General features: G+C 74.5%; 31 protein-coding genes and 1 pseudogene. 18 read left to right on the forward strand and 14 right to left on the reverse strand.

Features of this window, described 5'->3' with window-relative positions; translation table 11 throughout:
- Positions 1 to 134: 134 nt before the first annotated feature.
- Positions 135 to 1,469 (reverse strand): annotated as a pseudogene (locus ACZ7G1_RS01235) (MFS transporter); the annotation flags it as partial.
- A gap of 271 nt (positions 1,470 to 1,740) precedes the next feature.
- Between ACZ7G1_RS01235 and ACZ7G1_RS01240 the strand changes: the two are divergent.
- Genes ACZ7G1_RS01240 through ACZ7G1_RS01250 form a run of 3 tightly spaced genes read left to right on the forward strand, consistent with a single transcriptional unit; the run spans position 1,741 to position 5,549 of the window.
- Entirely contained in the window at positions 1,741 to 3,051 is a 1,311-nt protein-coding gene (locus ACZ7G1_RS01240; protein WP_470882489.1) for an esterase/lipase family protein, read from the forward strand.
- 24 nt (positions 3,052 to 3,075) lie between these two features.
- A complete protein-coding gene (locus ACZ7G1_RS01245; RefSeq protein WP_470882491.1) occupies positions 3,076 to 4,101 on the forward strand; it encodes an alpha/beta fold hydrolase in 1,026 nt (341 codons plus the stop codon).
- Positions 4,098 to 5,549: a carboxylesterase/lipase family protein gene (locus ACZ7G1_RS01250; protein ID WP_470882493.1), complete on the forward strand. Its 1,452-nt coding sequence runs from the start codon at positions 4,098 to 4,100 to the stop codon at positions 5,547 to 5,549. The genes ACZ7G1_RS01245 and ACZ7G1_RS01250 overlap by 4 nt, the downstream gene beginning before the upstream one ends.
- Positions 5,550 to 5,573: 24 nt before the next feature.
- Here ACZ7G1_RS01250 and ACZ7G1_RS01255 read toward each other — a convergent pair whose 3' ends face one another.
- Genes ACZ7G1_RS01255 through ACZ7G1_RS01270 form a run of 4 tightly spaced genes read right to left on the reverse strand, consistent with a single transcriptional unit; the run spans position 5,574 to position 12,506 of the window.
- A complete protein-coding gene (locus ACZ7G1_RS01255) occupies positions 5,574 to 6,182 on the reverse strand; it encodes a hypothetical protein (RefSeq protein ID WP_470882494.1) in 609 nt (202 codons plus the stop codon).
- Complete coding sequence (locus ACZ7G1_RS01260; RefSeq protein WP_470882496.1) at positions 6,179 to 6,541, reverse strand: hypothetical protein; 363 nt, start codon at positions 6,539 to 6,541, stop codon at positions 6,179 to 6,181. Before ACZ7G1_RS01260 ends, ACZ7G1_RS01255 begins: the two co-directional genes overlap by 4 nt.
- A complete protein-coding gene (locus tag ACZ7G1_RS01265; RefSeq protein WP_470882498.1) occupies positions 6,538 to 11,640 on the reverse strand; it encodes an HD domain-containing protein in 5,103 nt (1,700 codons plus the stop codon). The genes ACZ7G1_RS01260 and ACZ7G1_RS01265 overlap by 4 nt, the downstream gene beginning before the upstream one ends.
- Positions 11,641 to 11,696: 56 nt before the next feature.
- On the reverse strand, positions 11,697 to 12,506 hold the full coding sequence (locus tag ACZ7G1_RS01270) for an SGNH/GDSL hydrolase family protein (RefSeq protein ID WP_470882499.1): 810 nt from the start codon (positions 12,504 to 12,506) through the stop codon (positions 11,697 to 11,699).
- A 99-nt stretch (positions 12,507 to 12,605) separates the two neighbouring features.
- Here ACZ7G1_RS01270 and ACZ7G1_RS01275 point away from each other — a divergent pair, with 99 nt between their 5' ends.
- Positions 12,606 to 13,007, forward strand: a complete 402-nt coding sequence (locus ACZ7G1_RS01275; protein WP_470882500.1) for a nuclear transport factor 2 family protein — start codon at positions 12,606 to 12,608, stop codon at positions 13,005 to 13,007.
- Between the two features lie 46 nt (positions 13,008 to 13,053).
- On the opposite strand, the gene ACZ7G1_RS01280 is transcribed toward ACZ7G1_RS01275, so the two are convergent.
- On the reverse strand, positions 13,054 to 14,460 hold the full coding sequence (locus ACZ7G1_RS01280; protein ID WP_471203918.1) for an MFS transporter: 1,407 nt from the start codon (positions 14,458 to 14,460) through the stop codon (positions 13,054 to 13,056).
- A gap of 281 nt (positions 14,461 to 14,741) precedes the next feature.
- Between ACZ7G1_RS01280 and ACZ7G1_RS01285 the strand changes: the two genes are divergently transcribed.
- Positions 14,742 to 15,734 (forward strand): hypothetical protein, encoded by a 993-nt coding sequence (locus tag ACZ7G1_RS01285; RefSeq protein ID WP_470882504.1) that lies wholly within the window; start codon positions 14,742 to 14,744, stop codon positions 15,732 to 15,734.
- Between the two features lie 16 nt (positions 15,735 to 15,750).
- On the opposite strand, the gene ACZ7G1_RS01290 is transcribed toward ACZ7G1_RS01285, so the two are convergent.
- The gene (locus ACZ7G1_RS01290) at positions 15,751 to 16,104 is read right to left on the reverse strand and encodes a PRC-barrel domain-containing protein (RefSeq protein ID WP_470882506.1); all 354 of its coding nucleotides are present in this window, start codon (positions 16,102 to 16,104) and stop codon (positions 15,751 to 15,753) included.
- A gap of 144 nt (positions 16,105 to 16,248) precedes the next feature.
- Between ACZ7G1_RS01290 and ACZ7G1_RS01295 the strand changes: the two genes are divergently transcribed.
- From ACZ7G1_RS01295 to ACZ7G1_RS01330, 8 genes are all read left to right on the forward strand, one after another.
- A complete protein-coding gene (locus tag ACZ7G1_RS01295; RefSeq protein ID WP_470882508.1) occupies positions 16,249 to 16,653 on the forward strand; it encodes a hypothetical protein in 405 nt (134 codons plus the stop codon).
- An 81-nt stretch (positions 16,654 to 16,734) separates the two neighbouring features.
- Entirely contained in the window at positions 16,735 to 17,430 is a 696-nt protein-coding gene (locus ACZ7G1_RS01300) for a DUF6766 family protein (RefSeq protein WP_470882510.1), read from the forward strand.
- Positions 17,431 to 17,546: 116 nt separating this feature from the next.
- Positions 17,547 to 18,833, forward strand: a complete 1,287-nt coding sequence (locus ACZ7G1_RS01305; RefSeq protein ID WP_470882512.1) for a geranylgeranyl reductase family protein — start codon at positions 17,547 to 17,549, stop codon at positions 18,831 to 18,833.
- Between the two features lie 239 nt (positions 18,834 to 19,072).
- Positions 19,073 to 19,930, forward strand: a complete 858-nt coding sequence (locus ACZ7G1_RS01310; protein WP_470882514.1) for a DUF4132 domain-containing protein — start codon at positions 19,073 to 19,075, stop codon at positions 19,928 to 19,930.
- Entirely contained in the window at positions 19,927 to 24,840 is a 4,914-nt protein-coding gene (locus ACZ7G1_RS01315; RefSeq protein ID WP_470882515.1) for a DNA-binding protein, read from the forward strand. Before ACZ7G1_RS01310 ends, ACZ7G1_RS01315 begins: the two co-directional genes overlap by 4 nt.
- A gap of 100 nt (positions 24,841 to 24,940) precedes the next feature.
- The gene (locus ACZ7G1_RS01320; RefSeq protein WP_470877533.1) at positions 24,941 to 26,095 is read left to right on the forward strand and encodes an ATP-binding protein; all 1,155 of its coding nucleotides are present in this window, start codon (positions 24,941 to 24,943) and stop codon (positions 26,093 to 26,095) included.
- 59 nt (positions 26,096 to 26,154) lie between these two features.
- The gene (locus ACZ7G1_RS01325) at positions 26,155 to 29,793 is read left to right on the forward strand and encodes a DUF5682 family protein (protein WP_470877708.1); all 3,639 of its coding nucleotides are present in this window, start codon (positions 26,155 to 26,157) and stop codon (positions 29,791 to 29,793) included.
- Positions 29,790 to 31,706: a hypothetical protein gene (locus tag ACZ7G1_RS01330; RefSeq protein ID WP_470877534.1), complete on the forward strand. Its 1,917-nt coding sequence runs from the start codon at positions 29,790 to 29,792 to the stop codon at positions 31,704 to 31,706. The genes ACZ7G1_RS01325 and ACZ7G1_RS01330 overlap by 4 nt, the downstream gene beginning before the upstream one ends.
- Before the next feature lie 58 nt (positions 31,707 to 31,764).
- Here ACZ7G1_RS01330 and ACZ7G1_RS01335 read toward each other — a convergent pair whose 3' ends face one another.
- Positions 31,765 to 32,358, reverse strand: coding sequence for a CGNR zinc finger domain-containing protein (locus ACZ7G1_RS01335; protein WP_470877535.1), 594 nt, complete (start codon positions 32,356 to 32,358; stop codon positions 31,765 to 31,767).
- A gap of 85 nt (positions 32,359 to 32,443) precedes the next feature.
- On the opposite strand from ACZ7G1_RS01335, the gene ACZ7G1_RS01340 reads away from it, so the two are divergent.
- The gene (locus ACZ7G1_RS01340; RefSeq protein ID WP_470877536.1) at positions 32,444 to 33,733 is read left to right on the forward strand and encodes an MFS transporter; all 1,290 of its coding nucleotides are present in this window, start codon (positions 32,444 to 32,446) and stop codon (positions 33,731 to 33,733) included.
- On the opposite strand, the gene ACZ7G1_RS01345 is transcribed toward ACZ7G1_RS01340, so the two are convergent.
- Together ACZ7G1_RS01345 and ACZ7G1_RS01350 are read right to left on the reverse strand one after the other, a co-directional pair.
- Positions 33,694 to 34,887, reverse strand: a complete 1,194-nt coding sequence (locus ACZ7G1_RS01345) for an MFS transporter (protein WP_470877537.1) — start codon at positions 34,885 to 34,887, stop codon at positions 33,694 to 33,696. The genes ACZ7G1_RS01340 and ACZ7G1_RS01345 overlap by 40 nt on opposite strands.
- Positions 34,888 to 34,987: 100 nt before the next feature.
- Complete coding sequence (locus ACZ7G1_RS01350; RefSeq protein ID WP_470877538.1) at positions 34,988 to 35,311, reverse strand: plasmid stabilization protein; 324 nt, start codon at positions 35,309 to 35,311, stop codon at positions 34,988 to 34,990.
- Between the two features lie 162 nt (positions 35,312 to 35,473).
- On the opposite strand from ACZ7G1_RS01350, the gene ACZ7G1_RS01355 reads away from it, so the two are divergent.
- Complete coding sequence (locus ACZ7G1_RS01355; RefSeq protein ID WP_471203921.1) at positions 35,474 to 37,858, forward strand: SpoIIE family protein phosphatase; 2,385 nt, start codon at positions 35,474 to 35,476, stop codon at positions 37,856 to 37,858.
- 30 nt (positions 37,859 to 37,888) lie between these two features.
- Here ACZ7G1_RS01355 and ACZ7G1_RS01360 read toward each other — a convergent pair whose 3' ends face one another.
- The 3 genes from ACZ7G1_RS01360 to ACZ7G1_RS01370 form a co-directional block, all read right to left on the reverse strand.
- The gene (locus tag ACZ7G1_RS01360; RefSeq protein ID WP_470877540.1) at positions 37,889 to 40,843 is read right to left on the reverse strand and encodes a hybrid sensor histidine kinase/response regulator; all 2,955 of its coding nucleotides are present in this window, start codon (positions 40,841 to 40,843) and stop codon (positions 37,889 to 37,891) included.
- A gap of 235 nt (positions 40,844 to 41,078) precedes the next feature.
- Positions 41,079 to 41,534 carry an ATP-binding protein gene (locus tag ACZ7G1_RS01365; RefSeq protein WP_470877541.1) on the reverse strand — a complete coding sequence of 152 codons (456 nt, stop codon included), beginning with the start codon at positions 41,532 to 41,534 and terminating at the stop codon, positions 41,079 to 41,081.
- A 28-nt stretch (positions 41,535 to 41,562) separates the two neighbouring features.
- Positions 41,563 to 41,901: an STAS domain-containing protein gene (locus ACZ7G1_RS01370; RefSeq protein WP_470877542.1), complete on the reverse strand. Its 339-nt coding sequence runs from the start codon at positions 41,899 to 41,901 to the stop codon at positions 41,563 to 41,565.
- A 248-nt stretch (positions 41,902 to 42,149) separates the two neighbouring features.
- Here ACZ7G1_RS01370 and ACZ7G1_RS01375 point away from each other — a divergent pair, with 248 nt between their 5' ends.
- Positions 42,150 to 42,629: an STAS domain-containing protein gene (locus ACZ7G1_RS01375; RefSeq protein ID WP_470877543.1), complete on the forward strand. Its 480-nt coding sequence runs from the start codon at positions 42,150 to 42,152 to the stop codon at positions 42,627 to 42,629.
- Positions 42,613 to 43,092, forward strand: a complete 480-nt coding sequence (locus tag ACZ7G1_RS01380) for an ATP-binding protein (RefSeq protein WP_470877544.1) — start codon at positions 42,613 to 42,615, stop codon at positions 43,090 to 43,092. Before ACZ7G1_RS01375 ends, ACZ7G1_RS01380 begins: the two co-directional genes overlap by 17 nt.
- Here the strand turns inward: ACZ7G1_RS01380 and ACZ7G1_RS01385 are convergent.
- Positions 43,040 to 43,960: a SigB/SigF/SigG family RNA polymerase sigma factor gene (locus tag ACZ7G1_RS01385; protein ID WP_470877545.1), complete on the reverse strand. Its 921-nt coding sequence runs from the start codon at positions 43,958 to 43,960 to the stop codon at positions 43,040 to 43,042. The genes ACZ7G1_RS01380 and ACZ7G1_RS01385 overlap by 53 nt on opposite strands.
- 211 nt (positions 43,961 to 44,171) lie before the next feature.
- On the opposite strand from ACZ7G1_RS01385, the gene ACZ7G1_RS01390 reads away from it, so the two are divergent.
- Positions 44,172 to 44,507, forward strand: a complete 336-nt coding sequence (locus tag ACZ7G1_RS01390; RefSeq protein WP_470877546.1) for a DUF3040 domain-containing protein — start codon at positions 44,172 to 44,174, stop codon at positions 44,505 to 44,507.
- The last annotated feature ends 140 nt before the right edge of the window (positions 44,508 to 44,647 follow it).

The following is a 44,647-nucleotide window of genomic DNA, read 5'->3' on the forward strand; positions in this document are numbered from 1 at the left end:
CACGTAACCCCGGATCGCCCCCCCCCACCCAAAAACACCACGGCCCACCCCCCCTCCCCCTCGTCCGGGCTACCCCCCTCGGTGGCCCCCCCGCCCCCCCCCCACCCCCCCCCCCCCCCCCGGGAGCCGGTGACGGCGTCCTCGGCGATGGCGCCGAGGTCACGGTCCCGGGTCTCGCGAGCGCAGGCGATGGCCACGACCGTGAGCAGCGCCGCGGCGATCACGTACAGGGCGATCGGGGTCGAGCTGTCGTAGTCGGCGAGCAGCGCGGTCGCGATGAGCGGGGCGGGCGCGCCGGCGGCCACCGAGGAGAACTGGGCGCCGATGGAGGCACCGGAGTAGCGCATCCGGGTCGCGAACATCTCCGAGAAGAAGGCGGCCTGCGGCGCGTACATCGCCCCGTGCAGGACCAGGCCGACCGTGACGGCGAGCAGCAGCGAGCCGAAGCTGCCCCGGTCGATGAGGAGGAAGAACGGGAACATCCAGGCGCCGACGCCGACCGCGCCGATCAGATAGACCGGCCGGCGGCCGATCCGGTCCGAGAGCGCGCCCCACGCGGGGATCACGGCGAAGTGGACGGCGGAGGCGATGAGGACGGCGTTGAGCGCGGTCTGCTTGGTCAGACCGACCTGGGTGGTCGCGTACACCAGGATGAACGCGGTGATCACGTAGTACGAGATGTTCTCCGCCATCCGCGCGCCCATCGCGATGAGGACGTCACGCCAGTGGTGCCTGAGCACCGCGACCAGCGGCATCTTCTCGGCCTGCGCGGCCGACGACTTGCGCTCCTCGGCGGCGGCAAGCGCCGCCTTGAACACGGGGGACTCGTCGACCGAGAGCCGGATCCACAGACCGACGATCACCAGGACGCCGGAGAGCAGGAAGGGCACGCGCCAGCCCCAGGAGGCGAAGGCGGCGTCCGAGAGCAGCGCGGTCAGTGCGGAGAGCACACCGGTCGCGAGCAACTGCCCGGCCGGCGCGCCGGTCTGCGGCCAGGAGGCCCAGAAGCCGCGCCGCTTGGCGTCCCCGTGCTCGGACACGAGGAGGACGGCACCGCCCCACTCGCCGCCGAGCGCGAAGCCCTGCACCAGCCGCAGCACGGTGAGCAGCACCGGGGCGGCGGAGCCGACGGTCGCGTGGGTCGGCAGGAGTCCGATGGCGAAGGTCGCCCCGCCCATCAGGAGCAGGCTGAGCACCAGGAGCTTCTTGCGCCCGAGGCGGTCGCCGTAGTGGCCGAAGACGAGGGCGCCGAGCGGGCGGGCGGCGAAGCCGACGGCGTAGGTCAGGAAGGAGAGGAGGGTTCCGACCAGCGGATCGGACTCGGGGAAGAACAGCTTGTTGAACACCAGCGCGGCGGCCGACCCGTACAGGAAGAAGTCGTACCACTCGATGGTCGTGCCGATGAGGCTCGCGGCGACGATGCGCTTGAGGGAACCGGGCGGTGTGGGAGCGGTTGTTGCGGCGGCCATGAGCACCACTTCCGAGCGGGTCGCGGGGACGTTTGTGTGTCGCCACACCGTAGGAACGCGCAGGTCACCGGCGTATGTGGTGGGACACCATAGTTCGGGGCCTCGGGGTGCGTGGAGGCGCTATGGCGGGCTGCGACCACTCGCAGGGCTCGGTTTGTGTGGCTCACCCATATGCCGCGTGTGGGCGGGTCCGCCTACCGTGTGCGGACCCGGTGCCGGGACGGCCATCGGGCGGACGCGCCGAGAGCGCATGAGAGGGAGAGGCCGGAACATGGCCGACAGAACGAGTCCTGGACGCCGGTGGCGGCTGCGGGCGGCCCGGGTGATGGCCGTGGTGGGGGTCGTCGCGGCCGCCGTGGTGGCGCCACCAGCCGCGGCGAGCGGGGCGACGGCCGCCACCACACCCTCGTACCTCACCCTTGAGGCGACCTACGGGGCCGGGACCGTCACCAACGGCTGGGAGCGTGTCGAGCGCTACCTCGACACGACCACAGGCTTCCGTACGGAGGGCTTCCCGCCGGACGGACGCGGGGACCAGGACGGCAAGCGGGTCACGTACTTCGGCGGGGTCTCGCGGCCCTCATCGGGCCGGTTCCTGCTCTACTCGGCGCCCGGCTGGAACACCGGCACCGCCACCACCCCCGTCCTCCTCGTCCACGGCGCCAACGACACCGCGGACCGAGCCTGGGCCAACCCCGGCGAATCCGGCGGCTATGGCTGCGGCGCCGCCACCTGCCCGTCCACCGGCCTCATGCAGTACCTCTCCCAGCGAGGCCACCGCGTCTTCGCCGTCGGCTTCGCCCACAAGCAGGGCGACAACCTGATGCAGGCCCAGATCGTCGGCGACGCGATCGCCGCCATCAAGGCCAAGCTGGGCGTCACCAAGGTCGACCTGGTCGGCTGGAGCAAGGGCGAGATGTCGACCCGCGCGTACGTGTCGTCCGTCAAGCCCGGCTGGGGCCGCGCCTACGCCGGTGACGTCCGCCGGCTGATCACCATCGGCGGCCCGAACGGCGGCTACGACTACCCCTACGCCCACGGCTGGGCCCACGACTTCTCCATCTGGCCCGCCTGCGGCGGCCAGGTCAACGCGCCCTCCCCGCACTCCCACATGACCTGCTACGGCACCTACACCGCACGCCCCGAGTTCTCCATGACCCCGTCCGGCGGCTACGACAACTACCCCGGGCAGCGCCAGATGCTGGCCCGCTGGGACGGCGTGTACGGAGTCGACGGCGCCGCCCAGGACTGGTACACGACCTACTACGGCGGCCAGGGCTTCTACACCGCGGGCAGCGGCATCCAGGCCGCCATCGACGCCGGATCGCTGATCGCCCCGCTGCACAGCGCCGGCGTACCCGCCTCCGTCACCACCTACCTGCTCGCCGGCGGATCCGCCGACATCGTCGGCATCTTCAACGAGAACCGCGGCCCCAGCGACGGCGTCGTCTTCACCTCGAGCGCCCTCGACACCACCGGCATCCCCACCGTCGGCGGCAAGGCCACTGTCGCCTCCGCCAACCACCTCGAACTGGGCTGGCACAGCACCGCGGCCGCCCAGGTCGCCACCTGGCTCTCCTGACGACACCGCGACAAGGACCCGCACATGACCACGTTCTCCACCCGCCGCGTCGCCACCGGACGACTGACCCAGCAGATCACCGAGACCCGCCCCGAGGGCGAACCGGTCGTCTTCGTCCACGGAAACGTCTCCTCCTCCCCGTTCTGGCACACCACCATGGACGCGCTGCCGGAGGCGTACCGAGGCATCGCCGTCGACCTCCGCGGCTTCGGCGGCACCGACCCGCTGCCCGTCGACGCCACCCGCGGCCTGCGGGACTACGCCGACGACCTCGCCGAGCTGCTCACGGCCCTCGGCATCGACCGGGCCCACCTGGTCGGCTGGTCGATGGGCGGCGGCGTGGTCATGCAGTTCCTGCGGGACAACCCGGCGGCGGTACGCTCCCTCACCCTGGTCAACCCGGTCTCCCCGTACGGCTTCGGCGGCACCCACGGCGTCGAGGGCACCCTCAACTCCGAGGACGGCGCCGGATCGGGCGGCGGCACCGCCAACCCGGACTTCGTCCGGCTGCTCGGCGAGGGCGACCGGGGCGAGGACTCCCCGCTCTCGCCGCGCGCCGTCCTCGCGGCCTGCTACGTCAAGCCGCCGGTGCGCTTCGAGCAGGAGGACGCGTACGTCGAGTCCATGCTCACCACCCGCCTCGGCGACGACCACTACCCGGGCGACAGCACCACGTCCACCGCCTGGCCCGGCATCGCGCCCGGCACCCGGGGCGTGCTCAACTGCCTCGCACCGATCCACTTCCGCGCCGACGACCTCGACCTCGTCGAACCGAAGCCGCCGGTCCTGTGGATCCGCGGCGAGGACGACGTCATCGTCTCCGACACCTCGATGTTCGACCTCGCCCACCTCGGCGCGATCGGTGCCGTCCCGGGCTGGGACGGCACCCCCGCCCAGCCGATGGTCGCGCAGACCCGGCACGTCCTCGACCGGTACGCGGCGGCCGGCGGAGCCGTGAGGGAGGTGGCCGTGCCCGACGCCGGGCACTCCGTCCACCTCGAACGGCCCGAGGAGTTCGGCAAGGCGCTGATCGAGGTCCTGTCCGCATGACCGTGTGCCGTACCCGGCAGGGGGAGGTCCGCGGCCGGACCTCCCCCGACGGGGTCACCTCGTTCCTCGGCATCCCGTACGCCGCCCCGCCCTTCGGCGCCCTGCGGTTCCGCGAACCCGCCCCGCCCCAGCAGTGGACGGGCGTCCGCGACGCCACGGCCCACGGGCCGACCGCCCCGCACGCCCCCTACGCCCCGCCCTTCGACACCCTCATCCCGGAGAACGACATCCCGGGCGAGGACTGCCTCAACCTCGACATCCGCACCCCCGCGCCGGACCCGGGCGCCCGCCTGCCCGTGATGGTCTGGCTGCACGGCGGGGCGTTCACCAACGGCTCGGGATCGGCGTCCGGCTACGACGGAAGCGCCTTCGCCCGCGACGGCGTCGTCTGCGTCACGCTCAACTACCGCCTGGGCTCCGACGGTTTCCTCCGGCTGCCCGACCGCCCCGACAACCGGGGCCTCCTCGACCAGATCGCCGCACTCCGCTGGGTACGGGACAACATCGCCTTCTTCGGCGGCGACCCCGACCGCGTCACGGTCTTCGGCGAGTCGGCCGGCGCGATGAGCATCGGCGCACTCCTCACCACCGAAGCGGCCCGCGGCCTCTTCCGGCGGGCCATCCTGCAGAGCGGGGCCTGCCACCACTTCCTGCGCCCGTCGTCGGCCCGGCTCATCACGGCCCACCTGGCGGAGAAACTCGGCATCGAAGCCACCCCCAAGGCCTTCGACGAGGTCCCGCTCCCCGAACTCCTCGCCGCGCAGGCGGAGCTGCGTACCGAGATCACCACCGACCCGGACCCGGCGCGATGGGGCGAGGCCGTCCTCAACATCATGCCCTTCGAACCCGTGCTAGCGGAGCTCGCCCTTCCCGGCCCCGACCTCGGCGTCGACCTCCTCATCGGCAGCAACCGCGAGGAGTACCGCCTCTTCCTCGTCCCGACGCGGCGCCTCCACGTCTTCCCGGAGTCCTCGCTCCACGCCATGACCGCGGCCTACGGCCTCGACCCCGCCGAAGCCCTCCCCGTCTACCGCGACGCCCGCCCCGGCGCCACACCGGGCGAACTCCTCGACGCGGTCGCCACCGACTGGTTCTACCGCATCCCCGCCATCCGCCTCGCCGAGGCCGTACCCGGCTCCCACCTCTACGAATTCGCCTGGCGCTCACCCCGGTTCGACGGCGACCTCGGCGCCTGCCACGCCCTCGAACTGCCCTTCGTCTTCGACCGCCTCCACGACCCCTCGTACGCGCCCCTCCTCGGCGAGCACCCGCCCCAGGCCCTCGCGGACGCCATGCACGGCGCCTGGACCGCCTTCGCCACGACGGGCGACCCCGGCTGGCCCGCCTACGACACGACCACCCGAACGACCATGACCTTCACCACCGACCCCACCGCCGTCCCCGACCCGCGCCCCGGGGAACGGCTCCTCTGGGAGGGCGTCCGCTGACGGACCCCCTTCCTCCGTGCGCGGTCACGGGGCCGTGCCGCAGGCCCGGGTCGGACGCAGGCTCACGACCTCGGCCTGCGGCACGGACACCACACCGCCGTCGGCCGTGCGGACGGACACCCGCCGGCCGTCGGCGTCGACCAGCTCTCCACAGGCACCGCCGCCACTCCCGGTCCGCAACTGGACCAGGGTCGCCGGGGCACCGCCCGTCGTGAACCAGGCGAGGAGCACCGCCCCGACCACCAGGACCACGCCCAGGACGCAGCACACGGCGGCGCGGGCCAGCGCCCGGGTCACCCGCGCCACCTCGTCCTCGGTCCAGCGGCGCAGCGCCTGGCCGCCGAGCAGAATCCTGTGCCCCGGCACCCCGTGCGCGGCCCGCACCGCGAGCAGCGAACCCACCACCAGCAGCACGAACGCGGACACCAGAAGTCCGGTCGCGGTGGTACGCGCCCACACCGGAAGGTCCGCCAGGTTGTCCCGGCCCTTCAGCAGCACGAGCACGGCCAGGAGCGTCGTCAGCCCCGTCAGTCCGGTGCGCCAGCCCTCGGCCTGCCGGCGCAGCTCCGGCAGCCGGGTGAACTCCAGCTCACGGGCCCGCTCGGCCCAGCGCCGGTCCGCGTGCGCGCTCACCGGACGCGCCAGCTCGCCCCGCACCCGCGGAACGAGGTGTCCGGCGGGCACTGCGGATGCGCGTGCCCGCACTCGCAGAAGTGCGTCTCGTCGGTCAGCGGATCGGGCTCGACCGCCGTGTCCCGCGCCGCCGCCCGGTCGCCGAGCAGCCTCCCCAGGACCCCCTTGGTCCCGGTCCCCGGCAGTGCCCACGGGAACAGCGTCTCCGTCCGGCCGTGACAGCGGGGGCACGGCCCGGCGACGACGATCCCCTCACCGGGCACGGTCCGCCGCGTGAACAGCGCGGAGTCGACCTCCCCGAGATCCTCCTCCGCGTACACCGTGCCGTGGTCGTGCGAACGGGCGGGGGTGCTCGTCATACGTCGTCCTCGTCCTCGTCCTCGTGCGGTTCCGCGGGCTCCACTTCGAGCCCGAACATCGTCGCGTACACCCGCAGCCGCTCCCGCACCCAGGCCCGCGTCTCCCCGACCGCCCGGGCGGCCGCGGCGACCCGTTCCCGGGTGACGGGCCCGCTGAGCGCGGGCAGCATCCCGTCGAGGCGCTCGGAGAGGATCGCCAGATCCTGCCAGCGGGGGACGACGGAGGGCACACCGGTGATCGGTGGCACTCCTCCTTCGAGGACGAGGCACGGCCTGACGCGCTCCCACGTCTCGCTGACCGGCTCCCCGAGCCGGCCGGCGACGCTCACGAGGTCGAGCGGCACCAGCGGGGCGCCGGCGGGGGAGACGCGGTGGTCCGGGTCGACGGTCGCGATGAGGCGCGGGTCGGGCACGCCGGAGGGCAGGGCGGCCAGCGTCTCGTCGTCCAGGGCGGGGACGAGGGCGCCGATCGCTCGCAGGGGTGCGAGGGTCTCGTAGGCCTCCCGTACGGCGACCTCGCGCTGACGGGCGTAGGCGAGCAGGTTCCTGGGGGTGAGCGGGGTCCAGGTGGGGGTCTCGCACCACTCGCGGTCCTCGTCGAAGCCGTACGTGACGAGCGCGCTGGTCTCCTTCCACGACGGACGGAACTTCCTGAGCTCCTTGGGGAGTTCCGCCGCCGTCAGTTCCGGTCCGAGCTCCAGGCGCTCCGCCTCGCGGTTCGCCGTCTTCCACAGATAGGAGAGCTTCTCGCGCAGCTGCTCGCTCGCGGTGAACAGGACGGCCGGGGTGGCGGCGGCCGGGTAGTCGGCCGCGTCCCAAGAGGGATCGGCGCCGGAGAAGGCGTACTTGCTGGGCGTCGGGAGCTCGCTCCAAGCCCGCATCAGGGGCCCGGCGTCGGGCACGGACACGCCGGCGGCACGCAGCTCGTCGACGGTCCAGGAGTAGTCCCCCCAGGTGCTCGTGTGCGGCCGGACGAAGGCGAGGTCCGGGAGGGACACGCCACCCTCGAGGGGGATGCCCTCGTCGTGCAGCCAGCGCACGAGCTGCCCGGTGTCGGGCGACGCCGTGACCGACCGCCCCGCCGATCCCTTCGTGTAGCGCCGCCGGTGGGCGAGGCCGAGTGCCTGTGCCTGGGCGGCGAGGATGCGCTCCGCCTTGTGCAGGGGGATGTCCCACTCCGCGGACAGATCGAGGGTGGCGGCCCACGGGAGCGCCGCGCGACCGTCGCCGGCGTCGAGGACGTAGTGCCGCAGGAGGTGGAAGAGTTCGTACGGCACCGACGCCCAGCTGGCCACGGCCTCCGGATCGGGGACGGGCCGCAGCCAGTCGAAGGCCGTGACCGTGCGCAGTGCCTCCTCCGAGGAACGTCCGGTGTCGAGCACCGCCGCCCGGAGGTCCCACGGGGTGAGGGTCGGCCGCCAGTTGTGCTTGGCCACCCGGACGTAGAGCAGGGACAGCTCGTCCTGGGTGACCACGTGGTCGCGATGGTGCTCGGGCACGGTGGGGACCGGCGTGGCGAGGAACGGCGCGTACTTGGCGCACGCCTCCGCCAGTTCCCCGAGCTCCGAGTGGTGCTTGGCGGAGGCGCGGACGATGCCCGAGAGGTCCCCCACCGGGTGCCGGTAGTAGATCGTGGCGTCGTCGGCGGACCCGCGAGCCGTGCGCGTTGCGCTCCCGACGGTGACGGTGATGTTGCCGTAGGGATCCCGCTCCGGACCCTGAAGCCCGTTGATGACGCGCAGGTCGGTGTAGGACGGCGTCCAGTCCAGGTCACCGGTGCCGAAGACCGGCGGGGCGGCGAGCGACGGATGTGTGACCCGCAGGGCTCGGGCCGCGCGGAGCACCTCCGCGACCTCGGCCTGCTGGCTGTGGGCGACCTTGACGGCGTTGCGCCAGTCGCCCTGGACGTGGTCGGCGATGTCCGACCAGCCGGGCCGCGGCACCGGATGGCCTTCGAGGGAGGCGGGCGCCGGTTCGAGCTGTGCCCGGAGAGGGCGACCGAGGGCGGCGCTCCGCCAGGGCAGGACGGCGCGGTGGAGGTCGCTCACCTCACCCACGGCGTTGGCCCGTCCGCCCACGGCCGTGTCCAGCCTGAACCAGCCGACCTCGTCGAGGTCGACCGTCCGGCCGTGCCCGGCGTCGATCCGGACACCCCGGCCGCGCCACTCCTCCCACAGGGTCCGGGCGATGCTGGGGGCGCGCAGCTCCATGGTCCACAGCCATTCGAGGGTCAGTCCGGGCCACTCGGCCAGGGCCGGGGCGCCCCGGCGGATCTGCTCGAACGCCCACCGGGCGTCGTACTCCTCCAGCTTGTTGCGGTTGACGCTGAGCTTGCCCCGGTACTCGCCCGACAGGTTGAGGACGTAGCCGACCGTGCCCTCGTCGGTCACGATGCCGTCGCAGACGATCGCCCCCTTGCCCTGCACCCACCACAGGGTGCCGGGCACCGCCTCGACGGCCGATTCCGCCGCCACCGCGAACGAGCCCTCGCCCGGCTGCAGGACACCGGCGGGCCAGGCCGCGCCCCGGCCCTCCTCGTCCCGTACCTCCAGGTCGAACTCGCTGACCAGGACGTGGGAACGGAGGGCGGAGAGACAGGAGGCGTGGGTCATGTGGCGGTCGTGGCGGAGGTAGAGACGCACGCGCGTACCGCCGTCCGGGAGGTCCGTGGCGCCGCGCTCGTCGACCTCCCGGACCCGGAACAGGCTGCCGCTGACGGGGATCTCCACGCGCAGGGCCTTGTCGGCGGCCTTGCCGTCGGGGCCGACCGGGCGGGTGACGATGACCATCTCGTCGGCCAGCATGAAGTAGCTGAACACGCCGATGCCGAAACGGCTGTTGGGGTAGAGGCGCAGGGACCGGTCCTGGCGCAGCCAGGCGGCCTGCTCGCGGCGGAAGGCCTGGGACTGGTCGAACCGGCGGCCCGCCTGGGTGAAGGTGGACCTGAGCTGGCCTTCGGTCATGCCGACGCCGTTGTCCAGGCACTCCACGTAGCGGCCGCGTTCGTCACGGCCCGTTCTGATGCTGATGCCGCCCGCCCAGGGTCGGGGCGCTTTGCCGCAGCTCTGCAGGTAGCGGACGCGCATCTCGCGGTAGCGGCAGGCGTCCAGGGCGTTCTGGTACAGCTCGCGCAGGGCGAGTGCCGGCTTGCCGTCGTACAGCTCCTCGCCCATGAGCAGGCGCCGGATCTCCGTCTGCGCGAGGGAGAAGCGCGTCAGGGGTACGTCGTAGGCGTCGAGGCCGTGCTGTTCGGCGGGCCGGAGCCGGTGGACGGTGAGGCGGGTCGGCAGGCCGCTGAGCAGGGCGCCCTCGTCAGGGGGGAGCCGTTTGACCGACTCGGCGAGCACGTGGACGAGTTCGTCGGCGTCCTCGACGGTCGAGGTGAGCGCGGCGTGGATCGCCGGATGCGGACACACGGCGTCCAGGTGGAGGTACCCGGGCGCCTCCCCGGTCCGGTCCAGATCCCACACGGCGTCCCGCAGCACCGTGATGACCTCGTCCGGCACCACCGGGTCGGAGACCCTGAGGTGCTCGGCGATCACCTCGGGCATCCGGCGGGCGTCGAAGGACAGCAGTCCCGCCAGTCGGAGCAGCGCGGCCAGCGGGCGCGTGCGCAGGCGCTGCGGCGTCTTGCGTACGACGTGACGGTCGGGCAGCGTGTGCCGTCGGCCCTCCGGCGGCTCCCCGAGCGCGAGGCCCGCGGCCACCGTCCGCAAGGCGCCCGAGAGTTGAGCGGCCCGGCTGGTCGCGGCCGTGCCCTCGCCGACCGTGCTCCCCTCAAGGAGGCGGGTCACGAACGCGGCGCACCACACCTCGGGCACGGCCTCCTCGTCCGTGGCGAACCGTTCGGCGATCCACCGGTGGGTCAGCCAGAGCGCCACGGCGTTCCGGTCGTCCGAGGGGTCGGAGTCCCACCAGTACCAGCCCGTGAGCTTGTCGGTGATCTGCGGATGCTGCTCGGTGATCTGCTCGAAGTGCCGCCGCTGGTCGTCGGCGTCGGTCCTGCGGCGCACCGACCGCGGCCGGACCTCGTGGGCCTGGCTCAGCCGGTCCGCCCACGCCGCCTCGTGCAGCAGCACCCCGGCGATCAGCGCCGTCACCTCAAGCGCCGACAACTCGGCGTCCTTGGGAAGCAGCGTCGGCAGCACATCGCGCAACAGCCGTACGGGGAACTCGTCGTCCGCCCACGGATCGCGCAGCCGCCGCTGGGCGTGGTGCACCTGCCGGGCCACGTCGGCGGCCAGGCGGGCCAGCGCGTCCTGGAAGCCCCCACGGGCCTCGTCGTCGGCGGCCGGCACGTGGTCCCAGAGCGCCTGTATTCGCACGGCCTCCTGCCACGCCTCAAGCAGGCGCCTGCCCTCGGCGACCTCCCGCGCCTTGGTTTCGTCCTCGCGGTCGGACCCGTAGTGGATCCGCACCTGCTGAGACCCGGCCCGCGCCCGTCGTGCCAGGTCCCGGGTCTCACGCCGGGCCACCTCGTAGACCTGGCTGACCGTCGTGGCCTCGGTCAGCGGGTCGAAGGCCCGCGCGAGGGCGAGCGAGAAGAAACTCCCCGCTTCCGTGCAGCCTCCGCGCTCGCCGGGCCCGCACCCGGTCATGACGGCGTAGCCGGAGCGGGGAGGCCCCGCGAGGATGCGGCTGCCGAACGCCGTGTCCCCGCCGTCCTCGGGCGATCGGCAGGCGTCGACGAGCCACAGGACGGTGTCGGCCGCGCAGTCGTTGAGATAGCGGCTGATGTCGGCGTCGAGGAGGGACTCGCGGACGTGGGGCTGGTCCCAGCTGCCGCGGGTGGGGCTTTGGCCGTCCGGGTTGGGGGTGGCGCGGGCGTCGGCCGGCACCAGGTAGTCGGTGTCCCCGACGCGTACGCCGTGCCCGGTGAAGTGGAGCAGCAGGGTGCTGCCGGGAGCGGCGCCCGCCGCGAGGGCGGTGATCCGCTCGGTGATCTCGTTGCGGGTCGGGTCGCGCAGGGTCTCGACGACGTAGCCGCTGCCGCGCAGCGCCGTGTCCAGCGCGGCCAGGTCGGCGTCGACCGTGGCGCCGAGCGGGGGGAGGTGGTGGGCGACGCCGGGGTTGTCCCGTACGCCGATCAAGAGCGCCACACGACTCACGCCTGCCACACCCGGCCCCCTCGGTATCCCCGCATCCCCTCCGAAGATCACATGATGACATCCGGGCGGGGGCTCGGCTGACGCTCCATCGGAGTGAGCTCGGGGCGCTTGGCGGTCCGGTCGTCTCCGGAGGAGCGACCGCGCAGCCGGCGCCCCAGCCACGGGCCCAGGAACTCGGAGGCCCAGCGCAGTTCGCCCGCGAGGCCGCCGGAGGCGCGGTCCGGGGGAGTGGGCAGCGGACGTGTCCACGAGTCGTCGCTGCCGGGGAGCCCGAGGGCGTGGGCGACGGCGGCGGCGATGCGTTCGTGGCCGAGCGGGGCGGAGTGCAGACGGTCCCGGCTCCACAGCCGCAGGTCGCTGACGACCTCGTGGTGCGCGGTCTCCGCGACCACCACGCCGTGCCGGCCGGCGGCGGCGCGGATGCGCTCGTTGAGGGCGGTGACGCGGTGGCGTACGGGCCTGGCCGCCGGGATGACGCGGGTGACGTCCGGGAAGGTGAGCGTGGCGACGCGCGCCCCTCCGGCGGTCAGCGCGGCGAACATCGCCTCCAGGTGGCCCGCGACCTCGTCCGCGTCGAACCGGGGCCGCAGCAGGTCGTTGACCCCCGCCACCACGGTCGCCAGATCGGGCCGCAGCGCGAGCGCGGGCGCGAGCTGTCCGGCGCGGACCTCGCCCGCGACGCGCCCCCGGACGGCGAGGTTGGCATAGCGCAGGTCCGGGTTCTCCCGGGCCAGCTGCTCGGCGAGCCGGTCGGCCCAGCCGCGCAGCCCCGTGGCGTCGTCGCCGTCGCCGAGCCCTTCGGTCTGGCTGTCGCCGAGGGCCACGTACCGTGCGAAGCGAACCGGTGTGGCGGTCATGGGCAGCGCCTCTCTCCTGGAGCCGTGGACACCCGTCGGTCCGCACCGTAACCTCCGATGCACCTATTCAAAAAATTGACTAGATGAACAGGTGGTCCCGTGCACCCCTTCCGTGAAGCCGTGGAGAACCGCGACCCGGCCGCGATCGAGGCGCTCCTCGCCGACGACGTCGTCTTCACCAGCCCCGTCGCCTTCAAGCCCTACTCCGGCAGGCCCGTCACCGCCGCCATCCTGCGCGCCGTGATGCGCGTCCTCGAGGACTTCACCTACGAACGCGAGTTCGCCGACCCCGACGGCCCCGGCCACGCCCTCGTCTTCTCGGCCACCGTCGGCGGCAAGCGCATCCAGGGCTGCGACTTCCTCCACTTCGACCAGGACGGAAAGATCGACGACCTCACCGTCATGGTCCGCCCCCTCTCCGCGGCCCACGCCCTCGCCGAGGCCATGGGCGCCCAGTTCGACCGGATCGGCAGGGAAGCGGGGGAGGCCGCGGGGGCGTGACCCCGGCGTCGCGGGCGTCCCGCCGGCCCCGGCGTGAGGACCGCCGTCACCCGCCCTTCCTCGCCGCGGACTTGGATCCCGCCGCGCGCGCCGGGACCAGGAGGAAGAGGCCGCAGGCCGTCACGAGGAACCAGCCCGGACGGGTCGCGGCCGCCAGATCGGCGGGGGCGGTGCCGGCGAGGAGGCCGCCGGCGACGGCGATGCCGACGGCGGCGCCGACCTGGCGGGAGGTCGAGGTGATCGCGCCCGCCACGCCGGCCTGGGACGACGGCAGGCCGCTGACCGCCGTGTTCGTCAAGGGGGCGTTGGCGAAGCCGAAACCGATGCCGATGGCCAGGAGCGCCACCAGGATCAGCGGCATGCCGGTGTCCTCGTCGAGGCCCACCAGACACAGACCGCCCAGGGCGGTGAACCCGCCCGCGAGGAGCAGCGGGGGGGGGGGGCCCAGGCGCCCCACCAGACTCCCGGACCAGGGCGCGCACAGCGTGGCGCCCAGCGCCATGGGCAGGGTCGCCGCGCCGGCCGCGAGCGGTGACAGACCGCGCGTGTGCTGGAGATAGAGCGTGTTGAGCAGCAGCGTGGTGTTCAGCGCGACGAACACCGCCGTAGCCCCGACCACCGCCGAGGCGAACGACGGCCGCCGGAACAGGCCCAGGTCCATCAGCGGCTCCTCCCGCCGCAGTTCCACCCGTACGAAGCCGGCCATGGCCGCCGCCGTCACCACGTAACCGCCGAGAGCCACCGGCGACGTCCAGCCGAGCCGGGGCCCCTCGATCAGCAGCGCGACCGACAGGCCGAGGACCACGGTCAGCAGCACCTGGCCGGGAAGGTCGAGCCGCCGGGCGCGCTCACCCCGCGACTCCGGCACGAACACCACGATCAGCGCGAGGGCCAGCACCACCACCGGCACGTTGAACCAGAACACCGAACGCCACCCGAACGCCGCGATCAGCGCCCCGCCCGTGACCGGCCCCGCCGCCATGCTCAGCCCGAACACCGACGCCCACACCCCGATGGCCCGCGCCCGCTCCCGCGCGTCCGGCATCGCGTTCACCACGATCGCCAACGCGACCGGACTCAGCATCGACGCCCCGACCCCCTGTACGGCCCTGGCGGCGACCAGCACCCCGAGCGACGGCGCGAGCGCGCACGCCAGCGACGCCAGGCCGAAGACCACCAGCCCGCACTGGAAGACCCGCCGCCGCCCGAACCGGTCCGCCAGCGCCCCCGAGACGATGAGCAGCGAGGCCATCACCACGGTGTAAGAGTCGACGACCCATTCGAGGCCCCGCGTCCCCACGCCGAGCCCCCGCCCGATCTCGGGCAGCCCCACATTGACGATCGTCGTGTCCACCCCCACCAGGAACATGCTCAGCGCGCAGACCGCAAGCACGGTCCAGCGTCCGCGCGCGGTCAGCGGGCCCGGTGGAGTGGCTGTGGACGTCGTGAGCACGGGAGTTCCCCCTTCGACAGGACCGGACGCCGATGCCGGCGCCGACACCGCCCAGGCTCGGCCCAGGGTGATCCACGGAGCCAGGAACTTTGCGAAGACGGCAAAAAAGTTCGCCGGTCGGGGCCGTCGGACGCGACGCGCCGGTCGGGTCCGTCCCCACGCCGGAGCGGCACCCCCTGTTCCGGAACAGCGCCCCGCGCGGGTGATCGCGGCGCGTCATCCGGCGCACGCCGGGCCGCCCGGGCCGTGTCCCCCGCCCCGGTACGACCACAGTGGGCGGCGTGGATGTCGACCAGGTCACCGACGAGCTGTACGCCCTCAAGCCCGCCGACTTCGTACCGGCCCGCGACCGGTACGTCGCCCAGGCCCGCCAGGCGAAGGACACCGCCGCCGCGAAGGCCGTCGCGGCCCTCCGCCGCCCCACCCTCGCGGCCTGGGCGGCGAACCTGCTGGCCCGGCAACGGCCGGAGGAAGCCCGGGAGTTCCTCACCCTGGGGGCGACCCTCAGGGAGGCCCACCGCACCCTCGACGCCGACCGGCTGCGCGCGGCGACCCGCCGGCAGCACCAGCTCGTCGCCGCCCTCGCCCGGCTGGCCACCGACCTGGCCCGAGACGCCGGCCAGCCGGTCGGCCCCACCGCGGCCCACGAGATCGATCAGACCCTCCACGCGGTGCTCGCCGACCCCGACGTCGCCGAACAGTGGTCCAGCGGCCGCCTCGTGAAAGCGCCCGCCGCAGCCGTCGGCTTCCCGGCCGTCGCGCCGGAGGCGGTGGCGGCCGGCACCCGGAGGACGGCTGCTGGGCCCGAGAAGGCCGGTGCGTCCGGGAAGGCCCGCGCGTCCGGGAAAGCCGGCGCGCCCGGGAGGTCCGGCGCGCCCGGGAGGTCCGGTGCGTCCGGGAAGGCCCGCGCGTCAAGGAAGGCCGGTGCCTCGGAGGAGCCCGACCGTGCGGCCTCGGAGCGCGCGCGGGAGCTCGTACAGGCCCGGAAGGCGGCACAGGAGGCGGCCGAGGAGGCGACTGCCGGGGTCGGGCTGCGGGAGCGGGAGCTTCAGGAGGCGCGGGACGCGCGGCGGGAGGCGGCCGGGCGGGCCGGGGAGGCCACGGAGCGGGTGCGGCGACTGGAGCAGGAGCTGCGGGAGGCCAGGCGTGTCGTCCGTGACGCGGCGGCGGACGAGGCGGGGGCCGCCGCGGAGGTCACGGCGGCCGAGCGGGCGCTGCGGGAGGCCCGGGGGGTCGCGGCGCGGGCCGCCCGCGAGGTGGAGCGGCTGGGGTAGACGACCGGGCGGTGCGTCACATGTGGGGCTGGCCGTAGTAGCGGGCGAACTGTTCGAGGTAGCTGGGTTCGCCGGCGTACTTGGCCTCGTCGAACTCGGGGGCGTCCTTGATGTGGTCCTTGGTGCGGCCGACGTAGACCTTGTGCTCGGCGGTGTCGACGCGGGTGATCGTGCCGGCGGGCAGGAGCACGCGACGGCCGAAGATCCAGGGGCCGGTGTCGACGACGAGATAGGAGGAGCCGACGTCGGCGGAGTGCTTGTCGATCTTTCCGATGGAGCCGTCCGTGGCTTCGACGTCGTAGCCGATGAGGTCGAGTCCCTGCTCGTATCCGCTGCTCGGGTGGTGGGTCCAGATCTCGCGGTCACTCATGGCGACACCTCTTCTCTGCCCCATGGTCTCGTGGCCCGGCGGCCCACGCACGTCGTCACGCGCGGTGACCCGAACGGGTGGACGGCGCGGCAGGGCGGCCTCGCGGGCCGTGGTGCGGCGGGACCGGGAAGGCAGGGTGGAGGCGTGAGAGTTCCGCTGCTCCTCGGAGCGATGACGGCCGTGCTGGTCCTGTCGGGGTGCGGCGCGCCGCGGGCGCGCGAGGACGGCGCGACCACGGCGGGCCGGGCCTTCGAGGAGGCCCTCTCCGCCGGCGAGTTCCGGGCGGCGTGCGCGCTCCTCGCTCCCGGAAGCCGCGAGCAGCTCGTGGAGGACGAGGGGAAGCCCTGCGAGGAGGCGCTGCCGTCGCAGGGCCTGCCACGGGGCGGCGGTGTGCGGAGCGTGGACGTGTACGGCCGGCAGGCCTTGCTCCGGCTGCGGGGCGAGATCCTCTTCCTGTCGCAGTTCGACGAGGGCTGGCGGATCACCGCCGCCGGCTGTGTGCCCGAACCGGGCGACGAGCCGTACCGCTGCGCCCTGAAGGGGGCATGAGGTGAGGTCCTTGTTCGTGGCGTGCGTGCTGACCGTCGTGGGCGGTCTCGCCTACTTCACCGTGATCGGAATGATGCACCGGTGACGGCCGACCGGACGGGGAAGCCGGGTTTCTGGCGGTCGAACAGCCTGACCCTCGGTTTCGGAGCGGCGTTCCTGGTCGTCCTCGCCGCCCAGGCCGTCGCGGGGCGCGCGGAGTTCAACGAACAGCTCGCCGTCGAAGGACTCCAGCAGATCGGGCTCGGGGATTACCTGACGTCCTCGGACTTCGCCGTCGACGTCACCGAGAACTGGCAGTCCGAGTTCCTGCAGTTCTTCCTGTACGTCTTCGGCACGGTCTATCTGCTCCAGCGCGGCTCCCCGGAGTCCAAGGAGCTGCACAAGGCGGGTACGGAGAGCGAGCGCGAGCAGCGCGTCGGCGACCACGCGCGCGTGGACTCGCCCCGGTGGGCCGGCACGAAGGACTGGCGGCAGGCCGTCTACTCCCGCTCGCTCGGCCTCGTCATGGCCGTCTTCTTCCTGATGTCCTGGCTGGCCCAGTCGATCTCCGGCGTCGCCGCCTACAACGACCTGCGCCTTCGCCAGCTCCAGGCACCCGTCGGCTGGCTCTCGTACGTCGGTTCCGCGGACTTCTGGAACCGGTCGCTGCAGAACTGGCAGTCCGAGCTGCTGGCCGTGGCGGCGATGGCGATCCTCTCCGTCTACCTGCGGCAGCGCGGCTCACCGGAGTCCAAGCCCGTCGGCGCGCCGCACCATGCCACCGGCGTGGAGGGGTGACGGGTCGGTCCACCGTTCGGATGTCTCGTGTGACGCGTGATCAAAGCGGGTGCCGGTGGGTACGGATGGGGAGCCCCATCCCCTTGTTCACGCCGGTCGCAGCAGAGGAAGAACTCATGGATCTGTCTCCCCACCACGACTCGGCGGACGTCATCGTCGTCGGAGCGGGACCCGCCGGGTGCGCGACCGCGTACCACTTGGCGCTGGCGGGGCACGATGTCCTGCTGATCGAGAAGGCGACGTTCCCGCGCGACAAGATCTGCGGGGACGGCCTCACCCCGCGCGCGGTGAAGGAACTCGTCGGCATGGGCGTGGACATCGACGGCGACGGCTGGGTCAGGACGCGCGGCCTGCGCGCCCACGGCTCGGGGCGCACGGTGGAGATGCCGTGGCCGGACGTGGCCTCCTTCCCCGACTTCGGGCTCGTCCGCAGCCGGATGGACCTCGACGAGCTGCTCGCCCGCACGGCGGTGACGGCCGGCGCGCGACTCCTGGAGGGCACCAAGGTCACCGGTCCGGTCATCGACCCGAGGACCGGGCACGTCAGCGGTGTGACGGCCGAGGCCGAGGGCGGCACCCGCACCTACCGGGCGCCCCTGGTCGTCGCGGCCGACGGCGCGTCGAGCCGGCTGGCCGTCGCCCTGGGACTGCACCAGCGCGCGGACCGGCCGATGGGCGTGGCGGTCCGCCGCTACTACACCGTGCCGGAGCACGACCAGGACAAGGACCGGCGTCACCTGGAGGCCTGGCTCGACCTGGAGACGCGGGACGTGCGCGGCCGGACCTACATGCCCTTCGGGTACGGCTGGGTCTTCCCCGTGGGCGGCGGGACGTTCAACGTCGGGCTCGGCACCTTCCACGTCGGACGCAAGCCCGAGGTCGACCACCGGCGGATGTTCAGGGAGTGGACCGCGCGCATCGCCCCGGAGCGCGGCTTCGACGACGACCACGCCACCGGCCCGCTCCGCGGCGCACCCCTGCCCGCCGGCCTCAACCGGCGCCCCCAGTACACCCGAGGGCTCCTCCTCACCGGGGACGCCGGCGGCATGATCAACCCGCTGAGCGGCGAAGGCATCGACTACGCGATGGAATCGGGCCGCCTCGCCGCCGACACCGTCACGCGCGCGTACCGGCGGACCGGCGCCCACGCGCGCGAAGAGGCCCTCCACGGCTACCCCGACGCCGTACGCGCCACCTACGGCCGCTACTTCACCATCGGACGTCTCGTCGTCCAGGCCCTGAACCAGCCGCGCGTCATGAAGCTCGTCGCCACGCGGAGCCTCAGCCGCCCCCTCACCCAGCGCTTCATGTTCAAGCTCTGGGCCAACCTCACCGACCCGCACAGCAAGGACGCCCTCGACCGCGTCCTCACCGCCATCCAGCGGGCGGTCCCGGCGGCCTGACGCCCCGTCCGCCCGTTCGGTCCGCCTGCTCGATCCGCCCTCTCGATCCGACCCCCGGCCAGCGCCTCGCGCGCCGCCCGGGGGTTCGTCCGTCCTCCTCACGGGGCGCCGGTGGCACCCCGTGCGGCGTTGTCAGTGGCCCTGGATAGTCTCCACCGCATACCGCAGCTCCGGGGGTCGTGACCCCGTGGTTCCAGCTGCGCGGAAACCGTGACGGGACAGACGGAGGGGCGTGGCTGATGGCGTGGCTGACAGCGGGTGAGGGGTACGAGGTCACCCTGGACGACGGGCGAGTGGTGGCGCGGCGCGCCGGGGGACGGCAGCTGAAGACGCTGCCGAAGGCGCTGCGCGACGAGCCCGAGGTCGACCGGCTGCGCCGGCTCGCCGAGTGGCTGGACCGGCACGAGGCCGCCTGCGTGGCCCAGGTCGACACGTGGATGGTGTCCTCGCTGCCGGTGCCGACCGAGCTGATCGCCCGGGTGTGGCCCGACGAGGCCTGGCAGTCCGCGCTGCGGGACATGGCCGTGGTCGGCGACGACCCGGACGAGGTCGGCTTCCTGCGGGACGTCACCGCCGACGGCGAGCTGAAGCTCGTCGACCTCGACGGCGAGACCGTACGGCTCTCCCCGCGCACCGTCACCCTCCCGCACCCGGTCCTGCTGCCCGACCTGGACGACGTACGGGACTTCGCGGCCGAACTCGGCATCACCCAGCGGGTGGAGCAGATCCACCGTTCCACCTGGACCGGTCCGGGCACCGGACACGCGGAGACGGCCACCGAGGTACGGGAGTACGCGGGCGGCAAGTTCGCCTCCCGTTTCGGCCTCGCGGCCCGGGCCACCGGGCTCGGCTACCGGGTGTCCGGGGGCTACGCCACGTGCAAGGTCCGCGACGGCGGCCGCGTCATGGAGGCGTCGGTGTGGATCGGCGAACCGTACTGGGACGGCGAGTCGGAGACCGGCGCGCTGACCTGGCACGACGAGAACGGCCGCGCGGTGCGGCTGGGCGAGGTCGGGCCGGTGGCCTGGTCCGAGGGAATGCGCATGGCCGCCGCGCTCTACGCCGGCCGCACGATCGAAGAGGGTGGGGACAAGTGACCAGCAAGACCGTTTCCGTCAACGCGGAGCTCCTCAAGGCCGGTGCGGTGCTGCCGCCCGGCGCCGAAGGCGCGGGACCCTCGGCCGTCGACATGACCGCGCGGACCTACCGCCACCCGGTGCTCGGCGACGACCGGGTCGTCATCCGGCTGACCGCCGCCGAACTCGGCCCCGCCGAGGACCTCGCCGCCGGCTTCCTCGGACTCGAACCCCAGGGCGAGCCCGCCGTGGTGGGCCTCGGCCGGCGCAAGGAACTCGGCTTCCCGGAATGGGTCCTCGTGCACCACCCGGGGGACGGTCACCACGCGCTCGCGGTCGTGCCCGAGCTGGACCGGCTCGCCCGACAGGCCAAGACCAAGCCCAAGGCCGCCCTTGACGCCTGCCACGAACTGGCCGGGCGGCTCGCCTCCGCCGTCCCGCACTTCCTGCCCGTCTTCTACGAGCAGTCGGCGCGGATCTTCCTCGGCGTCGAGAACCCGACGTACGCGGGCCAGCTCTTCGGCCGCGCCCGCACCAGCGAGGCCCAGCACGGCCTCACCGTCGACGAGGACCGGCTCGACGCGGTCTTCCTCGAATTCGCCCTGGCCGGAGCCCTGCCCGTGAAGGTGCTCGCCGGCTACGGCAAGGAGCTCGCGGCCCGGCTCGCCCCCGACGAGGCCTACGAGCGGTTCAGGCGGCTGTGCGTCCGCCGGACCGCCGGCGGACTCGCCCCCTCCGCCCAGGCCGCCGTCGAGCTGCGGCGCCTGGCCCGCGCCGCCGGACTCTCCGGCGACGAGGCCGAGCAGCAGTACCTCGCCGAACTCCTGCCGCTCCCCGCCACCCTGCGCGCGGCGACCGGCTGGTGGAAGGCCCACCGCACCGCGCTGATCGCCCTGGCCCGCCGTGCCCCCGACGTCCGCGGCACGCTGCTGTCGATCATGCCGTCCGGCGACGACGCCGGACTGAGCGACCTGTGGCTGGACATCCTCGCGAAGTCCGGCGCGGACGCGGGACTCACCGGAGCCGACGTGCCGCCGGAGGAGCGGAGCCCCGACGGCACCGCCGGCTGGCTCGAACGCTTCCACGCGGCCCGCCACCGCGGCTGGGGCCCCCGCCCGACACCGCCCGCCCTCCTCGACCTGGTGCACCGCGCCGCGGACCGGCTGCGCACCGACCTCGCCGACCGCGCCGACGGCGAAGGCCCCCTGCGGATCGGCGTCGAGGACGCCGACCTCCTCGACCTGCTGCTCTCCCTCGAACTCCCCGTCGCCGACCCGCACGAGGACACCCGCAACGGGCGCGGCCCCCACCTCAACCTCTCCGACTGGGCACGCGGGGAACAGCCCCGCGACCTCGCCGCACTCGCCGCCGACCCGCGTTTCCGCCCCGCCTTCCGGCGCGCCGCGAACAGCTACAACAGCGCGTCCTCCGGCGAGGACGTCATGATCCGGCTGGCCGGAGCGGCCGGTGGCCGCCCGATGCTCACCGAGTGGATGCGCGAGGTCGCCCGCGACTCGGTGGCCGCCGGACTGCCCGGACTGCCGCAGGCCATCGCCCGCCTGTCCTGGCTGCCCGCCGAGGCGCTCGCGCTCGCACCCGACGAGGTCGCCGCCGCCGCGGGCGCCGACCTCGGCGCGACCCTGGCGCGCACCCTGCGCGGCGGCCTCTGGGAGGAACTCCGCTGGCCGGCCTGGGAAGAGGCGCTCGCCGAGCTGTCCCCGCACCGCGACCGGCACGACGACCTCACCGTTGTCGAGGCCTGGCCCCACCTGATCGTCGCGAGCACGACACGGGTGAAGGTCATCGACGCCGACGGCACCGTCCTCACCCACGACCTGCGCGTCCCCACCGGCCACTCCTACCGGCACGGCTTCCACTACGTCGACGGCGCCCTCCTCGTCTTCTGGAGCGACTACCGCGACAGCGCCGGGCTCCAGGGCTACTGGCACACCGCCCCCGACACCGTCTTCACCCTGGAGGGCGACGCCAACCATTGGTCCCTCCGCTCACAGACCCCCACCCTCCCGCTGCCCGGCGGCGGCCGCGCCACCGGCGGCGGAGTCCTGCACCGCGGCGACACGAAGCTGCCGCGCGAGCGCCCGCTGCTCTCCGACGGGACCTCCTACTGGGTGTGGGAGGCCGGAGAGCGCCACGAGGACGGCGGCTGGGCCGAGTACGACCCGGCCGAAGGCACCCACGGCCGCCGCTCCCAGCCCGGCTTCCTCGCCGACGCCCTCCGCCCGCACGCCACCGGCGCCCGACTGAACGCCCGTTCGTCCTGGCTCAGGCCCGCACCCGCCGTCCACGGCTCGGCCCTCGGCACCCCCGCCGGCGGACTGCTCGGCTGGCGCGTCGTACGCCTCCCCGGCCACGGCTGGCACGCCGAGGACACCACCGGGCGCACCGTCACGCTCCCCGAGGGCTCCGACCTGCCGCTCGCCGCCGTGACGTTCCCCGGCGACGACCGGCCCAGGGCCGTCACCCACCAGTGGCGCAAGCTCTCCCTCACCGACCCCGACGGCGTCGTCACGACGACCGCCGAAGGCGACCGACACGACCTCTACGGCACCCCCAGCGTCACCCTGCCGCCGCTCTCGCACCTGTACGCGCTCCGCGCCCGGGACGCGGAAGGCTCGGCGGCGCTCCGCGCGGCCGACGCCGAGACGGCCGGCACCCTCATGAAGGCCGCCGCCCGCGCGGAGAGCGTCAAGGACCTTCCCGCACTCGTCGGCTCCGCCCTGCCCGCCGTCACCTCGCCCGAACTCATCGCAGGCGTCGTACGCGTCCTGCGCTTCGCACTCCGGCAGCAGGAGGCCCTCGACTCCGTCGCCGCCCGGCTCGACCCCGCCGCCGCGCCCGCCGGGACCCGCGCCGAAGGACCCAGCGACCGGCTCCTGAGCGAAGCCCTCAACGGCATCGCCGGCACCGGCTACTACCGGTCCGGCGCCGACGAGGACGTGGCCCACCACTTCCTCGGCGACCTGGCCGCCGCACGTGCCGACACCGCCGCCGAGCCCAGGCCCGGCCGCACCCACTTCGACCTGCCCCCACTGCCGTACTCCACCCTGCCGTTCACCACCCTCCTCGACGAACCCGCCGCGCTCGCCTACCGGGCCGTCGCGCCCGGCAGCGGCGACCGGCACCGCGCCGCGCTGCTCGGCCTGCTCACCCAGGTCGACGCCCTCGGCCTCGCCTCGGCGGCCGGCTCCGCCGCCCACTGGCGCCGCGTCCTCGTCCACCTCGGCACCCCGCACCTCCACACCCCCGACGGCCTGCCGCACAGCACCTGGCACCGCTGCGTCCTGCCGCTCGGCGGCGGCGCCGCCCTCGCCTTCACCGAACACCACACGGACGTCGCCGACGGACGCGAGTTCGGCGCGCTCCTCCACGACCCGACCGGCCGCTTCGACATCCCCGGCCCCTACACCCCGCGCGGCGACGCGCCCGTCGGCGACCGCACCCGCCCCACGGACTGGCTCACCGCCTTCCTCCGCGAGGCGACCACCCGCGCCGAAGCCCCCTTCCACCCCGAAGCGGCCGACGAGTTCAGCCGCCTCACCGGCGCCTCCGGCGCCCTCGCCCGGCTCGTCCTCGTCGGCATGCCCGGCATCGACAGCTGGGAGAACAACTTCCTCCCCGCGGACCTGCGCAAGACCCTCGGCCTCAAGGTCGCGGAAGCCGCCCAGGCCCGCGACGAACTCCGCGCCCTCCCCATCGAGGCCCGCAGGGCCGTCGTCGCCGCCCTCGTGCCCGCCGACCCGGCCCGCCTCTGGACCGAAGGCCCCGACGTGCCGGCCGCTGCCGCCGAATGGAACACGCGCGTGGGACGCCGTACCCAAGTGCCCGACTGGCTCACCGCCGAGGCCGCCCGAGCCGCCCGCAGCGGCTGGCCCGTCCACCGGGCCCTCCCGGCACTCCTCGACCCGCCGTCCTCACCCGAACTCGGCACCGACGTCGCCTGGCACATCGAGCGCGACCGCCCCGTGCCCGTCACCCCCACTGACGACCCCTTCACCAGCTCCGTCCTCACCGGCTCCCTGAGCCTCACGGCCTGGCTCGCCCACCGCCTGCCCGCCGGCGACCCGCTGCGCGCCAAGCTCCCCGCGGCCCTCGACGCCGTGCGCCGACGCCTCGCCGCACCCGAACTCCTCGTCGCCGTCGGCCGCTACACCTCCCTCGCCGAGTTCCGCAAGATCGCGGGCACCCCCACCGAAACCACCCCCGACCACGAGCGGTACGGCGCCGTCCTCATGGCCACCCACGACGAACAGCCCCAGCCCGCGCTGCGCCCCGCCCTCCTCGACTCCACCGGCTCCGACCCCTACCTCGCCGCCCTCCGCGGCCCCGACCACCACCCCACCGCCGTCGAAGCCGCCCTCCACCGCGCCCACGACCCCGCCTTCGCCCGCCTCCTCACCGACCCCGGAGCGCCCGCCGCCGGCACCACCGACCCCGACGGCACCTGGTGGCCCCAGGACCCCTCCCGCTCCGTCCCCGCCCTCGTCGAGGAAGTCGCCGCCACCCACGGCCTCACCCCCGACGCCGCCACCCTCTACCTCATGCTGCTCGCCCTCCCCGACCCCACCGACCGCAACACCGCCCGCTGGACCGGCTGGAAGCCCGCCCGCCTCAAGGCCGCCCGCACCGAACTCTCCGCCACCCCCCTCGTCCTCCCCGCCACCCGCTCCCGCGCCGGCCGCTCCCTCTTCCTCCCCGGCGCCTGGTCCGACCAGCCCGCCCCCGGCCTGCCCGTCGAGCAGTGGAAACTCGCCCTGTACGGCCCCGTCGCGGGCGGGCGGCCCCTCCTGGGAGCCCTCGTGCCGCTCGAACCGGTCGCCGAGCTCTTCGCCCGCGCCTGGCGACGAACCCTCGACGGTGACGTACCGCGCTTCGAGGAGCTGAAGGTGAAGCGCACGAGGCGCCGTCGCTGACCGGCGGCCCGAACCGCCCCCGGCTCCCCCCCCCACCGGGACCCGGCACTCGCCGGGTCCCGCGACCCCGAACTCGCACACCCCCCGGAGGAATCCCCGCATGACCGTCACCGAACAGCACGCCCCGGCCCGGCAGGTCCAGCCGGCCGAGGAGCGGTACGCCGCGGAGCTCGCCTTTCTCGCCGCGCAGGACACCGGGCCGCGCCCGCCGGGCTGGGCGCTCACGCCACGGGCGGTCGTGACGTTCGTCTGTGGCAGCGACGGCGTCGAACTGGCACTCCCGGCGCGCAAGGCGGGCCTGCCGTCGAAGCTGGAGATCGCGCCCAAGTTCGTCGGCGAGCGCGCGCTGGTCGAGCGCTGCGTGGTCACGCTCGCCGGCGAGCGCGGACTGCTGCTCACGGGCGAGCCCGGCACCGCCAAGTCGATGCTGTCGGAGCTGCTCGCCGCCGCCGTCAGCGGCACCAGCGCCCTCACCGTCCAAGGCACGGCCGGCACCACCGAGGACGCCTTCCGCTACGGCTGGAACTACGCCCTGCTGCTCGCCCAGGGCCCCACCCCGCAGGCGCTCGTGGACTCGCCCGTACTGGCCGCCATGCGCACCGGGCGCGTGGTCCGCGTGGAGGAGATCACCCGCTGCCTGCCGGAGGTGCAGGACGCCCTGGTCTCCATCCTGTCCGACCGCCGGATCACCGTCCCGGAACTGACCGCCACCGAGGACGCGGTCGTCGGCGCGGTACCGGGCTTCACCGTCATCGCCACCGCCAACCTGCGGGACCGGGGCGTCTCCGAGATGTCCGCCGCCCTGAAGCGCCGCTTCAACTTCGAGACCGTCGACCCCATCGCGGACGCCGACGCCGAAGCCGTCCTGATCCGCCGCCAGGCCGTCGCAGCGGTCCAGCGCGCGGGCGCCGCCTTCAGCGTCGACGACGCCGTACTCGACGCCCTCGTCACCGTCTTCCGCGACCTTCGCTCCGGCCGCTCCACCGAGGGCTGGGACGTCGAACGCCCCGGCACGGTCATGTCGACCGCCGAAGCGGTCCAGGTGGCCGCCTCCCTCGGCGTCGCCGCCGCTTACCTCCCCGGCGGCGACGTGCTCGACCTCCTCCCCGGCCACCTCCTCGGCGTCGTCCGCAAGGACGACCCCGCCGACCACTCCCGTCTCCTCGGCTACTGGGACGGCCCCGTCCGCCGCCGCGCCGAAACCGGATCCGCCATGTGGCGCCGCCTCTGGGACCTCCGTGGGAGCCTGCGTTGACGGCCTCCGCGACCGGCGAGACGACCGGGGAGACGATCGGGGAGGCGACCGGGCCCCGGGTGCCGGGTGAGCCGCCGACGGATGCCGACGCGCGGGCGGGCGCCGACCCCCGGGCCGTCGTCGACGAACTGGCCGCGTCGCGTGCGCCGTACCTCGTGGGAGTGCGCCACCACAGCCCCGCGCTCGCGGCGGTGGTGCCCGCACTGCTCGACGCGGCGCGGGCCGAGGTGGTCTGCGTGGAGCTGCCCGCCGACTTCCAGCCGTGGCTCGAGCACCTGGCCGACCCCGAGACCACCGCGCCCGTCGCCCTGGCCGGGGCCGGCGAAGGCGGCCGCCTCTCCTTCTACCCCTTCGCCGACTTCTCCCCGGAGCTCGCCGCCGTGCGATGGGCCCGGGCCCACGGAGCGGAGGTCGTGTGCTGCGACCTTCCCCTGTCCGACCCCGGCTGGTCCCTGCCGGACGCCGGCCGGGGCGACGAGGCGGAGGACCGCGCCGAAGGGCCGGCGCCCCGCTCGTTCGCCGACGGGCTCGCCGCTTCCGGTACCGGCCGCGCCGGTGACGACATGTGGGACCGCGCCGTCGAGGTGCTCGCCCCCGGCTGCACCCCCGAAGCGGTGCGCCGCGCGGCCCTCGGCGTCGGCTGGGCGCTGCGCGCCGACGCCGTCGTCCCCGCCACCGACCTCGCGCGCGAGGCCCACATGCGACAGGTCCTGACCGGCGCCGCGGCCGGCGGCAGGCGGGTCGCCGCCGTGATCGGCGCCTTCCACGCGCCCGCTCTGCTCGCGCAGGACGGCCAGGACCGCACCGAGTCCGCGGGCGCCGGTGCGCCGGGCGCGGCCGTGACGTCGCTCGTGCCGTACTCCTTCGACCTGCTCGATGCGAGGTCCGGGTATCCCGCCGGGATCCGGGACCCGCGGTGGCAGCAGGCCGTGTTCACGGCGGCCGGCGATCCGGAGCGGATCAGGGAGGCGGCGGCCACCTCGGTCACCGCCCTGTGCAGGGAACTCCGGCGTGCGGGTCACACGGCCGGTACCGGCGAGGCGGCCGAGACGCTCCGGTCGGCGTGTGACCTGGCCGCGCTGCGGGGGCTGCCCGCGCCGGGCCGGGGGGAGCTGCTGGAAGCGGTCACCACCGTCATGGGGCAGGGCGAACCCCTGGGCCGGGGGCGGGCGTTGGCGCGGGCACTGGAGGCGGTGTTCGTCGGGACCGTACGGGGGCGGATCAGCCCGCACGCGCCCCGGTCGGGCCTCGGCCCGTCCGTCGAGGAGGAACTCGCGGCGGTGCGGCTGCCGCGGCCCGAGGAGCCCGACGCGCGCGAGGTGCGCCTCGACCCGCTGCGTTCCGCGCTGGACGGCCGTCGGGAAGTGCTGCTGCAGCGGCTGCTGGTCATCGGGGCCTCCTACGGCGAGCCGGTCGCGGTGGCGGCCACCGGCGACGGCACCGCGCTCGGCACCAAGTGGCGGCTCGCGTGGACGCCGTCCGTACCCGCGCGGCTCGACCTCGCGGGGGTGCGCGGGGTCACCGCCGCCCAGGCCGCCGCCGGAACCCTCGCCGAGACGGCGCGCCGGGAGGCCGCCGAGGGAGGCCCCACGCCGGCCCAGATCCTGGCAGGACTGACCGCAGCCGCCCGCTGCGACCTGCCCGACCTGGTCGACGCGCGGCTGCGCGAGGCCGCCGAGGTCCTCCCCGAGACGGCGGACCTGCCCGAACTCCTCGCGGCCCTCGACCTGTTGGAAGGCATCCGGCGCGGCCACCACCCCGGCACCCGGGAGGACGCCCGCGCCTTCGCCGGCGTCCTCGCCGGTGAGCTGCTCGAAGCCGCCGTACGGTCCCTCCCCGGCCTCGCCGGGAGCGACACCCCCACGGACGCCGGCGCGCTCGTCGCCCTCGCGGACCGGACGGCCGCCCGGCACCTCGGCCTCCGCCTCGACCGGGCACTCGCCGAACTCGCCGCCGACGCCTCGCCGCTGATGCAGGGAGCCGCCCTGGCCGTGCGGGTCATGCTCGACCTCGACCCGGCCGCCGGGCTCGGGGAGCGTACGGCCGGATGGATCGACGGCGCGACGACGGCCGACACCCGCCGGGCCCTCACGCGACGGCTCGCGGGGCTCCTCACCGCCGCCGGGCCCCTCCTCCAGGCGTCCCCGGACGCGCTCACGCCCCTCCTCGACCGGGTGGACGACCTCGCCGACCAGGAGTTCCTCGACCGCCTCCCCGCCCTGCGCGGAGGCTTCGACGCACTCTCCCCGGCCGCCCGCGACCGTCTCCTCACCACCGTCACCGACCGCCTCGGCGACCGGCTCGACCTCTCCCTCGACGCCCCGCCCGCGCTCCTCGCCCTCTGGGCCGCGGCCGACGCCGCAGGCCTGGCCGCCCTCAAGACCCTCGGCCTGCCCGGCTTCGACGCGGCCCCGGCCCCGGCCCTGTCCGGCCCGGACCCCGCCGACGCGACGGACCGCGCGCCCCACACCCCCGTACCCGCCGTAGCCCCGGCCGGACCGCCCACGGCCGTACCGACGGAGACGGGACCCGCCACCGACCCGGCGGCTCCGACCACCGCCGGCACGCCCGGCCGTCGCCTCGGTCCCGCCGACCGGTGGCGGCTGCTGCTCGGCCGGCACAAGGACCGGTTGAGCGCCGACGCGCGCAGGTACGCCCGGGCGCTCGACGAGTTGTACGGAAGGGGACGCGGCGAAGGAGCCCATGACGCGGACGACGGCGGTGCCGGGCCGACGGGAGGCCAGGAAGCGTCGTTCCCCACGGCGCGGGAGTGGTCGCGGGAGCTGGAGGCGCTGTTCGGGGCGGAGGTCCGCGAGGAGGTGCTCGCGGAGGCCGCCGACGCGGGACGGGCCGATGTGCTCACGCAGTTGGACCCGGCGGCGGTACGGCCCTCGGTGGAACTGCTGCGATCGGTGCTCTCGCTGGCCGGAGGCATGCCCGAGGCGCAACTCGCCCGGCTGCGGCCGCTGGTGAAGCGGCTCGTCGACGAGCTGGCCAGGGAGCTGGCCACCCGGCTGCGCCCGGCGCTCTCCGGGCTGGCCACACCGCGGCCCACCCGGCGGCCCGGCGGCCGGCTCGACCTCGCCCGTACCCTGCGCGCCAACCTCGTCCACAGCCGGCGGACCGAGGACGGGCGGGTCGTGGTCGTCCCCGAGCGCCCGGTGTTCAGCACGCGGGCGAGCAAGGAGGCGGACTGGCGGCTGATCCTGGTGGTCGACGTCTCCGGCTCCATGGAGGCCTCGGTGATCTGGTCGGCGCTGACCGCCGCGGTCCTGGGCGGGGTACCGACCCTGTCCACGCACTTCCTGGCGTTCTCCACGCAGGTGGTGGACCTCACCGACCGGGTCGAGGACCCTCTCTCCCTGCTCCTTGAGGTCAGGGTCGGCGGCGGTACGCACATCGCGGCGGGCCTCGCCCACGCCCGCTCCCTCATCACCGTCCCGAGCCGCACCCTCGTCGTCGTGGTCAGCGACTTCGAGGAGGGCGGCCCCCTCGCCGGGCTCCTCGGCGAGGTACGGGCACTGGCCTCCTCAGGCGCCCACCTCCTGGGCTGCGCGGCCCTCGACGACTCCGGTGCGCCCCGCTACTCGGTCCCCGTGGCACGCCGCCTCGTCGCCGCCGGCATGCCGGTCGCCGCCCTCAGCCCACTCGCCCTCGCCCGCTGGGTGGGCGACCGCCTCCGTGGAGAACCCCGTTGAACCCCGAAGACCTGCCACCCGTGGCCCCCGACGTCCTCGCCGAGGCCGTCGAACAGCTCAGCGCCCGGCTGCGCAAGAAGCTCGACACCGCGATCACCGCCTGCCCCGAGCGGGCCACCCCGTCCGCCGACGGCTCCGTCACCGTCCCCTTCGGCGAGGACGCGGTCGTCACCCTCCATCCCACCCCCTCGGGCACGATCACCCACGCCGACCACGCCGTCTGCACTTGTCTCCTCGCCCCCCGCTGCCTCCACCGGGCCGCCGTCCTCGGCGCCGCCCCGATCGCGGACGCGGAGCCTGCGAGTGCGGTTGCGGCTGCCGCTGATGCCGAGGGGGCCGGTGCCGCCGTCACCGACACGGCCGCCCTCGCCCCTGATGCCGGCCCGGTGCCCCTCGCCCCGGCGCCACGGCGGGACGACGCACCGCCCGCGCTCGACGCCGCCCGGGTCCGGGCCGCGACCGCGATGTGGGAGGCGGCGGCCGAGGCGCTGGCCGCGGGTGTCACGGCCGGTGGGGCGGTGGTGCAGGCGGAGTTGCTGCGGGCGGCGCACACCGCGCGGCTGGCCGGGCTGCCTCGGGTCGAGGCGGCGGCGCTGAGGGTCGTACGGGGGCTGCGCGCGGCGCGGCGGCGTGGCGAGGGGCAGCGGCTCGGCGACCTGGCCGTCGCCTTCCGGGAGTTGCTCGCGGGGGCGGCCGGGTACGGGGTGGCGGGTGCGGCCCGGAGGACGTACGAACAAGGCGGCAGCCTGCGGGTGTGGGGGCTGTGCCGGGAACCGGTGCTGTCCGCCACGGGGTACGGGGGCGTGGCCACCCACCTCATGGGGCCGGATGGTTCGTGTTACACGGTGTCCGACGTACGGCCGGGCGGTATCGCCCGTGCCCGGGGCGCGGGCACCGCGTCCGTGGCGCTCGGTGGTGCGGTCCTCGACCACGCCGGGCTCGCCCGCGGGGGCCTGCGGATCGTCGGCGCGACCGTTTCCCCGGACGGCCGGCTCGGCGCGGGCAAGGGCGTGAAGGCGACCCCGCTGCGAGGGTTCGACTGGTCGGAGGAGCCGGTGGCGGCGCTGTTCGCCCGCCCGCTCGACGAGGCTGTCGCCGCCGCACTCGACGGCCTCGCGCGGGAGGACGGAGAGCGCGAGGCGGGGCTGCTGGGCTGCGACGTGGAGGTGCTCGGCGCGGCGGGGGAGTACGTCATCGCCCGCGTCGCCGGAAGCGGCCCCCTGCTGCGGCTCCGCCCTGCCCACCCCCACCCTGACCTCCCCCACGCGGCCAACCTGCGCCGCATCGCCCACCACCCGGGCCTCGCCCTCCGCGTCCTGGGCCGCCCCGACCCCGACCGGGCCGCCACACTCCGCCCCCTCGCGGTCGGCCCCGTACCGGGAGCCCCGTACACGCTCCGGCTCCCCGAGGACTGGCTCGGCCGCGCCGACCTCGGCTACGACCGCCTCCAGGGCAGCCACTTCCCGCGAACGGCGCCTGACCCGGCGCCGGCTGGGCCTGACCTGGCCTCGACTGGGCCGGGCCTGGCCCCGACTGCGCCTGACGCGGCCCCGACGGCGCCGGTGTCGGCGCCGTCCGGTCTCCTGACCGCCGCCCCCGACCCGCTCGCGGACGCCCCGCTCTGGCGGGTGCGCCGACTGCTGGAAACCGGGGTCGCGGGCGGGCGACGGGCCCTCGCCGAGTCGGGGCGTGGTGGGGACGCCGCGGCGCTCCTCGTACCGCTGCGGCGGGCGGGACTCGGTGGGGCGGCGCAGCTGGCCGAGGCTCTGATGGCGGAGGCCGACCGCCGGCCGCGCGACGCCTTCGGTCGTCTCGCCGACGCCTCGGCCGACGGCTATGCCCGGGCCTGGCTCGCCTCGGCGATCCACCTGGCCGCCGCCGAAAGGGCGTTGGTCCTGTCGTCCTGGACGTGACCGAGGCCGGGGCCGGGGCCGGCGTCGCGGGCGGACGCTCCGGCCCGAGGGCCGGCGCCTAGGCCTGACCCCGGCGGGCGCGGAAGGCGGCCGCCTTGGTGCGGTTCTGGCAGGCGGTGGAGCAGAACTGGCGGGCGGAGTTGCGGGAGGTGTCGATGTAGACGCGGTCGCAGCGGTCGGCGTGGCAGAGGCCGAGGCGGCCGGCGAGGGTGCCGCCGACGGCGAGTGCGAGGGCGGTGGCGCAGGCGGCGCTGTGGCCGGCGGCGAAGGAGGTGTCGGCGCCGTGGAAGTGGAGCTGCCAGGGCGGGGCGGCGGAGTCGGTTCCGGCGGGGGCGCGTTCGAGGTGGGGGCGGGCGCCGGTGTCGGCCAGGAGGCGGTTGACGGTGGTGGCGGCGAGGTCGGGGTCGCCGTCGTGCATGGCCTGGAAGACCAGGCGCATGGAGCGGGCGGTGCCGGCGAGGTACTCCGCCTGGGCGGCGTCGATCGTGCGGGGCAGGGAGCCCGTGACGTCGGAGACCGCGTTCTCGACCGCCCGGGGCAGGTCCGTTCCGCGCGGCACGGTGTACGGGCGGCCGCGGGATTCCCCGTCGGTGAGCGTGTTCACGAGCGATACGGCGTGTTCCAGCAGTACCGCGACGTGACTGTCGAACATCACTTGACCAGTCACTCCCTCGATGGCTAGCGTGCGTGACTGACATTACTCGATTCGACAGTTACGCGAAGGGCGGGGTAGTCGCATGCCGAGGACCGTCTGGCTGCTCGTGGCGGCGCGGGCGGTGAACCGGCTCGGCGCCTTCTCGCTGCCCTTTCTCACCGTCCTGATCAGCAAGGAGTTCGGGGCGACCGTCGCCACGGCCGGTCTGATCTCGGCGGGCTTCGGGCTCGCGACCATTCCTTCGCGGCTCCTCGGGGGCCGGCTCGCGCGCGGCATCGGCCGACGGCGCACCATCGTGCTCGGCCTCACCGGGTGCGCGGGCGCGCAACTCGGCATCGCGGCGGCCGGGTCACTGGTCGCGGTGGCGGTCTTCGCGGTTCTGCTCGGCCTGGTCTTCGAACTGTACGAGCCGCCGAGCCAGGCGCTGATCGCCGAGTCGGTCGGGCCCTCCGAACGGGTCCGCGCCTACGGCCTGTTCAACGCCGCCCTCGCCGTGGGCGGCACCGGCGCGGGCCTCATCGCCGCCGCCCTGGGCCGCTGGGACCTGCGGTGGCTGTTCGTCGTGGACGCGGCCACCTGCCTCCTGTGCGCGCTGTTCCTGCGGCTCGCCCTGCCCGCCGACCACACCGGCCGCCCGGGCGCCGGCTCGCCGAACACCCCCGAGGGTGACCCGGCGGAGCCCGTACGGCCCTGGCGGGATCCGGCGCTCCGGGCCGTGTTCCTCGCCGGGACGCTGTTCGCGCTGGTGACCACGCAGATCGCGATGGGGCTGCCGTTGACCCTCGTGCGGCGCGGTCTCGAACCCGCCGACGCCGGGCTGCTGTTCACCGCGTCGGCGGTGACGGTGGTCGCCGCCCAGCCGCTGCTGCGCCTGCGCCGCGTCGCGGGGCTCTCCCATTCCGCGGCCATCGCGGCCGGACACGTCCTGCTCGCGGCCGGTCTGGCGGGGTACGCGACGGCGTCCACACTGCCGGGGTTCCTGGTGTCGACGGTGCTGTGGAGCCTGGGGGACGTGCTGGTGCTCGGCCGGGTCCTTTCCGTGGTCGCGGATCTGGCGCCGCGCGGGGGAGCCGACGCGTACCTCGCGGCGTACGGGATCAGCTGGGGGATCGCCACCGTCGCCGCGCCGGTCACCTCGACCCAACTGCTCGAACACCTCGGGGCCGGGGCCCTCTGGGCCGGCACCGCGAGCCTCTGTCTGGTCCTCGCCGCGGCGCAGCTCCTCGTGGTCGAGCCGCTCCTCCGGGCGCCCGCGCGCGGCTCGCGGACGAAGGGGCCGGGCAGAGCGGGCGCCGGAACCGGAGAAGCGCCCTCGGAGGGGGGCGACCGCGGTCAGGAGACCTCGGTGCGGACCGGGCGGCGGAGCAGGTAGGCGGCGGCGGAGGCGACGAGCAGGAGCATGCAGGCGGTGAAGACGAGGCCGGCTTCTTCGAGGCCGAGGGGGTCGGAGAGGAGACCGACGCCGATGACCGGGATGGAGATGCCGGTGTAGGCGACGAGGAAGAGGGTGGAGATGACGGCGGCGCGCTGCCGCGGAGGGGCGGCCCCCGCGACGGCGGACAGGGCGGCGCGGAAGGAGAGGCCCTGTCCGGTGCCGCCGACGACCGCGGCGACGACGACGAGGGCGAGGAGGTCGGCGGCGAGCGCGCCCGCGAGGGAGGCGAGGCCGGCGAAGAGGACGGCGCAGCCCAGCGGAAGGGAACGGGCCACGCCGACGGGGCCGACGGCGAGCTGGCCGGCGGTGGAGGAGAAGAAGGCGAGGGCGACGATCAGGCCGGTGACGGCGTGGTTGTCGACGTGGAGGAAGCGGGAGAGGAACGCGGGGCTGACCGAGGTGAACACCCCGAAGAGCGCGAAGCCCACGAAGGCGGCGATGGCCGCCGGCACGAAGACCGGCCGGACCTGGGCGGGCAGCGCCGGCCGCTGTGGTCGTACGGCGGTCAGGGGGCGCCGCTCCCGCACGGTCTCCGGCAGCCACAGCAGGGCGCCGACCGACACGGCGACCAGAGCGAGATGGACGGCGAACGGCAGCAGCAGGGGCTCGGGGGCGTACTCCGCGAGGACGCCGGCGAGGAGCGGGCCGCAACCGAGACCGCCCATGTTGGCGGCCGTCGCGACCAGGGTGGCCCGAGCCGTGCCGCCGGGCGGCGCCAGGTCCATCACGTACGCGGTGGCGGCCCCCGTGAAGAGGCCCGCCGACAGGCCCGACAGGAGCCGGCCCGCGTACAGCCATCCGAGTCCCTCGGCGCACAGGAAGCAGACGGCGCTCGCCGCCGCGAACCCCAGGCCCCAGAAGAGCGTCGGCCGCCTGCCGATGGTGTCCGAGGCGTTGCCCGCCAGGAGCAGTACGCCGATGACCCCGAAGGCGTAGACGGCGTACACGACGGTCACCGTCAGCTCGGAGAACCCGAACTTCTCCTGGTACAGCGGATAGAGCGGCGTCGGCAGCGTCGTGCCGGTCATCCCTACGACGAACACGGCCCCGGCGAGCAGACACCGGAGCCACCCCTGACGATCACCGACCATGCCGCCGACGGTATCCCCGCCGACGGCTCCCGTCGTGCTGACGCGAGCCCGCGATCGGGTTCATCGAGGAGCGGTCGCGCCGGTGGTGGCCGGAGCGCGCTCAGTGGCCGAGGTGCCGCTTCAGCTCCGCCTTGTTCATCGAGGAGCGGCCGTGCAGATTGCGCCGCTGGGCCTCGGCGTAGAGCTGGTCGTACGTGGGGCCCTGCGCGCCGCTGTGCGAGCGCTTGCCGCCGCGCCGGCCCGAGGACATGTCCTGGAGCGAGCTCTTGCTCGCCGTCTTCGACTCGCCGGACCGGGCCCGTTCCTTGTTGACGGTGCGGGCCGCGATCTCCTTGGCGCGCTCCTTGCTCTCGCCGCGCTCGAGGGCGCTCTCCTTGATGTGCTCGTACTGGCGCTCGCGCTTGGCGTTCGATCCGCGGGGCATGGCCCTCTCCTCTCCGACCGTGAAAGCCTCCCGGCCCGTGCAGGGAGCGCGTGCCCTGTTCATCCTGGTTCATGCGGATTCGGTGGCCTCGCGCGCGTAGAATCCGGAGCGCGGGCGCATGTGCGTCCCGGAGGTCCGAGAGCCGGCGGGACGGAGGCCGATGTGACCGGTTCCGGGGGTGAGCGGGGGTGGCCCCGTGGCGCCCTGGTGGATCCCGGGTTCGCGGGGCTGACGGCCGAGAACCGCTGGCTGCGCACCCGGCTCGCCCATCGGCACCTGCTCGACCTGGCCGCCGGGGTGCTGGCGGCCCAGATGCGGCTGCCGACGTCCGAGGCGGCCGAGCACCTGGCCTCGCTCGCACGGGCCACCGGCCTGTCGGCCGAGGACATCGCGGCGGACATCGTGAACGCGGTGGCCGGAGACGGCGCCCCCTCCGGCACCGTTGCCCCCGGGACCGGCACCCGCCCCGGCACCGGCGTCTCCTCCGGCACCGGCGCGCACGCCTCCGGGACCCCCGAGGTCGCCGGCCTCCACTGGGCCGGGGAACAAGCCGTCGAGCACCTCGCCGAGCGCCGCAGGGCCAGGCGCGCCGCCGCGGTCGCCGAGATCGCCGACACCGCGGACGAGGCGGCGCGGACGCTGCTGGACGGAGGGCTCTCCGCCCTCGGCGCCGACAGTCTCTGGCTGTGGCAGCGCGCGGGGCCCGGCTGTCTGCGACTGGTCGGGCACGCCGGGGTGGGAGCCGCGGAGGCCGAGGCCTGGCAGTGGATCCCCCCGGCCACGCCGGAACCCTTCAGAAGCGTCCTCGCGGACAACGCGCCCGTGTGGCTGGAGCGGGGGCCGGCCGACGGGGCGCCGCTGCCAGGCCCTTCCGAGGGCGCCGCCCGCGCGCTGCTGCCGCTGAACCGCCGTGACAGGTCCGTCGGGGTCGCGCTGGTCGGCTGGCCGGGCCCGACTGTGCTCGACGCGGCGGCGCGGCGGGCCGTCGCCGGGCTCCTGGAGGTGGCGGGGACCGTGCTGGACGGGGTCGAGCCGGACCGGCCGCCCGTGCCCGTACTCGTGGACGTCCTCGACGCGCTCGCTCATCCGGCGGTACTGCTCCGCTCGCACCGGACGTCGGGAGCCGCGGCCGTGGAGCACTTCAACGACGACGCGGTCGCCGCGCTCGGGGGCGCCGCGCCCGCCGACGGTTCGTCCCTCGCCCGCGCCTTCCCGCAGGCGCACATCGAACTCTCCCGGCTGACCCGCCGGGCCCTCTCCACGCACCACACCCAGCGGGCCGCCCGGCTGCCGGCGACACCCCGCCCCGTCGAAGCGCCGCCGCTGCTCGACGTGCGTGTCCTGCCGGCCGGTGAGGAGTACGCCGTCGTGCTGTGGCACACCACCGGGGCGCCCGGACTCGCCACGGCCAGGGCGGTCGCGGGCCTGCAGAGCGTGGCCCCCTTCCAGGACAGCCTGACCGGTGGCGACACGGTGTGGGCGCCGCAGGCGTACGGGATCCTCGGCGTCGACCGGGGCGAGCCGCCGTTGCCGCTCGCCGGGCTGCGCGAGCGGGTCCACCGGGACGACGGCGAGGCCCTGTCGGAGCTGCTCGACACGCTGACCCGGCGGCAGGCGGGCGCGCAGACGGTGCTGCGGGTCGTCCTGCCCGACGGGGCCGTGCGCCATGTGCGGGTGGCGGCGGAGCCGCTGATCGAGAAGGGCGAGGTCACCGGGCTCGCCGGGGTGTACCAGGACGTCTCCGACAGCCGCCGCACCGAGGTCGCGCTGACCGCGACCTTCGACCACCTCACCGCACTCCACGACCAGGCGGAACTGCGCCACCAGCTGGCGCTCCAGCTCCAGCAGGCGATCGTCCCCGAGGTCGCCGGCCTCCAGGAACTGCCGGGCGGTCTCGTGGTCGCCGCCCGGTACCGGCCCGCCGCCGAGGAGTACCGGGTCGGCGGCGACTGGTACGACGTCCTCGCGCTGCCCAGCGGCCAGGTCCTCGTCGCCGTCGGCGACATCGCGGGCCACGGCATCGACTCCGTCACCGGCATGGTGGCCCTCCGCAACGCCCAGCGCGCCCTCGCCTTCACCGGCCACTCGTCGCGCCGCCTGATGGGCTGGCTCAACGAGGTGACCCTGCGCACCGGCGGCGGCACCACGGCCACGGCGGTCTGCGCCCTGTACGACCCCGAGGACCACGGCCTCGTGTGGTCGAGCGCCGGACACCTGCCGATGCTGCTGCTCCGCGACGGCAAAGCACGGCTCCTCGACCCGCCGCAGGACGTCCTCCTCGGCGCGGTCCCCGGTTTCGCCTACCGCGAGCAGCGGATCGGGCTGCGGCCGGGCGACACGCTGCTCCTGTACACCGACGGGCTGATCGAGCGCCGCCACTCAGGGCTCGACGAGGGCCTCGCGCTGCTCGCCGCCGACGCCGAGCGGCTCGCGCGCCACGAGCCCGACCGGCTCGTCGACGAACTGCTCAGCACGGCCACGGGGGACACCGACGACGACACCAGCATCGTCGCCGTACACGTCCGGGACGGGGCGGCCGAGGGGTGACAGCTCCTCACGGACCCGCGGGTGGCCGGGTCAGTCCGTGAGCCACGCGCTGATCTTGGCGGCCAGCTCGTCGCCGTCGACGGGCTTGGACACGTAGTCGTCGGCGCCCGCCGCGAGAGCCTCGGCGCGGTCGCCCGGCATGGCCTTCGCGGTCACCACGATGACGGGGAGCCGGGCGCGGCCCGGCAGCCGCCGGATGGCCTGGATCGCGGTGTAGCCGTCCATTCCGGCCATCATGACGTCCATGAGGACGAGCCGGACCTCCTCGTGGGCCGTGAGCGCGTCGAGGCCGGCCTGGCCGCTGTCGGCGGTGAGGACGCGCAGGCCGTGCCCTTCGAGGACTTCGGTGAGGGCGAAGACGTTGCGGGCGTCGTCGTCGACGACGAGCACGGTCACGCCCCCGGGAGGCTCGGCCGGACGGACGGCGGGTGCCGACGCCGGCGTACCGTCCTCGGCCTCCGCCGCGCCGGCGGACGGCAGAGGCAGCGGCGCGGGCAGGGAGCTGGTCGTGGGCAGGTAGAACGTGAAGGTGCTGCCGTGGCCGGGGCGGCTGTCGGCTTCGATGGTGCCGCCCAGGAGGCCCGCCACCTCACGGCTGATGGACAGCCCGAGACCCGTACCGCCGTAGCGGCGGGCGGCGGTGCCGTCGCCCTGCTGGAAGGCCTCGAAGACGTGCCGCAGCTGTTCGGCGGCGATGCCGATGCCGGTGTCGGTGATGCGGAAGGCGAGCACCGGGCTGCCGGTGAGGAGCGCGGGCGGTATCTCGTCGGGGGAGGCCTGCTCGACGGCGAGGGTCACCCGGCCCTCGTCGGTGAACTTGAGGGCGTTGGAGAGGAGGTTGCGCAGCACCTGGCGGAGCCGTGCCTCGTCGCCGACCAGCTCCTCGGGCACGTCGTCGGCGAGGGTGACCGTGAACTGGAGGCGCCGTTCGTCGGCGACCGGCGCGAAGGTCGCCTCCAGGTACTCCGTGAGCTGGCGGAGCGGGAACGGCTCGTGCCTGATGTCCATCTTCCCCGCCTCGACCTTGGACAGGTCGAGGATGTCGTTGATCAGCTGGAGCAGGTCGGAGCCGGCCGAGTGGATGACCTCGGCGTAGTCGGTCTGCTTCTCCGTCAGGTTCCCCTCGCTGTTCTGGGCGAGCAGCCGGGCCAGGATCAGCAGGCTGTTGAGCGGGGTGCGCAGCTCGTGGCTCATGTTCGCGAGGAACTCGGACTTGTACAGCGAGGTGCGGGAGAGCTGCTGCGCCCGCGCCTCCAGTTCCTGCCGGGCCTGCTCGATGACGAGGTTCTTGGACTCGATGTCCTTGTTGCGCTGGGCGAGGAGGGCCGCCTTCTCCTGCAACTCGGCGTTGGAGCGCTGGAGCTCCTGCTGGCGGGTCTGCAACTCCTTGGAGCGGGAACGGAGTTCGTCGGCGAGGCGGCGGTACTGGCCGAGGAGTTCGTCGGTGCGGAGGTTGGCGACGAGTGAGCTGAGGACGGCGCCGGCGCTGTCGACGAACCGGTCGAGGAACTCGCGCCGCACCCCGGTGAAGGGCTGGAGCGAGGCGAACTCCAAGGCGCCGAGGACCTGTTCCTCCACGACGATCGGCAGCACGATCAGCGTGCCCGGCTCGCCGGTGCCCGTACCCGAGGCGATCGTCGCGTACCCGGTGGGCACCTGCTCGACGACGAGGGCGCGCCGGTCGCGGGCCGCCTGCCCGACCAGGGACTGGCCGAGCCGGAAGCGGCGGGGTGGCGCCTCGGGGTCGTCGGGGGACCCGTAGGAGGCGGTCAGGACGAGTTCGGGGCCCTGCTCGTCGTCGGAGGCGAGGAAGAAGGCCCCGTACTGGGCGGCGACCAGCGGCGGCACCTCGGCCATGATGAGTTCGGCGATCTCGGGGAGGGTCCTGGTGCCCTGGAGGAGGCCGGTGATCCGGGCGAGGTTCGTCTGGAGCCAGTCCTGTTCCTCGTTGGCCCGGGTCGTCGCCCGCAGTGACTCGACCATCGAGTTGATGTTGTCGCGCAGGTCCCTGACCTCGCCGGGCGCGTCGACGGTGATCGAACGGGTCAGGTCTCCCTCGGCGACGGCGCTGGTGACCTCGGCGATGGCGCGGACCTGGCGGGTCAGGTTCCCGGCGAGTTCGTTGACGTTCTCCGTGAGCCGCTTCCAGGTGCCGGAGACGCCCTCGACCTCGGCCTGGCCGCCGAGCTTGCCCTCCGTACCGACCTCGCGGGCGACGCGGGTGACCTCGGCGGCGAACGAGGACAGCTGGTCGACCATCGTGTTGATGGTGGTCTTCAGTTCGAGGATCTCGCCCCGAGCCGAGACGTCGATCCGGCTGGTCAGATCGCCCTGCGCGACGGCTGTGGTGACCTGGGCGATGTTCCGCACCTGGTTGGTGAGGTTGTCGGCCATCGAGTTCACCTTGTCGGTGAGGTCCTTCCAGGTGCCGGAGACCCCGTGGACGGTCGCCTGGCCGCCGAGCTTGCCCTCCGTGCCGACCTCCCTGGCCACCCGGGTGACCTCCTCCGCGAACGAGGACAGCCGGTCGACCATGGTGTTGATGGTCTCCTTCAGCTCCAGGATCTCGCCGCGCGCGTCCACCCTGATCTTGCGCGTGAGGTCACCGAGGGCGACGGCCGTGGCGACCTGGGCGATCGACCGCACCTGGGACGTGAGGTTGTCGGCCATCGTGTTGACGCCGGACGTCAGCTCCCGCCACACCCCCCGCGCCCCGGGCTCCCGGATACGGCCGCCGAGCAGCCCCTGGCCGCCGACCTCGCTCGCGACCCGGGTGACCTCCGAGGTGACCAGCGACAGCTGCCCGACCATGTCGTTGTAGACCCCGGCGATCTCGCCGTGGATGCCGCCGCCGGCCTCGGGCAGCCGGACGGACAGATCCCCGTCCCGCACGGCGGTCAGCCCCGCGAGCAGACGCCGCAGGCCGTCCTCACCCGGCGCCCCGACGGCCGGCTCGCGGTCGGGGGATGATCCGCGCTGTGTCATGAAGGACCTCGCACAGACGAGCGCGGGCCGGGCCGGATACCGAGTGCACCGCGCGACCCCGCGTCACTTCCACTGTAGGGCGGGCGCCGCCACGGGGCCCGGGCGCCGGCGCCGCCGGTGCCGGTGCCGCGCCGGGGCGTCGTCCCCCGGGCCGAGCCGTCGTCCCCGGGCCGGGGCGTCGTCCCCGGACCGGGCCGTCGTCCCCGGACTGGGCCGTCGTCCCCGGACCGGGCCGTCATCCCCCGGTCCGGCCGTCGTCCGCGGGCCCAGGCCGCACGACCACCTCGAACCAGACGGCTTTCCCGCTGCCCCGGGGCACCCAGCCCCAGGCGGCGGAGAGTCGCTCCAGGAGGTAGAGGCCGTGCCCGGAGGAGCGGCCCGGGCGGTGTGGGCCGTGGGGGCGGGGGCGTACCGGGCTCGTGTCGCTGACCTGGACCCAGAGGCGTCCGTCGGTCCGTTCGAGGCACAGCTCGTACGGGACACCGCCGTGGGCGAAGGCGTTGGTGACGACCTCGGAGACCAGGAGCAGGGCGTCGCCGACGGCCACCTGCCCGGGCGCCCCCGCCGCACCGAACCACTCCCGGAGGGCCTGTTCGGTGTGGTCGCGGCACGCACGGGCCGCCCCCTCGGCCTCCGCCAGCTCGAAACGGCGAGTCCGGGCGGTCTGGGGCTCTACCGGCCGACCGGTCATGAGCTGCGCCTGCCCGGCCACTGCGGCGCTATGCGGTCGCGCGCCGCTCGGTGAGGGCCGTCTCGGCGTCCTCGTACACCCGGAAGAGCCGCTGCGTGCCGGTGATCTCGAACATCCGGGCCACCGGGGGGCGCAGGCCGGCGAGGTCCACGCGTCCGCCCTTGGTGAGGTGCCGCAGTCGGGCCTTGAGCAGCAGGTTCAGGCCGGTGGAGTCGCAGAACCGCAGCCCCGCGCAGTCCACGAGGGTCCTCCCGGCCGCCGGGCAGCCGTCCAGGGCGTTCCGCAGGGGCGCGGCGGTGTCGTGGTCGAGATCCCCGTCCAGGAGCAGGACGACGGTGCCGGGTCGCTCGCCGGGGCTCCTCGCCACGTTCAGCCGCCCCGGCGCGGGGCCGGGGCCGGAAGGCGCGGGAGGGGGCGGGGGAGTGCCCATGGCGTGTCCCTGGAAGTAGGTACCTGCTGTCGATGGGCGGCTGCCCGTCCCACGCCCGCGTATGCCCGCCGGGTGCCGCCGTCGGGCACCTCTTCGCCTCCTTCGGAGCATCGCGCCTTTCGGGAGTCCACCCCCATCGGAAAAGGTGTAAAAAGGGCGAAGGGTGCGAGGAGGCTGGTGATTCCATGCGGGACGAAGAACTGGTGGAGGAGGACTCCGGGCCCGGGCGCGAGCGATTCGGCGTCGCCGTCCGGCCCGTACCGGAGACGGACACCGTCGTCCTGACGCTCGTCGGGGAGCTCGACCGCGACTCCGTCGACGCGCTGTGGGCGGCGGTCGAGGAGTGCCCGCCGGCCGGCAGGATCGTCGTCGACTGCTCCGGCCTCCGTTTCTGCGACTCGTCCGGCCTGAACGTGCTGCTCAGGACCCGGCTGCGGATGCTGGAGACCGGCGGGCGCGTCGAGCTCGCCGGGCTGCGCGCCCCGGTGGACCGGATGTTCGAGATCACCGGTGCCAGGGGTGTGTTCCAGGTGTACGGAAGTGTCGGCGAGGCACTGGCCGACGGCGGCCCTGAGCGCGGCCCTGAGCGCGGCCCCGGGCACGGCCCCGAGCGCGGCCCCGAGCGCCGCCACGAAGGCGGCGGAGGCCATGGTCGAGAGCGCTGAGGCCCCACTGCCGCCGGTGCAGGTCCGCAGGCTCGTCCTGAACGGGACCCGGGGAGTGGTGGCCCGCTGCCGGGACTTCACCGCCGAGGCGCTGGCCGACTGGGGGTGGATCCCCCCGGAGACGGAGGAGGCGGGACAGCGGGTCGAGGACGTCCTGCTCCTGGTGTCGGAAGTCGTCACGAACGCCTGCCTGCACGCCGGCGGCCCGCAGGAGTTCGTCCTCCGGCACGGCGCGGGGAGGCTCCGCGTCGAGGTGGCCGACGCCAGCCCCGAGCATCCCCGCGCCCAGCTGCCGCGCTCGCCCGGGCTGCCCGGCGGACACGGCCTGATGGTGCTCGACCGTCTCGCCGGTGACTGGGGCACCGAGGACAAGGGGCCGGGCGCGGTGGGCAAGGTGGTGTGGCTGGAGGTCAGCCGGCCGTCCCGTCCGCCGTGGCACCGTCCTGGAGCAGGCCCTTCCTGAGCTCGCCGAGGATCCGGGTGAGCAGGCGGGAGACGTGCATCTGGGAGAGGCCGACCCGTTCGCCTATCTCCGACTGGGTCAGTTCCTCCCCGAAGCGCAGTTCGAGGATGAGCCGGTCGCGCTCGTCGAGCCCGGCGAGCAGCGGCCGCAGCGACATCAGGGACTCCACGAGCTCGTACGAGGGCTCGGTGGCCGACAGGTGCCGTGCGCTCGCCCCGGACAGCGATTCCTCGTCGCCCGCGGGCACGTCCAGGGAGCGGGCGGCATAGCCGTGCGCCGCGAGCTGCCCCTCCGCCACCTCCGCCACGCTGACGCGCAGCCGGTCCGCCAGCTCCGCCCTGCTGGGCCGGCGGCCGAGCTGCTGTTCCAGGGAGTCGGCGGCCTTGGCGAGGTCGATCCGCAGCTCCTGGAGGCGGCGCGGCACCCGGACGGCCCAACTGGTGTCCCGGAAGAAACGCTTCATCTCGCCGACGATCGTCGGCAGCGCGAAGGCTGAGAAGTCCACGGCCCGCTCGGGGTCGAAGCGGTCGATCGCCTTGATCAGGCCGATCGTCCCCACCTGCACGATGTCCTCCGTCGGCTCCGCCCGGTTCCTGAACCTCCGGGCCGCGAACTTCACCAGGCTGAGATTGAGCTCCACCAGCGTGTTCCGTACGTACGAGTACTCCGGCGTCCCCTCCTCCAGAACCCTCAGCCGTGCGAACAGCGCCACGGACAAGGTCCGGGCGTCCCCCGTCGAGGCGGCCGTCGGCCGCACCGGTTCAGGTACCCCGCCCAGCGCCACCCGGCGCGTCTCGGCCCCCGGACCGCCCACGGGAACCGGGGCGCGGTCGACAGTCATGGCGGAGCGTGCTCCGACGGTGGACATGAAGGCTCCTTCGACGGTGGCGGTGGGCCGGCGCCGCGGCACCGGAAGGGGCGGCGGGGGTCCGTCGGTCGAGCATCTGGGGCAATGATTCCCGCTATCGCACGGTTTGACACGCTTCGGTGGGGAACCAGCAGAGATGCGACGCGACCGCGTCGGTGCCGTCGACTCCGGCTCTCGGACACGAAGCCGGGATCGGGAGGAGGTGTCCGTGATGGACGAGGCCCGACTCTCGCCGCGTGAACTGCGCGTTCTCTCGGAGATCGAGGAACAGCTCGACCGCGACGAACCGCTCGCCCGTCGCCTGCGCACCATGCGAAGCGGCCCCCGGCTCCCCCTGCCCACGCTGGCCGGCCACCGGCTTCTCTTCCTCGGCGTCGCCGGCCTCGGGGCCGCCACCCTCGCCCTGCTCGTCCTCGCCGTCGCCACCGAGACCCCGCTGCTGATCTGGCTCTTCGCCGGCATGTGGGTGCTCACCCTCGTCACCGTTCTCCGCATGGTCGTCCGCTGGTCCCGCCGCAGGTCCGCGGAGCTCCACAAGGCGACCTGACCCCGCCGGTGCGCCCGCACCGCACCCGACCGGGGGGGGGGGGGGGGGGAAAAGGGGGGGGGGGGGGGGGGGGGGGGGGGGGGGGGTGCGCAGAACGCGCTCGAAGAGCAAGAGAACATTGTGCGTAGAAGCGAAGAAAA

The organism is Streptomyces sp. NPDC037273 (assembly GCF_055603625.1).

Excerpts from the sequence above, each read along its gene's own strand:
- ACZ7G1_RS01380 (WP_470877544.1), top strand. The coding sequence starts at position 42,613 with ATGGTCGAGAGCGCTGAGGCCCCACTGCCGCCGGTGCAGGTCCGCAGG.
- ACZ7G1_RS01360 (WP_470877540.1), bottom strand. The coding sequence starts at position 40,843 with ATGACACAGCGCGGATCATCCCCCGACCGCGAGCCGGCCGTCGGGGCG.
- ACZ7G1_RS01260 (WP_470882496.1), bottom strand. The coding sequence starts at position 6,541 with ATGACGAGCACCCCCGCCCGTTCGCACGACCACGGCACGGTGTACGCG.
- ACZ7G1_RS01350 (WP_470877538.1), bottom strand. The coding sequence starts at position 35,311 with ATGCCCCGCGGATCGAACGCCAAGCGCGAGCGCCAGTACGAGCACATC.
- ACZ7G1_RS01240 (WP_470882489.1), top strand. The coding sequence starts at position 1,741 with ATGGCCGACAGAACGAGTCCTGGACGCCGGTGGCGGCTGCGGGCGGCC.
- ACZ7G1_RS01305 (WP_470882512.1), top strand. The coding sequence starts at position 17,547 with ATGGATCTGTCTCCCCACCACGACTCGGCGGACGTCATCGTCGTCGGA.
- ACZ7G1_RS01385 (WP_470877545.1), bottom strand. The coding sequence starts at position 43,960 with ATGTCCACCGTCGGAGCACGCTCCGCCATGACTGTCGACCGCGCCCCG.
- ACZ7G1_RS01365 (WP_470877541.1), bottom strand. The coding sequence starts at position 41,534 with ATGACCGGTCGGCCGGTAGAGCCCCAGACCGCCCGGACTCGCCGTTTC.
- ACZ7G1_RS01340 (WP_470877536.1), top strand. The coding sequence starts at position 32,444 with ATGCCGAGGACCGTCTGGCTGCTCGTGGCGGCGCGGGCGGTGAACCGG.
- ACZ7G1_RS01390 (WP_470877546.1), top strand. The coding sequence starts at position 44,172 with ATGGACGAGGCCCGACTCTCGCCGCGTGAACTGCGCGTTCTCTCGGAG.
- ACZ7G1_RS01245 (WP_470882491.1), top strand. The coding sequence starts at position 3,076 with ATGACCACGTTCTCCACCCGCCGCGTCGCCACCGGACGACTGACCCAG.
- ACZ7G1_RS01270 (WP_470882499.1), bottom strand. The coding sequence starts at position 12,506 with ATGACCGCCACACCGGTTCGCTTCGCACGGTACGTGGCCCTCGGCGAC.
- ACZ7G1_RS01250 (WP_470882493.1), top strand. The coding sequence starts at position 4,098 with ATGACCGTGTGCCGTACCCGGCAGGGGGAGGTCCGCGGCCGGACCTCC.
- ACZ7G1_RS01310 (WP_470882514.1), top strand. The coding sequence starts at position 19,073 with ATGGCGTGGCTGACAGCGGGTGAGGGGTACGAGGTCACCCTGGACGAC.
- ACZ7G1_RS01345 (WP_470877537.1), bottom strand. The coding sequence starts at position 34,887 with ATGGTCGGTGATCGTCAGGGGTGGCTCCGGTGTCTGCTCGCCGGGGCC.
- ACZ7G1_RS01320 (WP_470877533.1), top strand. The coding sequence starts at position 24,941 with ATGACCGTCACCGAACAGCACGCCCCGGCCCGGCAGGTCCAGCCGGCC.
- ACZ7G1_RS01290 (WP_470882506.1), bottom strand. The coding sequence starts at position 16,104 with ATGAGTGACCGCGAGATCTGGACCCACCACCCGAGCAGCGGATACGAG.
- ACZ7G1_RS01335 (WP_470877535.1), bottom strand. The coding sequence starts at position 32,358 with ATGTTCGACAGTCACGTCGCGGTACTGCTGGAACACGCCGTATCGCTC.
- ACZ7G1_RS01375 (WP_470877543.1), top strand. The coding sequence starts at position 42,150 with ATGCGGGACGAAGAACTGGTGGAGGAGGACTCCGGGCCCGGGCGCGAG.